Here is a 57,671-nt window from a genome sequence, read left to right on the forward strand (position 1 = left end):
TCTTTTGTAGAATCCTCAAATAGTTGTACAACTTCTTGTTCGTTATAATCGTCTAATTTATCGAGGCGAAAATCTGGACAATACAGAATGAAATTGGCATTGTCGATATCGTTTTGCGAAGGCTCTCCAAAATAACGTAACGAATTATAAAGAAATTTTTCTGTCCCGATATTTGCCAGCAGATCTACCTTGTCCATATAGGCTCCAATCGTATCGATATACATTTTTTGCACGCTAGGATCGTCTATTCGTTCTACGCGAAGCGAGGTGAGTTTTCGTTTGAATTCTAATGGATCGAGATTGATGGGATTGTATTTGAATTGGGGTTCGTATTTGTATTTAGATGCAAAAAACTTCATTTTCTCGAATTCGAGATTTACTGGGTTGATGACCGATAACAATTCGAAATCTTTGACAAGTTGATACAACTTTTTGTCGACTTTGATCAGATCGCTTTCTAGCTCGTTGTGTAGAATATGGACCTGATTCGAAACTTTGAAGCTGGTCTCTTTTTTTATAAATTCAAACGCATGATTGACGATCGCTGTCTTGAAACCTTCGCGTATCATGTAAATGATTTCTGGATAGGATTCGCCCGTGAGTTCGTCGCAGTAAATTTTAGAAACTTCGGTAGCCAGCACAAGGGTGTTGTCGAAATTTTTACTAAGGTATTCTAACAAATAACCTCTTCCGTAGAACACATCATTGACAGCCGTAACATTCTCGATTTCACCAAGGTTTATTTCGCTCAATTCATTCTTCCAAAGTTCGACGTATTCATCAAATCGATCGTGATTGATTAGTTCTGATCCGATATTGAAAACCGGCACTTTTCGATCCCAACGCTTCCAATTGTACGAATGGATATCGTAGACCAAACAAGCCTTGAATTTGGATTCTAATTTATTAATCAAAGCATGAACCACCCTATAAAAATTGTGGTGTTTGATGAGGCTGCGCTCTTTTTCGGCTGTAGTCAGCGGCTCTTTCCAACACTCTTTTCCCCACGCAGTTTCGTATACCGCATGGTCTGGATTGCGATTCAAATCGTATTCGAATCTCGAATCGTTTCCTTGTATGAGGATAGGAAATTGCGACACAAAATCTGCCGTAAACGGATCTTCTTCGTACCAACGTTCGTAGTCTGATAATAATGTTTTTTCTAAAAGTTCTTCACGTAGCTGGTGACCATTATGGATGGCGGCGCAGACATAAGGAATATATTCATCGATACGCAAACGAAAAGATTCATCTTCTGCCAGAACATCAAACAATTCTTCTTTTTCGATCTTCTCGATTATTTTTTCGATACTAAGCTTTTTCATTTTTCAATTCTTGATATTTTTCCACAATCATAGAAATGATTTGTTTCTGAATTTCGGTATTATTGTTGGCTTCGTTGTGCGGATACACTCCACCCGGACTCATCACGTTCAACTCTACCATTTTATCATTGATAATGTCGATTCCGCAGATATACAGGCCGTCTTTCACCAATTGGTTTCCCATTCTACGACACAGTTTCAGCTCGTTTTCGGTGAGTTCGTGTTTTACCGAATTCCCTCCGGCGCTGATGTTGGAACGGTGATCACCTTCTGCAGGAATTCTTTTGATAGCGCCAATAGGCTCCCCATTGATCACAATGGCGCGGATGTCACCATTTTCTGCACCCTCGATATAGTTCTGCACAATGATTGGCTTTTTCATCGTATCGCTGTTGTGAATATAAAAATCGGCGATAGAAGAAAGGTTGCTCATGTGTTCGCGGTCGAGCAAGATAACGCCTTTTCCGCCCATTCCATCGAGTGGTTTTACGATAAACTTTTCGAAATCGTTTCCTTCTACAAATTTTTTAATCAACTCAACTTCTGTCGTAATCAGCGTTCTAGGAACCACTTCTTCTGTTCCATCGTCGAATGAAGCTGCGTAAATTTTGTTATTAGCCTTTCGCAAGCCCGAAATTTTATTCACAAAGAATACTTCGTCTTCGATTAGTTCTAAAATGTTCAGCAACAAATTGTCTACTGGCGGATCTACTCGCATAAACACGATATCGAAGTTGACCAATTCTTGAGTAGAAGATTCGAATTGCATGGTTTCGTAAAACTCTTTGCAATCCTCTATGTTGGGTTTGGCGATGAATTTCTGACATTTACCCAAGACTTTGCCGTTTTGAAGCGAAATCCCAGATTTGGTAACCATCGACACTTCGTAGCCTCTTTCTACGCATTCTTTAATCAAACGTATGGTCGTGTCCTTCTTAGGTAACACCCTTTCCCAAGGGTACATGACGAAGCATATTTTCATATAAAATATTAGTTTTAAGTCTATGCAATTTAATTAAAACGATGAGATAAAAAAATCTAATTTTATATCCATCAAAAATTTAATAAAAAAATAAGCCATCGCGTGTAAAATTGGGATGGCTTATTTTATAAATGTAAACTTAAAACCTCACTTGTTTGAGGGTGTCCAAGGTCGATTGTATGCTTGGATCGTTGGCTTTTACAGCATAATATTTTGCAATTTCACCTTGTTGATTTACCACTAAATAACGCGGCACCCAATTGAGATCGATGTAGTTGTTGAAATCATTTTTCCAACCGCTATCGAACCAATAATGTTTTCCTGCAATCTGGTATTTTTCAATTCCATTTTTCCAAGCGTTTTTTTTGCGGTCTACAGACAGAAAAACGAAAATTACCTCTGGATTTTGCGCTTGTAGGGCTTGCAATTGCGGTAGACCCTCTATACAATCTTTGCACCACGTCGCCCAAATATCCAAAACAATGATTTCGCCTTTGTTCTGTTCGAAAATTTCTCGAAGTTCGATCGACTCATTGTCTAACGTCAACACTTTTTGATTGAGAGCTTCTTCCGAAAAAATAGTTTTGTTTTCTTGCGGAATTTTTTGTGCTTGAGCGGTATTCAATCCCAAGCCAACTGCCAAGATGCATAATGCAAAAAGATATTTCATGCCTTTTGGTTGTCAAATTGTATACCATTTTGTAACATTGTTTAGAAAAAATCTTGAAAGAAACCCTTAATTTTACCGCATGCAAAAATATTTAATCGTAGGATTGGGAAATATTGGCGAACAGTATGCAAATACACGTCACAATATCGGATTCAAAGTGGTAGAAGAAATTGTAGCACGAAATGATGCTGCATTTTCTCCATCAAATTTTGGCGAAGTAGCTCAATTCAAATTCAAAGCAAGACCAATAGTTGTCTTAAAACCGAACACCTATATGAATTTGAGTGGCGATGCAGTGCGCTTTTGGCTGAATAAAGAAAACATTGCCATCGATAATCTATTGGTTATAACCGATGATCTGAATTTGCCTTTTGGCACACTGCGCATGCGTGGAAAAGGGAGCGATGGAGGGCATAATGGGTTGAAAGATATTCAGAACAAATTGCAAACCACAAATTATCCGCGTTTACGATTTGGGGTAGGAAACAAATTTCTAAAAGGTCAACAAATAGATTATGTGTTGGGAGCATGGACAGAAGAGGAGCAACTCGCCTTTCAAGAAAGGGTAAAACTGGCAAGCGACGCAGCACTTTCATTTGTTTTTAATGGTTTGAATAATACAATGAATCTGTACAATGGTAAATAGAATTCTTGGTATAATAATGCTTTTGTGTAGCATCGCGACGACGTCTTGTTCGAGCAATCAAAAAACAATTGATCGACTAGATCTGATATATGGAAATTTACTCGCAAAAGACATCAATACCGCAAACCGAGTAAATTTTGAAGATCCCTTTCATATCTTGATCGATGTGCGCACCGAAGAAGAATACAACGAAGGGCACATCCCCTATGCTATAAATTTGGATATACAAGCCGATGATTTTGCCAATCGTCTGCTGCTACTCGATCCCAAAAAAATGTATTTTGTATACGGAAAAGATAAAAATCAGGCGCTTTTGGCGAGAGAGGCCTTGAAAGTTGCCAAAATTACCAAAGTGTTTGGTTTCGAAAATGGTATAGGAGATTACAGCGGAACACTCGTGAAAACCACCTGGGAATTTGATGATGAGTCTTCCGACGGAATAGAAATCAAGTAGGCATGAACCAAGAGTTACTGAAAGATATTGTTCGCTACAAAATGCCTTTTGGTAAATATGAAGGTCGATTGCTGTGCGATTTGCCGGTTTCGTATCTCGAATGGTTTGTTTCGAAAGGAGGCTTCCCAAAAGGGAAATTGGGCGAATTATTGGCAACCGTCTACGAGATAAAACTCAACGGATTGGAAGAAATCATCACCGAATTGAAAAAACTTTACACTTAAATTTTCTGCATTCGTAATCCGAAAAAAGGCAATTGGATCGTTTGGTATTAACTGTTTTTGTACAAATTACTTCCATCGATATAATTCCAAACTTTTGGCGGTAACATCGGGCGGATGTTCATTTTTTGTTTGATCGCGTCTCGGATAAATGTAGACGAAATTTCCATCAGTGGCGCTTCAACTATCTCGACACTGCCGATGCTTACATCGGTTTGAAATCCTGGTCGTGGATAAACATAAATTTTATATCGATCCAACAATCGCTCGGCATTCTTCCATTTGTGGATACCCAAAATATTATCAGATCCCATGATCAACGAAAAATCGTAATTCGGATATTTTTCTTCCAAATAGATTAAGGTGTCTATCGTATAAGAAGGTTTTGGTAAGTTGAATTCGATGTTGCAAGCTCGTAAATTAGGATAATCTTGAATTGAAAGTTCGACCATTTCCAACCGATTGTATTCGCTTGCCAAAGATTTTTTCTCTTTGAAAGGATTTTGAGGCGAAACGACAAACCAAACTTGATCCAAATCTGTAAACTGCTGAAAATGATTGGCAATAATCAAATGACCAATATGAATTGGATTGAACGAACCGAAATACAAACCTACTTTCATTGATGTAAATATTTATTTGCAAGCTAATAATTTGCTGTCTGATATAAAAAAATCAAATGCTATTCCAAAAAAAAAGAGCTTTATACAAAGCTCTTTAAAAAATTATTTATTATAATATTTTTGTTTCAATTCTTTCACCTTTTCGTCTTCTAAGAATTCGTCATAAGTCATATAACGATCGATAATGCCGTTTGGCGTGAGTTCGATGATTCGGTTACAGGTCGTTTGCACCAATTCGTGGTCATGAGAAGCCATGAGCAAGGTTCCTTTGAAATTTTGCAAAGAATTGTTTAGGGCTGTAATCGATTCCAAATCTAAGTGAGCAGTTGGCTCGTCCATAATCAAAACATTGGCACGTAACAACATCATGCGCGAAAACATACATCGCATTTTTTCACCACCCGACAAAACAGAAGCTTTTTTCAGGGCTTCGTCGCCAGAGAAAAGCATTTTACCCAAGAATCCACGCATGTATTCTTCGTGTCGTTCTTCATCAGAATCGGTGTATTGACGGAGCCAATCGACCAAGTTGATATCTTCTTTGAAGAACGAAGTGTTGTCTAACGGTAGGTAAGCCTGTGTGGTGGTAATACCCCAGGTATAGTCGCCAGTATCGGGTTTTCTGTTGCCCGTAATTACCTCAAAGAATTCGGTAACGGCTTTCGAATTTCGAGAGAAAACCCCGATTTTATCTCCTTTTTTCAAATTGAGGTTGAGATCTTTAAACAAGGTTTCTCCATCGACCGATACCGATAAATTGTTGACTTCTAATATTTGGTCTCCTGCCTCTCGGGCTTGTTCCCAAATGATTGCTGGGTATCTACGAGACGACGGTTTGATGTCTTCTATGTTCAGTTTCTCGATCATCTTCTTACGCGCAGTAGCCTGTTTAGCTTTTGCAACGTTAGAAGAGAAGCGAGCGATAAACTCTTGAAGTTCTTTTTTCTTTTCTTCGGCTTTTTTGTTTTGTTGCGCTCGTTGTTTTGCTGCTAATTGCGAAGATTGGTACCAAAACGTATAGTTTCCGCTAAACAAATTAAGCTTCCCGAAATCTAAATCGCAAATATGGGTACAAACCGCGTCTAAGAAGTGACGGTCGTGCGAAACAACAATCACAGTATTTTCGTAGTTTGCCAAGAACTCTTCTAACCAAGAAATCGTATTCACGTCCAACTCATTGGTAGGCTCATCGAGAATCAGCACATCGGGGTTACCAAAAAGCGCTTGCGCAATCAAAATACGAACTTTCGCTTTGTTGTCGAGATCGCCCATTAGGGTATAATGCATATCGGGCTCTATTCCTACATTAGACAATAGGGTAGAAGCGTCGGTTTCTGCATTCCAACCGCCCATTTCTTCGTATTGTATACCGAGTTCGCCAGCTTTTATACCGTCTTCTTCAGAGAAATCTGGTTTTGCATACAAGGCATCCATGCGTTCTTTGATATCATACAAAACCTTGTTGCCTCGAAGCACCGTATCCAACACGGTGAATTCATCATATTTAAAGTGGTCTTGCTCCAAGACCGACATTCTTTTGCCTTTTTCTAACGATACTTGTCCGGAAGTAGGATCGATTTGCCCCGATAAAATTTTGAGGAAAGTAGACTTACCCGCACCATTGGCACCAATAATACCATAACAATTGCCATTTGTAAATTTTATATTAACTTCGTCGAAAAGTACACGTTTGCCGAACTGTAGCGACAGATTAGAAACATTTAACATAATTTTTGGTATAATGTTTGTTTAAATTAACGGCAAAGTTACGAATTTATATTGGATTAATTTTTCGCGGTGGTAAAAGAGATAGTGATAAAAAATAAACGAGCTCGGTTCGAGTACGAGCTTTTGGAATCTTTTGATGCAGGAATTCAATTATTCGGAACCGAAATAAAATCGATTCGGATGGGCAAAGCTTCGATTGTCGATAGTTTTTGCCAAATGAAGGATGGAGAACTCTTTATTATCAATATGTTTATTGATGAATATGACTGGGGAACTCATTATAATCACAAAACCAAGCGTGATCGAAAATTGTTATTAGAAAAAAAAGAATTAAAAAAAATAGACCGCAAAACCAAAGAATCTGGGATGACGATTGTTCCTACTGCGTTGTATATCAACAATAAAGGGTTGGCAAAAGTAAAGATTTATCTCGCACGAGGAAAGAAGCTTTACGACAAACGAGAGACGCTCAAGGGAAAAGATTTAAAAAGAGATTTGGATAGAATCATAAAGAATTCTTAAATTTGCTTATTATTTTTTATATATTTGAATTGTAAAATACACTAAATGTTTGATAATGAAAAAGTTTAATCTATTATTGTCTACAGTTATGCTATTCGTTGCGGGTAGCACATTTGTAGATGCTCAAAATTCTCAGAATCCTTGGGCAATTACGGTAGGGGCACACGCAACCGACCATAAGGCGGTACGTGGTGCTTTTAATCACTACTTTGATACAGATAACTGGAGCATCGTACCTCCACTTTCTAAATTGTCTGTAATTCGTAACGTTAACCGTTCTTTTGATGTTGATTTGACAGCTTCTGTTGGTGAGATCGATAACAAAAGATTGAAAATCGATGATGAATTATTCATCAATGCAGGCTTAGGTTTGCGCTACAAATTTGCTAACGGGTATATCTTAAACGAAAACTCTTGGTTCGATCCATATTTAAGAGTTGGAGCAAGTTACCACCGTTACGACTATACTAGCTTAGGTGACAAACCATGGGTAGCATACCAAGGACAATCAGACAAAGAGTATGTAGATTTATTGAACAATCCTGATGCAGAAGCAGAAAAAAATCACTTTGCATTACAAGGAGGGGCTGGAATCAACTTCTGGTTTACTAAAAACTTCGGTTTGAATGTAGCTTCTGATTACAACTGGATTCCTTCAACTGGAGCAGATTACTTCGACTTCTTCCAACACACTGTAGGAGTTACTTTCCGTTTCGGTAACAGAGACCGCGATGGTGATGGTATTCCAGATGATGAAGATGCATGTCCAGATGATTTCGGTATCAAAACAGATGATCCTGCAACCAACGGATGTCCAGACCGCGACGGTGACGGTATTCCAGATCACTTAGATGCATGTCCAGATGTACCAGGTGTAGCTGAATACAACGGATGTCCAGATACAGACGGTGATGGTATTCCAGATAACTTAGACGAATGTCCTACAGTAGCTGGTCCAGCTGAAAACAATGGATGTCCTTGGCCAGATACAGACGGTGACGGAATTCCAGATAAAGATGATGCTTGTCCTACAGAACCAGGATTGCCACAATTCCAAGGTTGTCCAGACACAGACGGTGACGGAATTCCAGATAAAGATGATGAATGTCCAACAGAAAAAGGTCCAGCTGAAAACAACGGTTGTCCTTGGAAAATTGAACACGTAACTCGTGCTTTATCTGCAATCTTGTTCGAGTACAACTCAGATAAAATTATTCCAGAATCTGAAAGAGACGTGATCAAAGCTGCAAACATCTTGAAATCTGAAGACTTCAGAGATAAAGATTTCTATGTAGACGGACACACTGACCAAAGAGGTACAGCTGCTTACAACAAGAAATTATCTGACAGACGTGCAAAAGCTATCGTAAACGCATTGAAAGCTCAAGGTGTTAACGCAGATAGATTAACGCCACGTGGATTAGGTGAATCTAACTTACTATGTAAGGAAGAGAACGAAACTTGTTGGCAACAAAACCGTCGTGTAGAATTGTTACCAAAAGAAGTGACAACTACAACGACTATCAAAAAGAAATAATTCGATTTGATATATCAACAAAAATCCACCTCGCAAGAGGTGGATTTTTTTTTAATGAATTTCAAACTTCATCCAAAAACTCATCACTTATCATTTATAACTCATCACTCATTACCCCATCACTTATTCGTGCTTTCCAACATGGGTACAAATTGGTAATCACCAAATTCCAAAACCTCAAAATCATTTTCATTCAAACGAAGATAGGTATACATCTTTTGATTTACTTTGCCAATCGGGATAACAAGAATACCGCCTATACGCAACTGCTTCAATAATTCTTGTGGCAATTCAGGCGCGCCAGCCGTTACAATAATCTTGTCGAAAGGAGCAAAGGCAGGCAAACCCTTGTAACCATCTCCAAATGTTTGATATTTAGGCTTGAACTTGATTTTATTCAAGATGATTCTAGAAAAATCGAACAATTCCTTTTGTCGCTCTATTGTATAAACATCAGCACCCATGGCAACCAAAACAGCTGTTTGATACCCGCTGCCCGTACCAATTTCTAAAATTTTTTCACCCTTGTTGACGTGTAACAAAGATGTTTGAAATGCAACGGTGTAAGGATGAGAAATCGTTTGACCAGCCGCAATCGGAAACGCTTCGTCTCGATAAGCAAATTCCTCGAAAGCGCTATCTATAAATAGATGTCGAGGAATCATATTCATAGCCAGCAAAACATTTTCATCCTCAATACCCTTTTTATGTAAGGTTTCTATAAGTTGTTTTCGTTTTCCTTTGTGCTTAAATTCATCTATCGGCATGTTCCATTTTTTTTACAAAATTGCAATAAAAAGTACTAAAAACTCACTATTTTTAACGCAAATATTTTTGTATGTTAAAAGTCGGAGTAATCGGTGCTGGACATCTCGGGAAAATTCACCTCAAACTTTTAAATCAGTCCGATAAATATCAATTGGTTGGTTTTTATGACACCTCTGCAACCAATGGACAACAGGTAGAACAAGAATTCGGCTATCGATATTACGCCAATATGATGGACCTGATTCGTGCGGTAGATGTAGTCGATATCGTTACGCCCACTTTGTCGCATTACGAAGTAGCCTTGAAAGCGATAGAAGAACGAAAACATTTCTTTATAGAAAAACCCATTACCAACACACTAGAAGAGGCTAATTATCTAATCGATTTGTGCAACAAACATCAATTAAAAGCACAAGTTGGGCATGTAGAACGATTCAATCCAGCTTTTCTCGCTGCAAGAGAATTCATTACAGAACCGTTGTTCATCGAATCTCATCGATTAGCAGAGTTCAATCCGAGAGGAACAGACGTGCCAGTTGTTTTAGATTTGATGATTCATGATTTGGACATTATCTTATCGATAGTCAATTCGCCTATAGCAGATATCAAATCGAGTGGAGTAGCGGTGATAAGCGATACACCAGATATAAGCAATGCACGCATCGAATTCGAAAATGGCTGTGTAGTAAACGTCTCAACCAGTCGTATGTCGATGAAAAACATGCGTAAAATGCGCGTGTTTCAACGAAATGCTTACATCTCGATAGACTTTTTAGAAAAGAAAACCGAAATCATCAAAATGCAAGATGCACCCGAAACACCGAATGATTTTGCTATGATTTTGGAAAATGATAAAGGAGAAAAAAAAGAAATCTTGTTCGAACATCCTTCGATACATTTGAACAATGCTATTTTGGACGAATTGGAATCTTTTGCAGATGCTATAACACAAAATTCACCAATAAAAGTAAGCCTTGAAGACGGGCGAAATGCGCTGAAACTCGCTCTTGAAATCATTCAATATTTTGAAAATAATCAAAAACAAATCATAAACAAACAAACCAAATAATAATGAAAAATATTACAGTAATTGGAGCCGGAACAATGGGAAATGGTATTGCACACGTTTTTGCCCAATCAGGATTCACCGTAAACTTGGTAGACATTTCGGAAGAAGCATTGGGTAAAGGATTGAAAACAATCTCGACAAATCTCGACCGAATGTTGACAAAAGGAACAATCACCGAAGGGGATAAAAAAGCAACTTTAGCCAATATTACAAGCTTTACCGATACTGCAGAGGCAGCCAAAAATGCAGATTTGATAGTAGAGGCAGCAACAGAAAACATGGATTTGAAATTGAAAATTTTCAAACAACTAGACGAGGTGGCACCTGCCAATGCAATTCTGGCAACCAACACTTCTTCGATCTCGATTACCAAAATAGCATCGGTGACCAATCGTCCAGAAAAAGTAATCGGAATGCATTTTATGAATCCAGTACCGGTCATGAAGTTGGTCGAAATCATTCGTGGTTACAGTACAACAGACGAGGTTACAAAACAAATCATGGAGATTTCGAAAAAGCTGAACAAAATTCCAGTAGAGGTAAACGATTACCCAGGTTTCATCGCCAATCGTATTTTAATGCCAATGATCAACGAAGCTATCTATTCTCTGTACGAAGGCGTTGCCGGAGTGAAAGAAATAGACGAAGTGATGAAGTTGGGAATGGCGCATCCAATGGGACCATTGCAATTGGCAGATTTCATAGGGTTAGATGTATGTCTTTCGATTTTAGAAGTGTTGTACGACGGATTCAAGAATCCAAAGTACGCGCCTTGCCCACTGTTGGTAAACATGGTAACAGCAGGTAAGAAAGGCGTAAAATCGGGCGAAGGTTTCTATGATTATAGCGAATCGAAAAAAGCAGAGAAATTAGCAGCACAATTTGCTAAATAATAGTTTAAGGTATAAAAAAAACTCGCTGCAAAGCGAGTTTTTTTATGCTATTTCTTGATGAATTTCTGAACGCTTCGGTTACCCGATATATCCGTAATTTTCACTAAATACACTCCGGGCGCGAGAGTATTTACAGCGATTGCGTTCGTCTTTTTAGACTGTAACACAACTTGCCCGTTTGCATTGATGATTTCTACCGTAACAAGTTCAAGACCCGATTGAATGTTTAAGACATTGTCTACCGGATTTGGATAAATTTCAAACTGAAGTTTGGAAACATTCTCTGTCGCCAAATTAATATAGAAATTACTATAATCTACCCAACCCAATAATGCGTCATCGGCCTGATGAAAGATGACTGCTTCAACATCTGCGGCTGTTGCATCTTGCTTGTTTGTCCAAAAATTTCCTTGTGCTGTTACATCATTTGCAGAGTTGTTGTACAGTGCATAGGGTACTTCATTATTTCCATTTTCGATGATGATATTTTCTCCGCTGCGATTCTCATCCCCAAGATTTATTTTGGTTCCGTTTCCGATCAAAGTTATTCCCCAAAGATGACCGCTTATATAATTGTCGAAAATTTTGATTTCTTTCAGTGGGCTTTCAGCTATTTGTGAAATAGAGATTCCGCTTCCACCAATATTCGGGATGCCTTCAGAATCGTTATTCACAATTGTATTTCCAATAATTTCACCTCCAGAATGCACGCCAACCAATGTAATTCCATAACGATTATCTTTGATGGTGTTGCCCTCAATCACGGCAGTATTATCTGCTCCCAATAAGCTCGAAGAGGCAATTCCACCTACTCGTGTGTTTTCTCGATTTCCAATGATGGTATTGTTTCTGATGTATTGAATTTGTCCCTCTCCACTTGGTCCCATGTTGATTTGTGGTCTATTCGTATTGCCCGAATTGTTGTTGTACAAATAATTGTTTTCGAAAACCAATCCTACATTCGCATTGGCGGCAGAGCCAATAGCTGGAGTTTCGTTGTTCTGGAATCGCGAATTTTTTATAACAGGAACACCTCTACTGAACGACAATACACCGCCAGTTGATATGCCAGAATGTGTATTGCTAAAATTACAATTATCTGCTACAAAGTCACCTCCCAACGCTCTGATTCCTCCACTATAAAAAATCGAAATGTTTTTGAGTATAGTGTTCGAACCCTGCTCTAGTCGAAAACCTTGATATTTGATTGTGTCATTTTCTACCGTAAACACAGCTTTTTTCGGAGCTTGTAAATTGATTGTTCCGGCAACCGTCCAAAGCACATCGTCTTTGAAATAAAACGTCAAATCTTCGTCCAATACAAAAGTGTCGTTTGCCGAAATCGTGATGTTTTGATGAATAAAATATGCCGAACTTTCACCCTCGACCAACGAGACCGCTGTGGGATCGGCCTCTGCAATGTCCTGAATTTTGAGGGTAATTCCTGTTCCAGGTGAAACATATTGCGAGAATGCTAATGGCGAGTACCCTAAAAATCCGATTAGTAGATATTTTTTCATATAAAATAAATTTTTAAGAGTTAAAAAATAATGCTTTCAATTCTTCTGCTTCAGCTGGTTTCATGCGTCCAGCCAAAACCAAGCTGAGTTGTTTTCTTCTGAGTGCAGCTTCGTATCGTTCTATTTCCAATTCGGTTTCGGGGATCAGTTCTGGTACTTTTATCGGTTTGTTTTGCTCATCTACAGCGACAAAAGTATAGATTCCGCTATTGGTTTTGTTGTAACAACCGTTATTGTAATCGTAGATAAAAACATCGACATAGACCTCCATCGAAGTCGAGAAGGCACGCGTAACTTTCGATTCTAATCTCACCGTGCTTCCGAGCGGAATCGGTTTATCGAACGAAACATGGTTGACGCTGGCTGTCACAACCTGATAACTTTGCGAATGTGTTTTGGCAGAAATAGAAGAGATTCTATCCATGCGAGCCAAAAGTTCGCCTCCAAACATATTATTCAAGGTGTTGATTTCATTGGGTAAGACAAGGTTCGTCATTACTGCTAATGATTCTTTTGCTGTTTTAGATTTTTGCATAAAAAAAGACCTTTGTGATTGTGGCAAAGGTCTAAAAAATATTTGATATCAATTTGTTCTAATCCAAGCAGCTTTGTCGTGCTCATGAATTTTATTCAGAAATGCTCTAGCTTCGGCTTCGTTGTCGAATGCATTGTAGTTTACATAAAAATAGCTACCTTTCTTGTAAACCATTCCCGCTTGTGAATATCCCTGATTTTTTAGGTTCTGTATAGCAAGCTCGGCTTCTTCTAATCGTTTGAAAGATCCTGCAACAACCTGATAATGCTTAGTTGCCTGCGCTGTGTTCACCACAAAAGTTTGGGTCTTATTGGTCTCCGATTTCACACTCGTTTTCAACTGCGGTAAATGATCGATGAGTACTGTTTTTTGCTCTGCTTCTACCGTCGCAACTTTCTCTTTACCAATCATCGGGAGCACAATGCCACTCCATTGCTCATCAACAAAAGTTTTTACAGGTTGCGGAGTGTTGAAGTATAAAAAACCTCCGATAAGGATTGGTAAAATAGAGGCTGCAGCCAATAATCCTGAATATTTTCTGGTAGATGAAGTTTCAGAAATTTCATTTTCTAAAATATAATTCGCCTTTACCACGGGCAAACCGTAGCTACTCAACAAGAAATTCTCTTGATTTGGAATGAATTCCAAGGCGTTTACATCGTTCAATTTGATCGTTCCAATTCCATTGAGATCCAATTCTTTACCTGCAAAAAGATGTTCTCTCCAAAATTTCACTTGGTTTTGAATCATTTCCATTGCTTGGTCGTACGAACATTGCGTCGTTTGTTGGATATGATTGACCAATAAACCATCGTTGTTTTTCAAAGAGGCATTGAAAGAAATTTCTTTATATGGAGGTCGAAACTCATTGTTCGAAGCATTGAGCATAGCAGATTTTTTTTGTGCCAAAAAAGCGCCAAAACTTGGTACAATTACACAATCGTGTTGCAATAATAATGCTTTGATTTGATTTTCTATTTTCATAAATTCAAAATTGAATTGAAACTTTAGTAGACAAAAGTACTAAGTTTTTCTTAACTTTAAAGTTATGTTAAATGATTTGAAATACCAAATTGCCCTCACATTCTGTAAAGGTTTAGGTCCTATTTTTAGCAAACAGTTGATAAAAAGCCACTCTACAGCCGAAAACGTGTGGAACAAAAAGTTATCAACAATTCATCCTCAACCTTCCATTCCGCTCAAAGCTTTAAAGGATATCGGTAGTCCAAATCTTTTGGAACAAGCTGAAAAAGAATTGGATTTTTGCCTGCAAAATCAAATAAAAGTGGTGTCTTATTTTCAAGATGAGTATCCTGCCTTGTTGAAAGAATGTGTCGATGCTCCACTTGTGCTTTATTACAAAGGAAATTTGCTAAAGCATCCAAAATCAATTGCGATTGTGGGCTCTCGCAAAATGACGGCTTACGGAGGCATGTTTATCCAAACATTGCTAGAAGATTTGAGAAATTATGAACTCAACATCATTAGCGGTTTGGCCTATGGTTGCGATATACAAGCACACCGCATGGCGTTGGAAGTTGGTTTGCCCAATTGGGCTATTTTGGCTCATCATTTGGGTAAAATTTATCCTTCTCAACATAAAAAAGAAGCCGAAGCTATACTCGATACTGGCGGATGGATATCCGAATACAATTCGCAACAAGCCATTGTGCCCGAAAATTTCTTACAACGCAATCGTATCATCGCCGGGTTGGCTGATGCAACAATTGTGGTAGAATCGGCTTTTTCTGGCGGAGCGTTGGTTACTGCAAAATTTGCAAACGACTACAACCGAGATGTTTTTGCTCTGCCCGGTCGGTTGAACGATGAAATGAGTAAAGGCAACAATCATTTGATCAAATCGCATCAAGCTTACCTGATAGAGCGCGCCGAAGATTTGCTTTATCAATTAGATTTAAATTCTTCTAAAATCACAAAACAAGCACAAGCATCGCTTTTTGCTGAGCTTACAGTCAACGAAACGAAGATTCTAGATTTGTTGAAGGCGCATCAGAAATTACACCTCGACCAATTGGCCAATTTGTCTGGTCAATACACCTATCAATTATTACCCATTTTATTAGATTTGGAACTCAAAATGGTGGTGAAACCGTTGCCAGGAAAATTTTTTGAATTGTATTAAAATTCTTTTGCCTTTCTTGCGTTTAGAGAATAACTAGCTACTTTTGTTGGGTATGAAAAATTTACTTTACTTTTTGATAAGCATTTCGAGTTTACTTCATGCGCAGAATACCGATACTCGATGGGTTGATCTGTTTTCTTATGCTCATGTAAGCCATATAAAGGAAGTCGACGGTATATTGTATTGCGCAGCAGAGAATGGGATTTTTGCTTTCAATCCGACTACCTACGAAACTCAAAAATTCAGCAAAGTAAATCTATTACACGATGTAGGAATTACCGCCATGGACTACAATGCCGAGCTAGGCATGATGATGATTGGTTACGAAAACGGTTCGATCGATATTTTGCATGACGGCAAAACCAAATATATCCTCGACATTCCTTGGAATACGTTTCAGGGATCCAAAGCCGTGAACGACATTTTTATCTACGACAACAAAGCGATGATTGCTGGTGATTTTGGTATCGCAAGTTTTTCATTAGAACGCTTCGAATTTATCGAAACTACCTTTTTTAATGAAAACGGTAAACGCCTCAAAGTATTCGAAACGGCGGTTTTGGGAGATGATTTATACGTTGCATCAGAAAGTGGTTTGCATCACTCCAAGTTGGTAGACGGCGTCAACTACCCGAATTTTAATGATGCGCGTTGGACTTATTTACGCAAAGAAGAAGGGTTTCAACATCTTTCGATCTATCGAGAGGAGGTAATCGGAAATCATTGGCAAAATATTTTCAGGATAAACGGGAAAGAATTGCCAACCTTATTCAGCGTTGACGAGTTTCCAAAATCGTTGAATGTAAATGGAGATTATATTGCTGTCGGACAAAATGAAGAGGTCGTTTTTTGGAACGGTGAAAGGGATTCTAAAGAAATTGTCTTAGATAAAATTGAATTTGAAACCGGAATTGTCTTAAACGGGAAATTTTATGGTGGAACTACGCATCATGGGCTGATCGAGTTTGACAACGCCCTAATGAAAGAAAACAAAAAAGGCTTCATGCCAGATGGTCCATACAATAACAAATCGTGGTCGGTGACAGCCCTCAATTCTAAAGTTTGGATTGCTCCGGGTGGGGCAACCATAGACTATAGCGATGTTACCGCAAACGCAGATGGATTATTTCATTTCAATGGTGAAAAATGGATGCATTTCGATTCCGAAAAAGATTTTTTTGGTGGGAAAGATTTACTGCACGTCACAGTGAATCCGCTCGATGATAAACAGTTTTTTGTGTCCTCTTGGTACGAATACGATACATCGGAGAAAAAAAATAGAATAGGAGGTTTCGAAATCACGATGACCGACGCAGATCAGTATAATGTAAATCATATCACCTCACCCCTGACTTGGAGATATCGCCTCGGCGGCGCGCAATATGACGAAAATGGAGATTTGTACGTGGTTTCTTCCTTTGCCGAAGAGTCGGGTGAAACCCTTTGGAGTAGCGTTTCGGTATCGAAACGAAGCGGAAATTCTTGGCAGAGTAAAACGGTAATTCAAAGCAAAAATCGACTCACATCGGCTCGGAAACCTGCATTAGATCAAACCCATTTATGGATTCCAGGATCGCGCAACGGTGGCGTGGTGGTCATGGACAAACAAAACCTGAATCATGTTTATACGATTTTTACAGACAACGATTTGCCCTCTGGTAATGTATGGGCAACTGCCATCGATCGTTCGGGTACTTTATGGATAGGCACCGATCGAGGGCTGAGGGTGTTGAGAAGCCCAAGCTATGCTGTAGAATCGGGTGATTTCATGACAGAACCGATCGTAATTTCGCAAGATGGCTTATACGAAGCACTGCTCACCGATGTCAAAATCAACAGTTTTAAGGTTGATAATGCCAACCGAAAATGGACTGCCACAAGCGGTTCGGGAGCCTATTATTTTTCAGACAATGGCGAACAAACAGCCTTGCATTTTACCAAGAAAAACTCGCCTCTACCATCAGACGAAGTGAAGGAAATCGATGTAGATCCAAGCACAGGATATGTTTATTTTGCTACCGAAAAAGGCGTGGTAGCTTACCGTGGCGATGTTGGGCAAACTGGCGAAGGCTTCGATAATGCTTATGCATATCCAAATCCCGTTCGTCCAGGTTTCAACGGCAAAGTCACCATAAAAGGCTTACCCAATCGTGCCGATGTAAAAATTACAGATGTTGTAGGAAATCTGGTTTACGAAACAAGAGCTTCTGGTGGCATTGCGGAGTGGGATACAAGAAATCTGAAAGGTAAATTGGTGGCGTCTGGTATATATTTGGTTCTGTTGACCAACCAAGATGGACAAGAAACCAAAACGCTGAAAATAGCTGTCGTGCGCTAATGGAGGTCAAAACAAAAGGCTTGGTATTGAGCACGTTGAAGTACGGCGAAACAAGTCTTATCGCCAAAATCTATACGCTCGATTTTGGTTTGAAATCTTTCATGGTGAAAGGTGCTTTCAGCAAAAAAAAATCGCCAGCACTCTACTTTCCACTCAACGAGTTGGAATTGTCTTTTGTACAAAAAAACAAAACGCAATCTACACTCATTCACCTCAGGGCGCCTCAACTTTTGTCGGTCTACAAAGAATTGCATTACAACCCCATAAAGTCGACCATGGTGATGTTCTTGGCAGAAATGCTACAAATGGTTCTCAAAGAAGAAGAAAGCAACGCTTTGCTGTATCGTTATATAGAAGAAAACCTGATTCGGTTCGATGAACGAGAAAAAAATTACGCAGATTTTCATCTTTGGTTTTTGATGCAACTGACTAAGTTTCTAGGTTTTTTTCCGAATATTGATGAAATGGAGCAAGATTATTTCGATTTAGAAAATGGTGTTTTCACTTCAGAATCTGTTCATGTAGAACATCTTACCCATACTCAGACTCAACTTTGGAAAGCTTTATTGCAATTGGATTTTAGAGAAAATCAATCGACAGCCTTTAATCAATCGCAAAGAAGAGAATTGTTGCAGTTGTTGATGAAGTATTATCAAATTCATCTGCCCAATTTTTTCCAACCCAAATCTTTAGAAGTCTTGCACGAGATTTTTAGTTGAGGTTATTTAGCGGTTATAAATGCGTTGTCTATATTGATTAAATATAAATTGATAGAATCTTGTTTGTTAAACTTATTCAAATTCTGGGTAACAGTGTTTATAGCTTCGTTTGATTGTTTTTCTAACATCAAGGTCCAAAGAATAAGTACTTTATATTTTTTGTCGGAATTTAATTTTGGTATTTTTTTAGAATAATGATTCCATTCGATTTCAAAATTAGCAGGATTTATAGCAGATTGTGGAATAAAAGTGTCAAATCTATTGTTTGTATTCCAATCTAAAAACCCATTCAACTTTGCTTTTGCATAACAATTTGCATGAAAGGATGATAATTTATTTTCTTCAAAATATAAAATTTGTATTGGTTGAGTAAGGTCGTTCGTTCTCAGTTCATTTGTTTCTATTTTCGATAATTCATAGAAATCTTTAGAATCAATAATGAGATTGGTGGTTGAATGTTCTATTTTTTGATAAAACTTTTCAACTTCCGATTCATCAAACACGTTAATTTCTCTAACGCCATACAAATTAGAAAGCATTCTTGTGCAGGAGAAAATTGTCAGCGTAACTATTAAAAAAAGGATTATTTTTTTCATATAAAAAAGAAACGGCAATTCTTTTTAGAATTGTCGTTTTTAAATTAAATTATTCTGTCTACAATTATAGTATATTGATCATTAATTTCATCATAAAATGCCTTGTAAATCCCAGCTTTAATGGTTAAACTATCATTACCATATACATCTGAATAGATTGGTAAATAATCATCACTTGTCAATCCATTATCTATCGTTTCTGGTACTATAGCTAATTTGTCATCTACTTTGTAAATTGTAGCGTTGGTATCTAGCATGGAAATTTCTGATTGTTCAATGCTGATTGTTACCCATATTCCCAATGGAAATTCACAGCCAGCATTTCCTCCCAACCCAGACCATCTAAATCTAATTCGAATTTTTTCTTGGACATCTGGTTTATTCGATAGTTCAGAGTTTTATACTACTAAATCAGAATAATCTAAAGTTTTAGTGTTTTTTAAAAAGAACTTTTCTGAATCACTTTTCACATAATCTGAAAATTCTTTTAAACTTAATTTTTTTTATTACTCTCAAAGTTTTCTAGTTCAAACTCATCATTTGAGCAAGAGTTTAATAATAAAGATGTTGCAATAAACATCATAAATAATAAAAATGTTTTCTCATGGTTTAAAGATTTTTAAATTTAATCAAAAAAAACGAATAACTTTTTTCATTTTAGTGTTTTTTTACTGAATGATAGTAAAATATTACTTTTTTTGGTTTAAACAAAGTTTGTATGAATATAGGAGCGAGCTTAAATAGAGGAAAGGAATTAAAAAAAGCTATCTCAACAGGAGGTTGCCGATTTGCTAAATATATCTCAAAAAACGTTATCCAACATGGAGAGTGATAAAAGTAAACCTGCTATTGATTTACTTTCCAAAATGTATGAGTATTATGACTTGGATTTATATGAACTATTAGCTCAAAAAGGATTTGTTTTTCATCAGAAAAACCAACAAGATGGTGAAAATGGTATTATTCGTCATTATCACACTTCCGATAAATTAATTGAGCAATTAGAAAAAAGATTAGAAGAAAAGGATAACATAATTCGATTATTAGAAGAGAAGTTAGAGCAGTTGGACAAATAATTATATTACTACAGTCTTTGTCTCACCGCTTCATAAACACAAATCGCAGCTGCATTGCTTACATTGAGCGAATCTACAAAGCCCAACATTGGAATTTTGATCAACACATCCGACTCATCAGCCCAAAAATCAGATAAACCCGTGGCTTCGGTTCCCAATACAATCGCCGAAGAAGATTTGAAATCCACCTCGTACAAACTTTTGGTATTGTCTCGTAAAAAAGTAGAAACGATTTGTATGTTATTGTTTTTCAAGAAATGTAAAACTTCTTCTTTGCTACCCGAAGCGATTTGGTTGGTAAACAAAGTTCCGACCGAAGAGCGTATCACATTCGGATTATAGAAATCAACCGTTTCGTCGCAAACTATCACGGCGTCTACATTTGCACCGTCTGCTGTACGCAAAACTGCTCCTAAATTTCCGGGTTTTTCGACCGCTTCCAAAACCAAAATCAAAGCGTTTTCGGGTAATTGGAGTTTGTGGAGTGCAACCGATTTCGTCTTATAAATGCCGATAATGCCGCCCGTCGTTTTTCTGTATGCTATTTTTTCGAAAACGGTAGCGCTGATTTCAAATTGCTTCACCTTTGGCAAAGGGTATTCGTTGGGATAAATCGATGGGCATATATAAAACTCTACCGCTTCGAAACCAGCTTTCAGTGCCAATTCATTCTCCTGAATTCCCTCGACCATAAAAACACCCTGATTTTTGCGTTCGCGAGATTTCTCTTGAAGTTTGATAATGTTTTTTATTCTCGGATTTTGAACACTTTCGATTTGCATAGCGCAAAATTAACGCATTCCATTTTGCGAAACAATTAATCGGCTCATTCTCTTACAAATTTTGTAACTTTGCCAACTGAAATAAATTTTCGTATGACCAAATCAGGAAAAATGGAGTTGATGGCTCCAGCAGGAAATTTCGAATCGTTGCAAGCCGCACTCGATAATGGGGCAGATTCTGTATATTTTGGGGTAGAACAGCTGAATATGCGAGCTCGTGCATCGATAAATTTCACCATGGACGATTTGTCCGAGATTGTGAAACGTTGCGAAGAGAAAGGCGTACGTTCGTACCTTACCCTCAATACTATAATTTACGATCATGATTTGTCGTTGATCAAAATTTTATTAGACAAAGCCAAAGAAGCCAACATCACGGCAGTGATTGCTATGGATCAATCGGTAATCGCCTATGCCAGACAAATTGGAATGGAAGTGCATATTTCGACACAAATCAATGTGACCAACATAGAGACGGTGAAGTTTTACGCGATGTTTGCCGATACCATGGTTTTGTCTCGTGAATTGAGTCTGAAACAGGTGAAAAAAATTACCGAACAGATAGAAAAAGAACAAGTAAAAGGACCAAACGGAAATCTTGTAGAAATAGAAATTTTCGGTCACGGTGCCTTGTGTATGGCTGTTTCTGGGAAGTGCTATTTGAGTTTGCACTCGCACAACTCATCGGCAAATAGAGGAGCATGCAAGCAAAATTGTCGAAAAAAATACACCGTAATCGACCAAGAATCTGGTTTCGAAATCGAATTGGATAACGAGTATATGATGTCGCCAAAAGATTTATGCACCATGGAATTCTTAGACGAGGTGGTAGATGCAGGTGTGAAGGTACTGAAAATCGAAGGTCGTGGCCGCGCGCCAGAATACGTGGCAACGGTGATTCGCTGTTATCGTGAAGCAATAGATGCCATTGCCGACGGAACCTACTCGAAAGAAAAAGTAGACTATTGGATGGGCTTATTGCAAACCGTTTACAACCGTGGTTTTTGGTCTGGATATTATTTGGGTCAGAAATTAGGGGAATGGTCTGCTGTGCCAGGTTCTATGGCAACCCAAAAGAAAGTCTATATTGGTAAAGGTTATCACTTCTTCCCAAAAGCCAATATTGGGCAATTCACCATAGAAGCTTATGATTTGAAGGTTGGCGATACCATCTTGGTGACTGGACCAACAACTGGCGCAAAAGAAATGGTGGTGACCGAAATGATGGTCGATGATGTGAAATCTGATTTGGCAACAAAAGGGGATAGCATAACCATTCCGATGGATTTCAGAATAAGACCGTCTGATAAATTGTACAAACTGGTAAAAGTAGAACAACCTGGCACCCAGCAAAACAATGTAGAAGAAGGAGCTTATTCGCACTAAAATTTGTACATCAATGGTCATCATCACCTTACAAAGAGATAAATGCGTCGGTTGTAATTATTGTTACGAGCTGGCTCCAGAACGCTTCAGGATGTCGAAAAAAGACGGGAAATCGGTCTTGCTAAAATCGGTAGAAAAAAAAGGTTTTTTTACCCTTAAAGACCCAGACCATAGTATTTATGACAGCTGCGAACGAGCAGCGAAGGCTTGTCCGGTAAACATTATATCAGTGAAAGAAATATAAAATTCGAACCATCCTAAGTGATGGTTTTTTTGTGGAGTTTTAGCAAGGTTTTATGTAATTTAGTACCAAATCTTTTTCTATGACCAAAAACGAGGCACGTAAATTATTTAGAATTCGTAGAAAAGCTTTTTCAGATCAAGAAGTGAATGCTAAAAGTGAAGAGATTCTTCGGTGGATTAAATCCTTCAACCTGAATGATGTAGAAGTGTTTCATATTTTTTTACCCATCGAGAAAAATAACGAAATCAATACTTATCCGATTATCGATTATCTTTTTGAGCAAAACAAGCGCGTTGTGGTGCCAATTGTCGAAGGAACAGAGCTGTTGAATGCCGAGATAAAACCGGATTTTTCTACGACGCTCAAAGCGTTTGACATTCCAGAACCGATTGATTATCGTTTGATAGCGAGTCGAGAAATAGATGCAGTTTTCACTCCGTTGTTTGTGGTTGATTTACAAGGGAATAGAGTAGGGTATGGTGGCGGATATTACGACCGTTTTTTTGCAGCGGCTGATTCTGACTTTTTGAAAATTGGGCTAAGTTACTTCGAACCAATCGAGAAGATCGAAGATATTCACCTGGGCGATGTGCCGTTGGATCTGATGGTATCGCCAAGCGGAATTGTGTCGTTCGATGCTTTGTCGTCCAAGGTTTTGAAGTAAAACTTAAATTCTTTTTTGAATTTGATGGGCTCCAGTTTCAGAACTGCAATAGAAATGCGGTTGTTCGACTCGACCAGTTTTTTGCTTTCGGCAAAATAGTTTACGGTATAATTTATCTTTTTTACCGTATCGCTTTGCTCTTCAAGGTTTTGAATTTTCAGGTTTTCGATCGAGGCAAATTTTACATTTTTTGCCTTCATCTCTTCCAAAATGCTTTTGATCTTCATCGAGTCTGTTTTTGGGAAATAGGTTTTCAACTGCTCCCACAACATTTGCGATACCGTAGAGTCGTTAGAATTGATCGCCAGCGTAGACAATTCGTAAAATTCGCGTAGTTTTTGTTTGCTGATGAAGTCGATGGCTTGTGCAGAATCCATTTTAGTATTCAGTGTAGAAGCTTCGTTTTTGTACGATTTTATTTCTTCTAAATTATAATCACCAGAATAAGTTGAATCTTTCTTACAAGAGAAAATCACCATACACAGTGCGATGAGCAGGAGTTGAGAGCAGAATTTATTCATCAGTTTCATCGTGTTGGATTTTGAATTTTAGTTTAACGATTTTACCTTGTTTGTTTCGCTCCGATTCAATCAAGGTATAATTTTTTAGGGTGGTTGTTGGCAAAGTCATCAGGTTGATGTATTGCTGTTTCGATAAGATTTCTACGCCAAATACATCGTTGTCGTATACCTGATAAATCAATGCATTGTCGTCGATCATCTGGTTGAGTTTCTTCACGCGTTCTTTCAAGTCCTTGGCAGAATTCGAATAATAATGCAACATGACTTTGTAATCGTCGGCATTCAAAACAATGTTTTCTGCTTTGGTATAATTTTTCAAATTGATTTTCAGCGTGTCTACCTTATGATAGGGTGAGCTTACCGCCATATACAAGGTGTCTCGTGGACTCTCGAATGATACGCAACCTGTATTGGTATTCAACACCAAAGGGGTAAAACCTTCGCGCAGAATGGTAACTTCTATGGGCGTGGTAATGCGTGAAGTACGATCCGAGTCGATGAAACAAAATTCGTAGGTAGGATCTTTGAACAGTTGAAACGCCCCAATTGCCAATCCGCCAACCAAAATCATTATTCCTAATCCGTAGCCAAACCATTTAGACAACTTTGTTTTGGGCGTAGCCTCTACAGGACTTGGGATAGGATTGGATTTATTTTCGATGCTTGGTTCTTCCCTCACTTCAATATTCTGCCTTGCCTCAATCGGTTCCGATTCTAGCGAGGTGGGTTGTTCGATGAGGTCTAATTTTGGTTTTTCGGGTTTGCCAAAAACTTCTACTTCTTTTTTATGCACGTACTGTGCCCAATTTCGGTAACCGCAATATTGAGCAAGCAAATTTAGCATGTCGATTCGCGGTAATTTCTTGAATTCTGATTTGAAATAGGTATAAAACCATTTTTCGCTCACCGTAGATTTGGTCTTATCCAACAAATCTTCTTGAAAAGTGGTAATGTCGACTCCTCGCCAATGGGTTACATCATTTGATTGAGCAGAATTCTCTTGCAAAAATTTTCTTGCAACCGAATCTTTCAATAAATCGAATATTTCTTTGTCTGTGAATTTGCTCAAACCTTCGCTTGTTTTTCTTTACAAAAGTAAAAATTATTTCCCATTGTGCTTTTGTTCTGTCAAAATAGGCTTTCTTTTTTTATTAAAAAAAGATTAATTTAACCTAAAACGGTTAATAAAGAGTAGTTTACAAGAGTGGGAAGCTCTATCGGTAACGATTTAGTAATGGTGCTTACTGCACTTGCTTTCATTGGATTACCTTGTAAATCATTAATGCAAATGTAATAAATAATGGGTAAAGTACAGTTACGTACTTTACCTTTTTTAATGGTTATCCATATCCAAAAAATAAAAAAAATCCCCACACTGGGGGATTACTGTGAGGTTTAATTCAATATTATTTCCAAATTTTGGCATATCTACAATAGATGCAACTCCGAAACAAGTAGTGAGAACTTCTAAAAGACTATCCTATGGAAATCGTGTTGAGTAAAATATTATCGAAAATTCGACATCAGGAAGATAAGCTATCTTCCAAAATGATGGTAACGACAGACGAGGCATACCAAATGACCTTGTTCTTAAACGAAATGCTGGCTACAATAAAGGCTAAAATAATTCGGGATAACTTTGCGAATGAACAACAGGAGATTGACTTCTTCAAGAATATCAAACCACAGGTTTTAGGAAAGCTCATTTACTACAACAAAGTATTCCGTATTGAAACTTCCTGCCCTATGAGTAAGGGTAAAATATATCATAGCTATTTTGAAAGTCAATTAAAAATTCTCAAAGCAGAATATAAAGACAGTATTTGCAATCGGGATTTTTACAGATATTACCGTGCAGGTAGAACGGACCGTGATCATAGTTATTTCAGGCTCGGACAAATCAACTATCATGAAGGGTTAAAGAGTGGCGTATTTGAAATTGACCTTAGTTTCTCAACATATTACGATAACAAAATAGCCTATATTATAGCAAATGAATTGCTTTATACTTACCTGCTTGCCAAAATAAACCCCGGAGAAAACCCTGATATGATTTTAATGAATGGGGATACAAACAAAGATATTTCGTGGACAAATTCTCAAAATGCTCTTATTGAGCTGATATACGCCCTGTATGCTTCAAATTCCATTTCACACGGAAATATCGGTATTCGGAAAATGGCATTGATCTTTCAAGTCCTGTTCCAGACTCCATTAAAGGACATACATCATGCTTTCCATAGAATGAAAACACGAAGCGGTTCCCGAACGGCATTTTTAGACCAACTCAAAATATCCCTCGAAGAATATATGGATAAAGACCTTTAGCTAAATTAAAACAGTAAGTTCAAAGCAGTACACAAAATGTACTGCTTTTTCTTTGCCCATATCTGCCAATTGGCAAAACCTCCATATCAAGACCAAAATTCCTGTCTGATTTCCGTAAAACCATTATTAAACAAGGGTTTCCCCTAATTACAAAAATTTTCAAAAAAATGCCAAACCAATTGGTAAGGATTGGCGGACAAACTCTGCCACCCTTACCAATTTTGCAGAGTGAACTTTAAAAAACTATGCAATGAAAATCATAACCATTGAAGAAGAAGCGTGGAAACAGCTAAACAGTCGTATCAATGCTATTGCTGATTATCTGAAAAGGCAGGAAGATACAAGCTATGATGACCTGTGGCTCAATAACCACGAGGTATGCCAATACCTGCACATCAGCGAAAAGACCTTGTGGCGTATGCGTACCAAAGGCGAGATCACCTATTCAAAAATCTACGGGCAGTACTTCTATACTGTTGGAGCAATTAAAGAGATGCTCAATGCTAATGCTGTACAGAGTAGTGATGAATACGTGCAGGAACTTATGGCAAAAGGCAAAAGCTATATCGAAAAAGGCAGGAAACTAAAGAGTGATAAAAAACAGGTATGAACCTTTAAAAATATATCCCTATGAATATTGACAGAATAGAATTTTTAGCGTGGATGGAACGTATAATGGAACGATTTGATATGCTGGACGACCATATTGATAATTTGAAAAAGAAACGCAACAGCATTGATGGTGAAGAGCTTTTGGATAATCAGGACTTGCTTCAAATGCTGAAAATCAGCAATCGTTCCCTGCAGCGGTATCGCTCCATCGGTAAACTTCCCTATTATACTATTAGCGGAAAACTGTATTACAAGCTATCCGATGTGCATCAGTTCATAAGAGAGAGCTTTAACCCTCCCACAACTAAAATGAACGCCAATAAGTGACAAACACTGCCTTTGAGTGCCACTTAATGCAATGCAGTGAACGCTTCTTTTACTTTCGGCAGTGAACTTTTAAATTTTTGAGATTATGAGCGAAGAAACAACCAATAAACAGGAAATGCCCGAACAGTTATCGGACATATTATTAGTGCTGGATAAAGAAAAAATGAAAATCCAGGCGGTAAAGAGTATTGATGAGAACGGGAAAATGGAAACCGTTGACCCCACGAAGAAAAATCAAAATCAGTTTATGCGTGTGGACAAAAGCGGTGATTTCTTTTCCAACTTCTTCTCCAATTTTTTCAGTCAACTGAAAAACCCTACCAATTTTTCGTTCTTCAAAGTGCCTGCACCTATCGCCGTTGAGAAAGCACAGGAAATGCAAAAACAGGTTGATAAACCAACTCCCGAAGGCGAAAAAGTGATGAAAGAACACGAAGTAAAACCCGAACCACAACAAGAACAGAAACCAGAAAATAAAAATGATATGGCAGCAACAACACAAACACAGGAAAAAAGCGAGTACCGTTTCCAACCCGAACAGGTTGATTGGGAAACAATGAAAAATCTCGGAGTAAGCAAGGAGTATCTTGAAAAGCGAAACCTGCTTGAACCGCTATTGAAAGGTTACAAAACGAATGAGCTTTTGAATGTAAGTATCAATTTCGGAGGCGTTGCAGTTCGTACAGATGCCCGTCTTGCACTGCAAATGGACCAAGACGGAAAACCCGTAGTATTTGTACACGGTGTCCGCAAAGCTCCTGAACTACACAAAGAATTTTTTGGGCACACGTTTACGGAAGAAGACAAGAAGAACCTGCTCGAAACGGGAAATATGGGGCGGGTGGTTGATTTGAAAAACTCCAAAACAGGCGAACTAATGCCGTCCATTATCAGCGTGGACAGACTTACCAATCAACTTATTGCCCTGCGGACATCTTTAATCAAAATTCCCGATGAGATTAAAGGAGTTAAACTTAATGATGAGCAAAAGCAAACCTTAATGGAGGGCAAACCTCTATTCGTTGAGGGTATGACTTCAACAAAAGGAAAATCCTTTGATGCAACATTACAGTATAATGCAGATAAAAACTATGTGGAGTATCTATTTGACAGAACCAACAACAATCAGCAATCACAAAAAACGCAACAAAGTACCCAACAGGGCAATGAGCAAAGCCAGCCGCAGGAAGCTCCAAGAACTTTCAGGGGAAAAGAACTTGATGATGAGCAATACAATAAGTTCAAAGACGGACAAACGGTTTACATAGCCAATTTGGTAGATAAGAAAGGGCAAACTTATAATGGCTATATCACTTTCAACAAGGAAACGGGAAAAACCGATTTTGAGTTTCCTAACAAATACAAAGAGCGTATTAAACCTACCGAAGAACACAAAACGCAAACCGAGGTCAATTCCAAAGGCAAAACGAACGAAGCGACCAAGAATATTAAAGAGCCTTTGCAAAAAGGACAGCAAAGACCAAAAAACAGACAACAGCAGGAACAACAGGAGCAGCCAAAAACCCCTGCAAAATCCAAAGGAAGAAAAATGTAGTGTATGAAAACAATTATTGCAGAAAAACCAAGCGTAGCAAGGGAAATAGCCGGACTTGTGGGAGCTTCTGATAAAAAGGACGGCTACCTGACGGGCAATGGCTATTTTGTTACGTGGGCATTCGGTCATTTGATAGGATTGGGAATGCCCGAAGATTACGGGATTTCAGGATTTGACAAAGCATCATTGCCCATACTCCCCAACCCGTTTTTACTGACCGTCCGGAAAGTAAAAAAAGACAAAGGCTATACTGCCGATACACGTGCATTAAAGCAACTGAAAATAATAGACCAGCTTTTCAACCGTAGTGATAGCATTATTGTAGCTACCGATGCAGGACGTGAAGGCGAGTTGATTTTCAGATTTATTTATGAGTATTTGAAATGCCGTAAACCTTTTGAACGCCTTTGGATAAGTTCGCTGACCGAAAAAGCCATTAAACAGGGTTTTGAGAACCTCAAATACGGGGCAGCATTCGACGGGTTGTATCAAGCGGCACAAGGCAGAAGCCGTGCCGATTGGTTGGTGGGCATCAATGCTACACAGGCATTGAGCATTGCCGCAGGCAATGGAGTTTATTCGCTCGGAAGAGTACAAACACCCACACTCGCTTTGATATGCAAACGCTATCTGGAAAACAAAAATTTCTCGGTGCAGCAATATTGGCAGATACAGTTGTTGCATCACAAAGCAGGTATTGATTTTAAAAGCCTTTCTAAAACTAAATGGGAAGACCAAAAACTCGCTAACGATACGCTGAAATCCATTCAGCGAAGCGATACGGCAACAATTACATCGGTAGAAACCAAAAGGGTTACAGAGCAACCGCCTTTGTTGTTTGACCTTACAGGATTGCAAAAGGAAGCAAACAAAAAGCTCAACCTTTCTGCCGAAGAAACGCTGAACATTGCCCAAAGCCTTTATGAAAAGAAGTTTATCACTTACCCTCGCACCGGAAGCAAATACATTCCCGAAGATATGTGGGCAGAAATTCCCAATCTCGTGAGAGCATTGCAGGACAGGGAAACCTGCAAACAAGCTGTAACCAAAGTGAAATGGGGTCGTTTCAATAAACGTACCGTAAATGATTTGCGTGTAACCGACCATCACGGTTTGCTGATTACGGATAAAATACCGTCTGCCCTGAACGCAAAGGAAAACGCAGTTTATGATATGATTGCCTTTCGATTACTCGAAGCCATTTCACAAGCCTGTATCAAGGAGATAACCGATGTGGCTTTACAGGCACTGCATTACGACTTTACGGCAAAAGGCTGTAAGATTATTGAAGCAGGCTGGCGTTCCCTTATAGGTACTTTTTTGGATGATGATACCGAACCTGTACAGGATTTACCTGAACTGAAAAAAGGCGATGAAATCAAAATCAAAGAAGCCTCCGTTTTGGAGAAGAAAACCAAACCGCCTGTGCTTTATACCGAAGCAGGTCTATTGTCGGCAATGGAAAATGCAGGCAGAGAAATCGAAAACGAGGACGAACGGAAAGCCCTGCAAAATATCGGTATTGGTACGCCTGCTACAAGGGCAGCGATAATCGAAACGCTGTTTACCCGTAACTATATCCAACGAGAAAAGAAATCCCTGACACCAACCGAAAAAGGATTGCAGGTATATGAACTCGTAAAAGACCGAAAAATTGCAGATGTGGCAATGACTGCCGAGTGGGAACTGGCATTGCAGAAAATTGAAAACAACGAAGCCGATGCCGGAGTGTTCCAAAGCGAAATGGAAAGCTATGCTTCCTCTATTACCAATGAACTATTGCAAACTTCCATTGCCCAAAACAACCTGCCTAAATTGGTTTGCCCGAAATGCAAAAGTCAGCAACTCATTATCCGTGACAAGATTGTCAAATGCCCTGATGAAAGCTGTAATTGGGTGCAGTTCCGCAATGTGTGTGGTGTACCAATCAGCATAGCCGATATTGAAAGCCTTGTCAATAAAGGCAAAACATCACTTATCAAAGGAATGAAAAGCAAAGCCGGAAAGAAATTCGATGCGTACATCGTACTAAATGCCAATGCTGAGAGTTCCTTTGAATTTGAGAAGAACAAAAACTACAAAAAGTAATGGAAAACAAGCCCACAGTTATACCCAAAGAAATCAACAATCTGATTTATACCCTACGGGGTAAACAGGTAATGCTGGATAGTGACCTTGCTACATTATATCAGGTAGAAACCAAAATATTGAACAAGGCTGTAAAAAGGAATTTAGATAGATTTCCCGATAAATTCTGTTTTCAACTGACTGAAGAAGAAAGTGATTTTTTGAGGTTCCAAATTGGAACCTCAAACGTTGGGCGAGGCGGAAGACGTTATCTGCCCTACGTTTTTACCGAACAAGGAATAGCAATGTTGTCGGCTGTACTCCGTTCTGATGTCGCTGTTAGGGTTAGTATTGAGATAATGGACGCATTTGTAGAAATGCGGAGGATGTTAATGAGTAATGCTTCATTATTTCATCGTTTGGATAAAATTGAAATACGGCAGTTGGAAGCTGACCAGAAAATCGAGGAAATATTTAAGGCTTTGGAAAGCGACAAGCTCCACAGCGAAAAAGGTATTTTCTATAACGGGCAGGTTTTTGATGCCTACGCCTTTTTATCAGATATTATCCGAAGTGCAGAAAGTTCTATTATCCTGCTTGATAATTATGTGGACGATACGGTGCTGACCTTGTTGGGCAAACGAAATACAAATGTAACTGCCACCATATATACCAAAATCATCAGCAATCAATTACGGTTGGATTTGCAACGGTACAACAGCCAATATCCTGCTATTGAGATTGAAATTTTCTCCGATGCCCACGACCGATTTTTGATTATTGACGATATAGAGCTTTATCATATCGGGGCATCACTGAAAGACCTGGGCAAAAAATGGTTTGCCTTTTCACGGATGGATATAGAAGTCGGCAGGATGCTTCAAATCCTTAATCAACAATAAACCCTCCATTCAGAGGGTTTATTGTTATACTATAACTGTAATTGGGCTGTGATACTCTTATAATAAACTTTTAGTGCATCACGTTCATCTTTACCAACATAACTATTGTGAGCAACCAAACACCGTATTTTGTATAGTTCATCAACCATTACATTCAACCAATGTTCATTCTGCTTAGGAAAATACTTCCCAAAAATTGTCCAATTCCCAACTATTATTTTTCCTAACTCAATAAAGTCGCAGTAAAATAAATCACTATTACCTCGAATGGGCAAATATTTACTTTCTTGTTCGCTTTTCTTTAGTTCATCTATGGTTTCTTGTACTTTTCGGGGAATATTTATTGTTTCAGTCTTCATAATTTCTTCAATAAATATTCTTAAAGAATTTTCAATACAATATAAATACAAATAGACTTCCGACATTTCTCGTCCTTTTTGTTGTATGTCTTGCGGCAAAAGGTTTAAATGCCCAAAGTTTACATTTTGTTGTATTTCCTCGATGCTATCTAATAGGGAATTTTCATCTGAAATTAGAGGGTAGAATATCTCATTAATATATTTTCTTCGTTCCGCATATCCTCCTTTTGCTTGCATTTCTCTTCTAAATTCTTGAAGAGTAAAGCAAATTTTAAATTCCTTTGGTTGGTTGGTTTGGAACTTCGCAGATTTATTCAGTTCACTTTTCAATCTTTTATATTCTGCTTCATTATCACTTGTTATAGTAACATCGGTAGATGCTCCTGTAAGTAGTATTTTTAAGCGTTCAATGTTTTCTGTATAATTCATTTACATAAATATTTTAGGTTATTCTTCTATACTATGTTCTTCTTCTGGAAGCATAAAATCAAGAAATAATAATTCTGCTTTAGCTTCATCATCTTCAAATTTCAAATCCCAGCGTTGCTCCATAAATTCTAATAATTTATTACCTCGGTCAAGTATAGCAACCGGGTTCCAAACATCATATCCAGACACTTCAATCTCTGAATGCGAACCGTCAGAATATCCTTGTCTTATTTTTTCCTTTCTGTCATTATATTTTGCTGTTTTCTTATCTTCAAAGCAATCATTTTGTAAACTTGAATTTATACTTTGCGACAATGGTAAAAGATTGCCCAATGTTCCCTGAAAAAAAGGTTGAAAATTCTTTTTATATTCCTTAAAATTTTGTTTCCAATATTTATCTGTTGGTGTCTGTGGATAAATATGCTCAATAGAAACCTTATCTTTTTCGCTCTTAACAAACAGTTTCCAATCTATCTTTTGGCTTCCTCTTTGTCTAACTTTCTCCATTTCATATTCATATAAGAAATATCGAAGCCCATTCCAAGAATAGAAACCTCCTCCGCTTTTAAACTTCTTGTCAATGAACTTTTGAAAATAGGTATAATCAAAGTAGATTTCTTCAGAATTTTCAGGTGTATAAAAACAATAATCCATTCTTTCATTCAATCTGTGAATGATATTGTCAATTGTTAGTTCCCCATTTCGCAGTTGTCTTGCTGCACGATAAAATTCACTGTTTCTGTATGTTGAAAAAGCTCGGCTAAGCCTGAATGTAATAAAAATGAAACGCTCAATTGCTCTAAAGAGCTGAACTCTCTTATTAGGATTAACATTCTTACTCAAATAAGCTACTGTTACGAGTGGACGAAAATAGATTATACCAATTCTATTCAAACGGTCTATCCAAAGACTTTCCTGTGTGGTTAAGTCCGGATTATTTACAGGGTTATGGGTATTATACCAATGTACAGCGGCAGCCTTTAAGCTGTTCACATAATCTTCTATTTCTTTGGGAGAAAGTTGGGAACGCATAACAATTACTTCTTCTTCTCCGTTTATTTCAACTTCTTCTTGGTCGGTATCTTCATCCTCCCGAACTTCTTCAAACTCTTGCAACGAACTTATTTTTACCTCTGTTTTTGCATAAATATTTTGAGGTGTAAATTTCTGTTCCAGCAAAAAACGGATATAATCATCTCCTTTCTCCCTCGTGTATTGAAAGTACATTATCCAATGAGCCACTAAAAAATCATCATCATTAAGTGGATTTTTCTTGTTTCTCCCAAGTTGATAATAAACTTCTTTCCAAGCATCATTGATTTTTTCACGCAGAGAATTTCTCTCATCAGTTTTTAACTCCTTTTCATCATACAAAGTCGTCAAATAAATTAGCCTGTTTTTGAGAAGTTCCAAATTTGACAGCTTTTTGCCACGATTATTCATCGTTTCAAATGCTACGAAAACATCAAAATCGTCACTTATTTCGTAAACATTGAACATCAGGTTTTGCGTAACTTTTTTGAATAATGTTTCTATCTCGGTTAAACCGTATGTTTCAAAATAGTTTTGCAGATTTTCCTTGAAAAAATGCTTTGCATTTTCAAGATTGAGCGTGTAAAAAGTTTCTTGTACTGTTCCGCTATTTGGTTCTAAGAAAACCTTATGACGTAAATATTTAAAACTCGGATTATCGACCTCATAGCCAAACTTGTAGGTTGTAACAATAAACTGAGGAGGTTTTTCTATTACTAAATATTCTTCTTTAATAGCCTTTAAGCTAAAAGAGCCAAGATAAATTTCTTCATCTTTTTTGCCTTTGTTTTCCGGTATTGCTTTTAGTTGTTCAGAAATAGCTTGAATGAAAATTACAAATGTTGTCAATCGCTGTTGCCCATCAACAATATGAAAAGGTTTAAATCCTCTATCTTCAATTAACCATCGTTCGTCGTTCCAGTTATTCCAGATATTTTTATCTACCTTTTTCAAAGAGAGTAAACCTGTATAGTGAAATCTATCGGCAGGAAGATTGACTAAATCTTCCCAAAAATCTTTTAGTTGTCTTGTTGTCCAAGCGTAGCCACGCTGATAATCGGGTATTTTAAATATTCTGTCTTTAAAAATACTTTTTAAGGGTTCTAATTCATTCATTATTTGATGACCGTTCTTTAATTGTTGATTTTATCAAGTATCAAAAATACAAAATAAAATCCCTCGTTATTAATACTCTTACGTCAAATCCTGCCTCTCAAAGCCAAACCCTGCCACTTCTTCAAAGGCTCTTGCTCCCTGCTCTAATTTTAGGCTTTACGCAAAATTCTAAAACAAAATTTATTATGAGTACACAGCAAAAAGACTTGTCGTATTTCAAATTACGACTGCAAGAACACCTTAACAGTAGCTTTCCTGAAAAAGCACACGACCAAAAATTTATCGACCAGCGCTGCTCGTGGGCTGCCAATGCTTATGAGGGTGCGTTCAGCTCCGGAAACGCTATCGACCAATGCAATGAGATTGCGAATTACATACTCTTTGAGGGATTACACTTCTCCAAGTTTGATACGGTTTTTCAGGTCGTGTGTAATGAGTTCGACACCCTAATGGCAGACGAGGAACTGCGACCGTTCGCACTTAAAATGTTCCCTGTCTGCGAGCCTGTTTTCTCCAAGTATGAATTAACAGATGATTTCGCCTACGGGTATGAGTTTGATGTCCTCTACACCGAACTGACGGGAACAATCGCCATTTGGATTGAAGATAATGGGCTTCAGTAAAAAGCAACATCTCCAACAGAATATTGATGCCCTGCGGATTGCTTTTAAACTGGAGAACGAGAAACGACAAGCTACCGTAGGTGAAAGACTACTAATGATGCAATGCAGCGGATTTGGCGGTCTTAAATTCGTTCTGAACCCCATAGCGAACGAAATAGACATCAATCATTGGCGGAAAACCGAACACGATTTATTCCCGATTACGCAGGAACTCCACGAATTACTAAAAGAAAACGCTACGGACGAAAAGCAATACCGCCGGTACGTGGACAGTATGAAAAGTTCGGTACTGACCGCTTTTTATACACCGCCGGAGGTTATCAACGCTATATCCTCAACATTGAGGGATAGCGGTCTGAACATTGACAAATTCCTCGACCCCTCCGCAGGTATCGGGTCTTTTGTTCAGTCCTTTGCAGAGAGCCAAACCAAAGTTACAGCCTATGAAAAGGATTTATTGACGGGCAAAATTCTAAAACACCTTTATCCCGAAAGCAATATACGTGTGAGTGGCTTTGAAGAAATCCCCGATAAGGAACAAAACACGTATGATGTAATTGCCAGCAATATACCGTTTGGCGATACTTCTGTATTCGACATTTCCTATTCCCGAAGTAAGGACAGTGCAAAAGTACAGGCTGCTCGAAGCATACACAATTACTTTTTTCTGAAAGGGGCTGATATGCTCCGTGATGGCGGTATATTGGCTTATATCACTTCGCAAGGCATACTTAACAGCCCGAAGAACGAACCCATACGCAGGGCGTTAATGGAAAACAATAATTTGGTTTCGGTTGTGCGGCTGCCCAACAATCTGTTTACAGAATATGCAGGTACAGAAGTTGGAAGTGACCTGATTATCCTGCAAAAGAATACGGCAAAACAAAGCCTGACCGAAACGGAAGAACTGTTTTGCCAAAGCAAGCAAACCAAATACAATACGCCAAGCAATGCTTACTTTCAGAATGGAACAAGGGTCATACATACCGACCGTAAAATAGATACCGACCCTTACGGACAGCCCGCAATCATCTATACCCATAAAGACGGTGTTGCCGGAATTGCCAAAGATTTGAAACAAATGCTTTCTGATGATTTTGGAAAGCACCTGAATTTGTCTTTGTACAAAGGCGAACGGAACGATGAGCCAATCGTACAAATTCCGGTACAGTCAACGCCCCCAGTCATTGAGCGTGAAATTATTCAGCCGGAACAACCTCGTTTTACGCAAACAACCATAGTAAAGGAAAGCTCACAGGAATTTACACAGCTAAGCATTTTCGACCTGTTTGAAAATGTGAGCGAACCTGTAATGGCGGTTGCTCCACCCAAAAGAACTACGCAAGCCAAAAGACAGACCGCTAACAAAAGACGAGGTGCGATAGGTCGCCAAACTGACCTGTTCAGTTCTGCTACGCAACAGCCTTACACACCTCCGATTTCAAACGGTACTACAAACGGAACAACGGCTATCAATGGTGAAAAACAGGAAGCAATCGGCGATTTGTTTTCGCAAGTAAACGGGAATGGCCAAGCTGATAAGCAAGCTATTTCCGTAGCCGTTCCTGTTACCATTCCCGAACCTGCCTTATACAGTAAGGAATTGCAATCGTACCACCGTAACGATTGCCTTGTCGTGGACAATGGCTGGGTCGGTCATTTGCAGGAGGTCGATAAGGAAAACGGAACGGCAATGTTCCACCCGTTGCAACTGCCGTCAGCCCAAAAAGCAAGAGCCGAAGCCTATATCGCTGTGCGTGATACCTATAATGACCTGTATCAAAAAGAAGCCGAAAAGCAAACGGAACATAAGGAAGAAAGAGAAAAACTGAACAGCCTGTACGATGCCTTTGTCAAAAAGTACAGCAACCTGAACAGTGCCGATAATATCAAGCTGATTAAAACGGATAGTGCCGGAAAGGAAATCCCGTATTTGGAGCGTGTGAAAGGCGGTATTGTTCAAAAAGCGGATATTTTCAGCCACCCCGTAAGTTTTTCTACCACAACATTAGCAACCGACAATCCAAAGGAAGCGTTAGCGGCATCGCTGAATAAATACGGAACGGTTGATTTGGACTATATGTCCGAAATCAGCAATATGACTACCGATGCCCTGAAAGAGCATTTACACGGTCGTATTTTTTACAATCCGTTGGAAAGGGAGTACGAGATTGCCGAACGCTGGATTGCCGGTAACGTGGTGGAGAAAGCCAAAGAAATCAGTGCCTATGTTGAAAGCAATCCCGATGATAAGGAAGCCAAACAAAGCCTTACGGTATTGGAGGAAGCCCGACCAAGACGTATCGAATTTGAGGAACTCGATTTTAATTTGGGCGAACGCTGGATACCCACAGGCATTTATGCCCGATTTGCTTCACATCTTTTTGATACGGACGTACTTGTTCATTATTCTGAAAGCTCCGACGATTTTTCAGTAAAGTGCGACCGTAAGAATTTACACATATGGGAAAAATATGCTGTCAAAGCCGAAAGCAGAACGTTTGACGGGATTGCTTTACTAAAACACGCCCTTGTCAATACCACACCGGATATTACCAAGAAAATCAAGGTTGGCGACCAAGAGGTCAAGGTACGGGATATGGAAGCCATACAAATGGCATACACCAAGATTGACGAAATCCGTACCGCATTTACCGAGTGGCTTCACGCCCAAAACGATGAGTTTAAAAACAGGCTGACCGACCAATACAACGATACGTTTAATTGCTTCGTCCGCCCCAACTATGAAGGAACACATCAGGATTTTCCGGGATTAGACCGTAAAGCATTGGGCATTAAAGACCTGTATTCGAGCCAAAAGGACACCGTTTGGATGATAAAACTCAATAACGGTGCTATCTGCGACCACGAAGTAGGTGCAGGAAAAACCCTTGTGATGTGTGTGGCAGCACAGGAAATGAAGCGTTTGGGTTTAGCCCACAAGCCTATGATTATCGGGCTGAAAAGCAATGTTCACGAAATTGCCGAAGCCTACCGCACTGCTTATCCACACGCTAAAATCCTGTTTCCTGGCAAAGAAGATTTTACGCCCCAAAAACGCCTGCGGATTTTCGGGGATATTAAAAATAACGATTGGGATTGTGTAATCCTTACACACGACCAATTCGGAATGATACCCCAAAGCCCCGAAATACAAAAAGAAATCCTTGAAATAGAATTGGACAGCGTAGAGCGTAACCTCGATGCCCTACAATCGCAAGGCAAGGAAGTGACCAGAGGAATGCTTGCCGGAGTAATCAAGCGGAAAGAAAACCTCGAAGTAAAGCTCAAAACCCTACAACACGATATTCAAAACCGCAAAGATGATGTGGTGGATTTTAAGATGATGGGTATAGACCATTTGTTCGTGGACGAAAGCCATCAGTTCAAAAATCTGATGTTCAATACAAGGCATACACGGGTTGCCGGATTGGGCAATGTGGACGGTAGTCAAAAGGCAATGAACCTGCTCTTTGCTATCCGTACCATTCAGGAACGCATCAATGCGGATATGGGAGCAACTTTCCTTTCGGGTACAACTATCAGCAATTCATTAACGGAATTGTACCTGCTGTTCAAATACCTGCGACCAAGAGCAATGGAAAAGCAGGGTATTCATTCTTTTGATGCGTGGGCAGCTATCTATGCGAGGAAAACAACCGATTATGAGTTTTCAGTCGCTAACAATATCGTGGCAAAAGAGCGTTTCCGATACTTTATCAAAGTGCCGGAGCTTGCCCAATTCTATTCTGAAATCACGGATTACCGAACAGCAAAGGATATAGGCATTGACCGCCCGAATAAGAACGAGGTGCTGTATAACATACCACCTACTCCAGACCAAGCTGAATTTATCCAAAAACTAATGGAGTTTGCCAAAACAGGAAATGCGGAACTGTTGGGCAGACCAAAGCTAAGTGCCAGCGAAGAAAAAGCAAAGATGCTTATTGCTACGGATTACGCCCGTAAGATGTCGCTCGATATGCGAATGGTAAGCGGTGCTTATGAAGACCATCCAGATAATAAGGCTTCGCATTGTGCCAATAATATTGCTAAGTATTATAACCAATACAACGCACAGAAAGGAACACAATTCGTTTTCTCTGATTTAGGAACCTACAAGCCGGGCGAATGGAACGTGTGCTCCGAAATTAAACGTAAGCTCGTGGAAGACCACGGTATACCTGCGAATGAAGTCCGGTTTATTCAGGAAGCCAAAACGGACAAGCAACGTAAGGAATTGATTAAGGGAATGAACGAGGGTAAAATCCGTGTGCTGTTCGGTTCTACAAGTATGCTGGGTACGGGCGTGAACGCACAGAAAAGAGCCGTTGCCGTTCATCATTTAGATACCCCTTGGCGACCGAGCGACCTTGCCCAAAGGGATGGCAGAGCTGTTCGTAAGGGCAATGAGATTGCCAAGTTTTTTGCAGATAACAAAGTAGATGTAATCATCTATGCCGTAGAAAAATCACTGGACAGTTATAAGTTCAACCTGCTGTACAATAAACAGCTATTTATTGACCAATTAAAAAACAATAATCTCGGTAAACGTACCATTGACGAGGGCAGTATGGACGAAAAATCGGGAATGAACTTTTCGGAATATGTGGCTATCCTTTCAGGAAATACAGACCTGTTGGACAAAGCCAAATTAGAAAAGCAGATTGCAGGACTGGAAAGCGAAAAGCAAGCGTTCAACCGTTCTAAATTCAGTGCTAAATACAAGCTACAAGACTTTACGGAATTGCTGGAAGCCTCCCAAAGTAGGTTAAACCGAATGAGCCTTGATTGGGAAAATTTACAGCAACGCATACAAAAGCGTTCTGACGGCACTATCGCAAACCCTGTTCAGTTGGACGGCTTACAGCCCAATGCGGATATAAAACAAATCGGAGCGAAACTCAACCAGCTTGCGGATAAAGCCCGCACCGGAGGTCAGTATGAAGAAATAGGAAGCCTGTATGGATTTACCTTATTGGTTAAAACCGAAATATCCGAAAAAGAGGGCGTAGATATTCGGGTAAACCGCTTTTTGGTACAGGGAGAGGGCAATATCAAGTACACTTACAACAATGGTTTAATGGCGAAAGAACCCGAAACCGCATCATTGAACTTTTTGAGGGCATTGGAAAAATTGCCCGGCTATATTGACCAGGAACAAAAGAAGATTACTGAAATTAAAAAAGACCTGCCTATACTTCAGGAAGTAGTGGGCGGAACGTGGTCTAAGGAAAGCCGATTGAGCGAACTTAAAACGGAACTGGCTGCCGTGGAACGAAAAATACAGTTATCCATTACCCCTGAACCTAAAGAAGATGCTGTGGAGCAGACCGAAAAACAGAAAGAAACGCAAAAGGTTTCAGAGAGCATTGTACGGACAAAGGGTATTCATCTGTCTCGTGGGGTATTGTAATGTAATCTAAAAGTAACCACTATTTTTCGTCCTCTTCGTCCATTTTCCTAATCAAGGCATCACGCAAACTGTCCAGAAATTTGGTACGGTTTATTTTCCGGGATTTAAGTTCCATAAACGTATGATAGAAATCGCCCAAACTGATATTGAAGGTATTTTCAAATGTTTTGGCGATGGCTATTATATCGGCATTGCCAAAAGCACCCTGCGAATGCAGTGCGTAAATCAATTCGGTTAATGCTGTTTTGCTCTCTGCCCAGTTTAACGAAGCGTGGTAGCGTGATTTCCGCTGGTTGTTGTTATTCAGTTGGTCTTCAATATAGACTTGTATCAGGTCATTGGCGATAATCTTTGCTGCCTTATAATCGTGGGAAGTGGAAAACCTATGGTCGGTTTCAAAATACACCGTATCCAGGCTCAATTTTATGTCGTGTTTGCCACGCAAAAACAGCTTCTCATCAATAAATGTATTATTGGTGCGGTAGTATTTATAAAATTCAATATTATTGTCAAAATACTTTTTGAGCTTTCTCAACTCTTCGTTGAAATGTTTCCTGATTGCCTTTGTTTCATTAGGCTTTTTTGTTTCGATTTTATAAATGGCATTGTAGTAAATGAGTTTTGCGACAATGGCTGGCTTCTGATGTTTGAAGAAATGAATTTCGGCATCAGTATTCTTAAACCCGTTCTTCAGTACGTACTCTTTTACTTCAGATAAAGATTTAACGATAAGTTCTATAATGATTTCAATACGTTGTATAGAGTGTTCCGATTCGATTTCTATATCCTGAATGTCGTGTTCAAGTTTATGTAGTATTTTATTATAGGTTACATCCATAGCTTTAATTAAATGTGAAAAAACAGACCAATGCATTTAACAAACTTTACCTGGATGCTTCAATAGCTTTTAGTAATTCCTTTATTTCTAATGGCTTTAACACCCCGTTGTATCTGAACAAAACCTGATATTTAGTATCTAATAAAACCCAGGTAGGGAAAGCAACTTTTTCTGAACCATTTAAAGCTACAGCAAGCTCGTGAATACCCGATGACAACCCTGTAGGTTTGTATTGAAAGGTTTTCTGTTGAAACACAATATCATCTTTGCCTTCGGCATTGAATATTACATAGTAGAACTTGTCGGACTGCATTAAGAAATCCTTATTCTTTTCTAATTGATTTTTTTGCATCTGGCAGTACTTGCACCAGTCTGTTGAAAGCAATATCAGTATTGGCTTTTCTTTTTTTAACATCAGGCTATCTACATCCTCAATGGCAAAAGTTTTCATTTGGGCAGTAGCGATACTGCCCAAAAAGAAAACCATAATAATAACTAATCCAAATCTATTTACTAAGCTCATTAATTAATACAGATTATAACGGAAACCTAAGAAGCCTCTTATTCCCTGATTAGGTCCATATACATACGATGGGTCAAAAGTCAATCCATAAGGATTGTCAGGCGTTACCATTGCCTGTCCGTTTCCGTCAAATTGAACATTATTGTCAAACGGGTCATTGGCTCTTGCTATGATAAACGGATTGCCTTTGTTTGGTGTCCAGTTCAAAAGGTTTTTAACACCACCATAGATTTCAATATTCTTACCAACTTTCTTTGTTAATTGAATATTCTGTATGCTCCACCAAGGGGAATATTCGCTACGGGGGTCGGTGTCGCTCAATAAAGGTAAACGCATTGGTCCATACAGGTTACCTGTATAATCCACGGTCAATCCTATGCCTTTGAATGTGTACCCAACATTCCAGGTTCCTGTAAATTTCTCGGTAAATAATTGTCTTACTTTTTCGCCTTCCTCTTTACTATACACATCCATAGCAGTTGCTCCGGCTAAAATTTTCAAACCATTAGGGAAAGCTACATCTATGTTTAATGATATACCCTGTGACACAGCGTGACCATCTAAATTGTCATAAATAATTTTGTTAGGGTCAGTATCATAGTCTGCTATGATTTTATTATTAAAATAGGTGTAAAATGCGGTGGCATCTAATCCGATAAATGTACTTCCTGCATAAATCTTTTTTACGAAGTTCAGATTACCATTCCACGAAGTTTCCGGTTTTAAATCATTAATAAAAACGACCTCTCTTGCTCCGGTTAAAGCTGCGTGGTCTTCGGTGAATACGTTAGCAACCCTGTAACCATTACCAAAACTTAAACTTAATACATTGTTTTTATTATCAGAACTCCACTTATAGTTTACACGTGGAGTAAGGATACTACCGTGTAGTGAATTATAATCGTAACGCATTCCTAACAATACTTTGTTATTGTCGTTAAACGTGATTTCGTCTTGTATAAACAGACCTGGCAGATTGGTATGGGTTGGTTTATTTTTGTCCAAGTCGTTTGCATCTGCTGTTGCAGGCGTATTATCATCGTAATAGGTATAACGATAGGCAAGACCAGTCAATAAATCGTGTTTCCCTAATGTTTTAAACCAGGTCAATTGACCAAAAGCTATTTTCTGGTCAGCCATATATGGGGTATTGCCGTAAACGGAATTTTGGTCGTGTCCGTTGGCACTGAACTGGAAAAATATTTTTTCGCTTACAGGTAGCTGATAGTTACCCATCAATTCCCAACGGCTGGTATAGATACTTTCGCCATACACTTCATCGCCACCTCTGTATTTCTTTTCCCAATTCATTTCTCCACCCCAACGGTCTTCATATACATATCGTCCTGCCAAAGTAAATACCCTGTTGTCTTTTCTGTCAAAGCTCCATTTATTGAAAATTGAAATTCGGTTTTGCAAAGTCACATCGGTAAAATTGTCGTTGTTATTGTCAATAGGGTTGCTGTAATTGAAGTAATTTACACCCAATAGTGACTGAGCTTTTTTACCAACGCTGAACTTAGCGGCTAAATCGGCATTAACCTCTGCCCAGGTTGTTCCAAATACATCCGCAGAAATAATAGGTGCATTGCCGGGTCTTTTGGTAATAATATTAATCAAACCGCCCACGGCTTCACTACCATACAGCGTTGATGCCGGTCCTTTCACGATTTCTACACGGTCAATAAGAGCCTGTGGGATACCGCTCAATCCATATACGGTAGAAAGCCCGCTGACAATCGGCATACCGTCTATCAATATCATTGTATAAGGACCTTCTAATCCATTTATATGTATATCGCCGGTATTACATACATTACAGTTTAATTGAGGACGTACCCCATTAATATTTTGTAAGGCATCAAAAAGGGATGGCGTAGGATTAGCTTTGAAAAACTTGGAGGTATAAACTTCGACGGGTACAGGGCTTTCCAGTTTAGATACTTCTTTCATCGTTCCGGTGATAACAACGCCTTCCAATTCTTCCGAAGATTCTTCCAAAGTAAAATCTTTAGAAAGCGATTCGCTGTTGATAGTTATGGATTCTCTGTATTTGTTAAAACCGATATGGTTTACTTCTACCTCCCAAGTTCCGTAAGGAATGTTTTCCAATCGGTAATTACCCTGGTCATCCGCAGATGCACCGATTTTTAGTTTGGGGATAAAAATGGATGCAGCCTCCATTGAGGTTCCTTTTGCATCCGAAATTTTCCCCGACAGCTTACCTGTCTGGGCGTAGGTTATCAAACCGGTAAGCATAATAACTGCTGTAAATAGTGTTTTGAATTTTGCCATTTTATTTTATTTTTAAAACTATATTTTTAGATTGACAAAATTACTAAGTTAGATTATACTAATAAAATAAATTCTAACTTTGTTGTTAGTTGGGACTAATATTTAATACTTTTGCTCTATGATATCACAGACGGAAGAGAATTACCTGAAGGCTATATATACGCTTACCAGTTTAAAAGGTGAGGCAAGTGTGAATGACATCAGCAAGCAGTTGGACATCAAAATGCCTACTGTAAACAGTATGATGAAAAGGCTTGCAGAAAAAAAGCTGGTGGTTTATGAAAGCTACAAGCCGCTTAAACTTACTGCTGCCGGCAAGAAGCAGGCGGCTCTTATTATCCGTAAGCACAGACTGACTGAGATGTACCTCGTGGAAAAAATGGGATTTGGCTGGGAAAATGTACATAATATAGCCGAGCAGATAGAGCATATCCAGGCACCGGAATTTTTTGAGAAGATGGATGAGTTATTGGGCTACCCCAAAGTGGACCCTCACGGTTCACCTATACCGGATGTTGATGGTAACATTGCCTCTGACCATTATATAAAGTTAAGTGATTGTAAGCCCGGCGATGTGGTTACTTTTATGGCGGTACAGCCATCCTCCGAAGAATTGCTGAAATTCCTGAACAGCCGTGCGTTATCATTAGGATTGGATATTAAGATTGAACAAATCGAAACTTTTGACAACAGTATGCGTGTCAGCTATACAGGCAAGCAAAACGAAATGTTGAGTAATCAGGTCTGCGACAAGCTGCTCGTGAGTAAAAATACAAAAAAATAGTTGAGCCTTCTTTGATGATGTCCAACTATTCTCTAATACTTAATCAATATCTATTCCTTCAAAACAATTGTCCGTTCAACAGACGTATTTTCTCCGTTCAATGGCTTTCCTGAAGCATCAATCAAAGTCAGTTTAATGGTGTTTTCTCCAAGTGGCATACCTTTTATCTGATAAGGCTGCCAATTATCCAAGACTAATTTTTCTCCGTTGATAGAAGCCTGCACTTTATTTCCATCCTTGGAAAGCGTGGTATTCAACACATAAAAATCAAGCAATACAGCTTCGGTGTCTTTCCCTGCATATTCTCCTTTTGGTCTGCTGTAAAAAAGCATAGGCGAAGTCGGAGTTTCTAATTCCCGGTATTTGCCGTCATTGGAAATTGCAAAATGTTTCAATACAAAAGCTGACGGTTCTTTTATGGACTCGTGATAGGAGCGGGAAAGAAAAGACAACAGGTAATGTTCGCTGCCTTTTTTCAACTTTACTTCATTTTCAGGCTTATACAATGCGGCGTAAGGTGCATTATCCATAATGAAATGAATATGCTGCCCGTCGTGCGAATTAGCAAGAAAATGTGCATTATGGTCTTCGGTATGTTCCGTAAGCGTAAAATTTTCAATGTCATAATTTACTTTGAAAGATACCGAGTCTGAATTAATTTCCTGAACCTGAATATCCTGTATTCTGAGCGTAGCTCCGGGAAACACCTTAGAATGTCCCACAGGTGTAACTGTTACTTCACTTTCATCTGTTTGATTATTTTCTTTTTGTCCTTTGCTATTGCATCCTGCTAAAAGCATTAATGCAATAACGTTCATTCCAATTAGTCTGAATGTCTTGTTCATCTTCTATTAATTTTAAATCTGTTATTCTATGTTTTGCGACAATGAAATATCCTTTATCGCCAATTTTCTTTTTTTGTTTTTCAGCACAAATTGGGTGTACACGAAAACAATGGCAAACACAACTCCTGTCATTAACGCCATACATCCGGCAATGGAAGCGTTGAGCCAATACGCCAACCAATATCCGGTAAAGGAAACCAGAATGCCGATACCTACCGTAATGAAAAGCATTTTCTTTAAGTTTTCGGTTAGTAGATAAGCTGTTGCAGGCGGTCCGATAAGAAAAGTAATGACCAATATCGCTCCCACAGATTCAAAGGCACTTACCGTAGTAAAAGATACTGCTGCCATCAGGAGGTAATGCCACAATGCGGTAGAAATGCCGATAGCCGTAGCAAAAGACGGGTCGAACGAGGTTAGCTTCAGTTCTTTGTAGCCGAAATAAATAAACAATACCACCAGAAGCAGCACTACCGAAAGGATATATACCGGTTTGGGACCTATATTTGTGCCGTCAGCAAGTATCCAAAGGTTGATGGGTACATAAGCGAGTTCTCCGTACAGTACACAATCCTGGTCAAGGTCTATCTTTCCGGCAAAAGTGCTGATAAGTATGATGCCCACCGCAAACATAAAAGTAAACACAATCCCGATGGAAGCATCGGTCTGTAAACGGGCTTTGCGGTGCAGGTATTCGATGATGAATGTCGCTAATAACCCCGTGGCTCCTGCACCAAGAAGCATCGGAAGCGTATCACGGCTACCGCTCCATAAGAAAGCGATAACAATGCCAGGCAATACGGCGTGGCTGATGGCATCGCCTACCATACTCATTTTGCGGAGTATGAGGAAACTGCCCAGCAGTCCGCAGGAAATAGCCACCAGTGCTCCGGTTAATATTATCCAAAATGCTATCATTTTATCTGTTTGTATTACTTCGGTATCACCGTTCCGTGCGGGTCAGTGTCCGGGTTGTCCAAATATTTTTCCAGTTGTTTTTCGAGTTCGGGCGTGATGTAATGCTCCATTTCCTCGGCATTGTCGTGTACGTGGTCGGGAGCTATTTCCATATAATTGGTCAGGTACAATTCCCACAAACGGTGTAACCGCACTATCTTTTTTGCTTTTTCAAGACCGTTTGCTGTCAGTTGCCATTGTTGGTATTCGTTTACCACCTCTTTTCTCTTTTTAAGCCTTGTCAGCCCGGACTTCAATTGTGCCGGTTGCATTTTCCGGAAAGCCAGCAATTCTTCCGCCGTCCTTTTCTTATCGAAATTATTTTCTTTCTCTCCGATTTGATAAAACAGTTTCAGTATATTTTCATCCACCATTGTACGGCTGTTTTTGTTCCGCTTCATTGTTTTGGGAACAATTCCCAACGGAGCAAAAAAGAACGAAAAAAATGCAATCAGTGAAGAAACCACTACCATCCACGGACCCGTAGGCATTGCCGGGGCGATGTACGAGATGTACGCCCCTGCCAGTCCCGATAAGGCTCCGAATATCGCTGCCAGCCCAACCATTCTTCGGATATTGTGTGTCCAATACCTTGCCGCTGCGGCAGGCGTAATCAGCATCGCCGCCATCAGCACAACGCCTACTGCGGTAATGCCCGTTACCACCGCTAATACGGTAAGGCTGGTCAACAACATATCCAATTTTCGCACGGGCAAGCCCAATACCTGGGCATAATGCTCGTCAAAAGCGATAATGGTAAATTCCTTAAAAAACGCCAGTGTAGCCACAATCAGCACCACGGCAATAATGGAGAAGGTTATCAGGTCGCTGCCAACAAGTGTTGCTGCCTTCCCGAATATAAAACTGTCCATTCCGCTCTGTGCCGCATTGCCCGATTGTTGTATGTAGGTCATCATCACGATGCCCAGAGCAAAGAACACTGAAAGTACCAACCCGATGGCGGCATCTTTTTTTATCTTGGATTTAGCCGTGATGTAATCTATTGTTACCAAAGAAAGCCATCCCGAAATGAAAGCTCCCACAAGCATCAATGAAATATTCTTTGTCCCTGCAAAAAGAAAGGCGGCACAAATACCCGGCAAAACCGAATGGGAAACGGCATCGCCTACAAGTGATTTTTTCTTCAGTACAATGAACGAACCCACGATGGCGGCACTTACCGAAAGCAGGATGCTCCCGATAACCACATACTTGATATTTGGGTCATTGAATGAAAAAAAGTTGATGAAATTATCCATTGTTTCTGCCGATTATCCTTTTTCGGAAAATTTATCTTTAGCCAACAAGTCACCGGCTTCTGCCAATACGGACAATCTTGTGCCGTAGGTCTTTTTGAGCAGTTCGGGAATGTAAACCTGCTTTACCGGACCCGAAGCCACGAGCCGCATATTGAGCATTACGAGCCAGTCGAAATATTCGGTGATAGTGTCCAAATCGTGGTGAACAACGATAACGTTCTTTTTAGCATTGACCATTTCACGCAGAAGTGTAATAATGGCTTCTTCCGTAGCGGCATCGACACCGGCAAAGGGTTCGTCCATCAGGTAAAAATCGGCTTCCTGAGCCAATGCCCTTGCGATGAAAACCCGTTGCTGCTGTCCACCCGAAAGCTGGGAAATCTGCCTTTTGGCAAAATCAGTCATTCCTACTTTTTCCAGACATTCCATTGCTATTTTCCTGTCGGAACTGCGTACGTTGCGAAGCATTCCGATTTTAGCATATCTTCCCATCAATACTACATCAAGTGCAGATACCGGAAAATCCCAATCCACCGTTTCCCGCTGGGGAACATAACTCACTCGGCTGCGGACTTCATCCAGTTCTTTGCCAAATATTTTTACATAGCCACTCGATAGCGGAATTAAGCCCATTATGGATTTAAGCAAAGTGGATTTACCGGAACCGTTGGGTCCGATGATGCCCGTAATGCTTCCTTCGGGCAGGCTGAAATCTACGCCCCAGAGTGCCGGTTTGCTGGAATAGCTCACGGTAAGGTCGTGAACTTCCAATACAGGATTTTCAGATTGGATAATCATTTTGTTTACTGTTTTAATGCAGTTACAATGGTAGTGACATTATGCTTTACCATACCGATGTATGTACCTTCGGGAGTTCCTTTTTTGCCCATTGCATCTGAAAAGAGATTACCACCGATAGCGAGTTTTTTTCCTTTGTTATTTACACCTTCCACCACAGCTTTGAGCGATTTGTCCGATACGGAACTTTCCACAAATACTGCGGGAATATCGTTTTTGAGGATAAAATCGACCAAATCGGTAACATCCCGCAAACCGATTTCCGACATTGTAGAGATACCCTGCAATCCCCGAACCTCAATCCCATAAGCCTTTCCAAAATAGCTGAACGCATCGTGTGCGGTAATCAAAACCCGTCTGTTTTCAGGGATGGTTTCAATTTCGGCTTTCACCCAATGGTCGAGGCTGTCCAGTTCTTTAAGATATTTATCAGCGTTTTGCTGATAATACGCTGTGTTTTCGGGATTGAGCCGGATAAGATTTTTCAGTGCTATTTCCGCCGCTTCTTTCCAAAGAGCTACGTCAAACCAGATATGCGGGTCATAGGTATTTTCGGATACACTGATTATTTTTCCACGGCTGATGGTGTCGCCCAATGCAATTACCGGCTTTACGTGGGTTTGCTTCTCCAGTATTTCACCCATTTTGCCTTCAAGATGCAGTCCGTTGTAAAAGATGTAATCGGCATCCATTATTTTTTTGAGGTCGCCCTGGCTGGCTTTGTACAGATGCGGGTCCACTCCGGGCTGCATAATGGCTTCTACCTTTGCAGCATCTCCGGCTATATTTTCTACTATATCGGCTATCATTCCCGTTGTAGTAATGATATAGGGCTTTTCATCTGTTGCTGTCTTTTTGTTTTCCCCGCAGGAAAACAACAGGGAAACAATGGCTAAAACACAAAGATAATATACGTGATTTTTCATCTTCATTTGAATTACGATTTTTCCTAAGTCATTCATAGAATGATACAAAATAAATATTTAGGCAAATATAATTAAAATGTTAGACTTGTATAACATTTAGACGATATTATTCTATATTTGCTTTTAGGAATGGTGGTAATGCTGAAAGTCTGAATGCTATTTATATCAATCTTAAAACTGTATTGATTGTAATCTGGAGAAATAAGATGGAAGAAATAAACGACCTGACATATGCTGAAAAAATGTACCTGTTGAAGATTTATCAGCTCTCAATGGATGAGGATAAGCGTATTTCTACTACTCAAATAGCCAAATTGCTCGAAGTTAAAGCACCTTCGGCAACAGATATGCTGAAAAGACTGGCTTGTAAAGGACTGGTATCGTATAGTAAATACCAGGGTTGCGAAATAACAAAGGAAGGCATCAGTATTGCATCTGTGATTTTGGAGCAAACGCTATTGACACAACGGTTTCTAAATACGCAACTGGGTATGGCTATGGAAGATAGTCAGCGTATTGCAGAAAAAATCATTACGCTGGATGAACCTCTGCTGTTTGATAGTTTTGCTAAAATCCTAAAAGTTCACCAAACCGATAGCATACGGCGATTATCTTATACCCCAAATCCAAACCAACCCTTTTTCTTCTTTTTGTAATTGATATGAGCCTCTTTATTCTTTAATTGGTGTGCATATTCGCCACCTTCGGGATGAAGGGTCTGCCAGATAACATCCCACCCCATAAAGCCGCCTACATTGCGGTCGTCAATAAAAATGTCGGCATTAATTTTCCTGCTGAAATCACCTTCAGCGGTTTCTCCCGGATAGTTTTCATTGACTGCATAAAATTCCAGCCCGTTCCCTCTGCAATAATCAACAGCCTCTTCCAGCTCTTTCCCTTTCCTGTAAGTCCACAATATCAACCGGTGTCCTTTGCTTTTAAGTGCTTTAAGTGTCGCAAAGGCAAACATCATTTCGTTCCCGATATCGGGGTATTTATGTTCAACAACAGTGCCGTCAAAATCTACGGCTATTACTTTTCCTTTCGTATCAATAAGGTTCATTTCTTACTGTATTTTGCTCTAAGTTTTATTTTTTCGTTTTCTCTTTCAATCAGCAGGGCTGCTATAATCTGCCCTGCGGGAAGTTTATCTTTATTTTCAGCCAATGCTTTTTTGACCTTTTCTTCCGATACATCTATGTGGTACAATATGCTTAGCAGTTTATTGAAATCGGATTGTATCAGTCCGTCTAAGTAGCGTGCCAGTACCTCAAATTGTTCCTCGTTTGAATATTGGGATGCAACTTCTTCAAGCTGAAGTTTATCAGCAATCAGGGATATGGGGTAATACGTTCTATCCATTTATGAATATTTTTTGATGATTAATGTAATTTAGCTTCCCGATTGCCGAATTTGTTTAAACACATCGTACAGCCGTCAAATTTGCCGTATGTAAAATGATGTATCCAGTCACCCAGATTGATGTACCGGGATTTTTCGTTAAGTGCTATATCCAAAGGAAGATGCCTGTGTCCGAAAACGAAATAATCATAATGTGCGGATGCCAGTTTTTGTCTGGCATATTGGACCAGCCATTCTTTATCTTCTCCAAGAAACTTTACATCTTCATCACCTGAAATAAGTTTGTTTTTGACCGAAAGGTATTGCCCCAATCTTATGCCGATGTCGGGATGCAACCAACGGAACAGCCACACAAACAATGGACAGGTAAATATCTTTTTCAACCGTTTATAGCCCTTGTCATAAGGACCCAATCCATCTCCGTGAGCGATAAAAAAACGTTTCCCGTTAATCGTAAATATTTCCGGCGAATGAAATACGGGAATGTTCAGTTCCTTCTCAAAATATCCGCTCATCCATAAGTCGTGATTGCCTGCAAAGAAATATACGGGAATACCGCTGTCGGTTATTTCGGCAAGTTTGCCCAATAGCCTGACAAATCCTTTCGGAACAACGGTTTTATACTCGAACCAGAAATCAAATATATCTCCCAGCAAAAAAATAGCTCCGGCATCCTTTTTTACGCTGTCCAGCCATTTTATCAGCCGTAATTCTCTCGCATAACTTTCCTTTGCAGTTGGTGCACCCAAATGGCTGTCGGAGGCAAAATATACGTTTTTACCACTGCTTAATTCTATGTAACGGCATCTTGTTTCCAAACATTCATTCAGTGTTTTAATGATTTCTAAATCGGGACGGTATTGTTTGTTTCTGCGATAACCCTTCCCAGTTTTACGGCATTCATCTGGTCATCGAAAATGTACGTCAGGGGTTCGCCTGTTGCAATTTCCCGTTTCAGTATTTCTTCGGGAGAGAGATGTTCCAGGTACATTATCAATGCCCGCAAACTATTACCGTGAGCCACAAGAAGTACATTCTTATGCTGCTGTAATTGTGGCTGTATGAAATTTTCAAAATAAGGTATCACTCGGTCGTAAGTATCTTTCAGGCTTTCACCACCCGGAGGTGCAATGTCGAATGAACGTCGCCAGATATGTACCTGCTCGGCTCCGTATTTTTTGGCTGTTTCGGCTTTGTTCAATCCTTCCAGCATACCGTAGGCTCGTTCGTTCAATGCCTCGTTAATGATAATGGGCGTGTTTGTTTTTCCCATTTCGTTCAGGATGATTTTTAATGTATGCTGTGCCCTGATGAGCTTAGATGTAAAGGCTACATCTACTTTTTCTTCTTTCAGGATTTGCCCTGCCCGTTCAGCTTCCAGTTGTCCAAGTGCTGTAATATCTACATCCTGCCAACCTGTAAAACGGTTTTCAAGGTTCCATTGTGATTGTCCGTGCCGGACTAAAAATAATTTTCTCATCGTTTTATGTATTATGTTTAACCAATGCTTTTCCTTTTCTATCTTCATTAAAATGCCCCTCTTCGTAAACAAGGTTTCCATTGACCAATGTGTGTGTAACCTTAGTTTGAAAAACAGTACCTTCCAATGGCGACCAGCCACATTTATACAGGATATTGTCTTTTGAAACCATCCATTCCCTGTTCATATCCACCAATACCAAATCCGCATAATATCCCTCCCTGATAAATCCACGGTTCTCGATTTGGTAAAGTATAGCAGGGTTATGGCACATCTTCTCCGCTATTTTTTCCAACGATATAATTCCCTGCTTAAAAAATTCAAGCATAATATTCAGTGAATGCTGTACCATAGGTGCGCCTGAAAGAGCGGTAAAATAGTTGCCGCTTTTTTCTTCAAGGGTGTGCGGTGCGTGGTCGGTAGTAACCAGGTCAATATGATTGTCTGTCAATGCCTGCAACAAACCTTTTCTGTCTGCTTCTGATTTGATGGATGGGTTCCATTTTATGAATGCGCCCAATCGGTCATAGTCTTTCTCGGAAAACCAAAGATGCTGTACGCAAACTTCGGTAGTGATGTTCTTATCAGTCAGGGGAATGGTTTTGTCAAATAGCTGTGCTTCGGATGCGGTTGTAAGGTGCAGGATATGCAAACGGGCATTGTATTTGGTTGCCAAAGCAATAAAGTCCCGTGTTGCTTCGATACAGGCTTGCTCATTGCGTATTTGAGGATGGAACTTAAATGGAATATCGTTACCATATTGCAGCTTATAAACAGCTTCGTTTGCTGTAATGAGGGCTTCCTTTTCGGCGTGTACGGCAATGATACATTGGCAATGGGCAAACAGTTTTTCCATTACCTGCGGATTGTCGGCAAGCAGGTTTCCTTTCTTTGTAAAGTATAAGCCGTCGTCTGATACCGCCAGGAACTGAGAGGTATCCATCTGAAGAATATCCTCAATGTTATCGGCATTTACGCCCATAAAAAAGCCAAAGTTTGCCAATGACTTCTGTGCTGCCATACGGTATTTGTTTTCCCATAATTTCAGCGTGAGTACATTGGGCTTCGTGTTCGGCATATCTATAAACGAGGTAACGCCTCCGGCTATGGCTGCCTTGCTTTCTGTATATAAATCCGCTTTGTGCGTTAATCCGGGGTCACGAAAATGCACCTGACCGTCAATAACCCCTGGAAATAAATACTTACCGTTTCCGCTAATCACTTTTGCATCCCACTGATGAAGTGCAATACCTATTTTTTGGATACGACCATTAGCAATGAGTACATCTGCATTGGTAATGATGCCCTCATTGACTACGTTGGTATCTTTTATGAGAATAGGTTGTGTCATTTTCTTTGTTAATTCCAAATGCCGTTGGCTTCCGTTAGAATAACAGGAGCGCCATCGGTAACGATTAGCGTATGTTCGTGCTGGGCTACATAGCCGCCTTTATTGCCTACAAGTGTCCATTCATCCAGTTTCGGATTACCCAATACTGCCATTGTAGAGTGGGTGGCTATAAATGTTTCCACGGCAACAACCGTATTTTTCCTGAACCGGCTGAAATTCATCTTGTCCCGGAAATTAGGGATGGACGGCTCTTCGTGCAGCCTGTTCCCGATACCGTGACCCGTAAGATTGTGTATCACTTTGTATCCTCTTTTTTTGGCTTCCGTTTCAATAATAAACCCCACATCTTTTATCCGCACACCGGCTTTGATGTTGCCGATGGCTTTCTTCAGTATTTGCTTGGACGCATCAACCAAAAGAGTGTGGTTATGCACATCGTTTCCCAATACAAACGAACCGCCATTATCCGCCCAAAAGCCGTTCAGTTCGGCAGATACATCTACGTTTACCAAATCACCTTCTTTCAGGATTTTAGTGGCAGACGGAATGCCGTGTGCTACTTCCTGATTGACACAGATACAGGTACAACCGGGAAATTTGTAAGTGGAATATGGGGCTGACTTTGCTCCGAAACTGTAAAGCATCTTCGCTCCGAAATCATCCAGTTCTTTTGTGGACATACCGGGTTCGGCGTAGCGTTGCATTGCCCTTAGTGTAAGAGCAACCGCTTTGCTTACTGCCTGCATCCCGATTAAATCCGTTTCTGCTGATATTGACATAATTCTTATTATTAATTGTTTTAGCTGCCGCAGGCAATGCACTCTTCGGGATTGTCCAATGAACAGGAAATTTCCGCTTGTTTGTCTTCGGCTGATTGCACCGTTTCTACCGTAAACTTGATGGCATCTGCTGCCGCTTTGGTTCGCAGGTAATACATTCCTGTTTTCAGTCCGCTTTTCCAGGAGTGGAAGTGCATCGAAGTGAGCTTTGCCATATTGGGTTCTGCCATAAAAAGGTTGAGCGATTGGGATTGACAGATAAATGCACCTCTGTCGGCAGCCATATCAATGATGGTTTTCTGTTTGATTTCCCATACGGTCTTGTACAGTTCTTTTAAATCCGTAGGAATTTCCTCAATGTTTTGAACAGAACCATTCTCGGCAATCAGCCTGTTTTTCATTTGGGCATCCCAAAGGTTTAATTCTATCAGGTCTTTCAGTAAATGCTTATTGACCACCACAAACTCACCCGAAAGCACACGCCTGTTATAAACATTACTTGTGTAAGGTTCAAAGCATTCGTTGTTCCCCAATATCTGCGAAGTAGAAGCGGTAGGCATCGGAGCCACTAACAAGGAATTGCGTACGCCAAATTCCATTACGTCTTTACGTAAATCTGCCCAATCCCAACGGTCTGATGGCTCGACATTCCATAAATCAAACTGAAACTTTCCCTCGGAAAGGGGCGAGCCCTTGAAACTCTCGTAAGCCCCCTGTTCCTTCGCCAGCTCCATCGAACTTTCCATTGCCGCATAGTAGATGGTTTCAAAAATATCCTTGTTCAGTTGCCGTGCTTCCTCACTTTCAAAAGGCATCCGCAATAACAGGAAGACATCCGCCAAACCTTGTACGCCCAAACCGATAGGTCGGTGTCTGAAGTTGGAGTTTTGCGTTTCGGGTACGGGATAGTAATTGCCGTCAATGACTTTATTGAGGTTTCGGGTAACAATCTTCGTTACTTCGTACAGCTTCTGAAAATCAAAGCCATTCTCTGCAACATATCTCGGCAAAGCCAGTGAAGCCAGGTTGCATACGGCAACTTCTCCGGCATTGGTGAACTCCATTATCTCGGTACACAGGTTGGAGCTACGGATTACGCCTATATTTTTCTGGTTGGACTTTTCGTTGACGGCATCTTTGTAGCATATATAAGGCGTACCTGTTTCTATTTGGGCTTCCAATATGGCGTTCCAAAGCTCACGGGCTTTTACCTGCCTGCGGAATTTCCCTTCCTGCTCATATTGTTGGTACAATGCCGCAAACTCATCGCCATAAGTATCGTACAATCCTGGGGCTTCATTCGGGTCAAACAGTGACCAATCGGCATTTTCTTCTACCCGTTGCATAAACAAGTCGGGTATCCACAGGGCAGGGAACAAATCCCTTGCCCGCATTTCTTCCTTGCCGTGGTTTTTGCGGAGGTCGAGGAAATCAAAAATATCGGCGTGCCACGGTTCCAGATATACCGCAATGGCTCCCTTGCGTTTGCCGCCGCCCTGGTCCACATAACGGGCTGTGTCATTATACACCCTAAGCATCGGGATGATGCCGTTGGAAATACCGCCTGTACCTTTGATGTAGCTGCCCGTAGCCCTTACATTGTGAATGCTCAACCCGATACCTCCGGCTGATTGCGAAATCAAAGCACAGCGTTTCAGGGTGTCGAAAATACCGCTGATGCTGTCTTCGGTCATACTCAACAGGAAACAGGACGACATCTGCGGTTTGGGTGTTCCGGCATTGAATAAGGTAGGCGTAGCGTGGATAAACCATTTTTCGCTCATCAGGTTGTAGGTTTCTATTGCTGCTGCAATATCTTCTTTGTGTATGCCTATTGCCACCCGCATAAACAAGTGCTGCGGACGTTCGGTTATTTTGCCGTTAGTGCGGATGAGGTATGAGCGTTCCAGTGTTTTGAACCCGAAATAGTCAAAATTATAATCCCGGTCATAAATGATACTGCTGTCTATGGCATCGGCATTTTTTCGGATGATGTCATAGGTTTCTTTAGATAATAAAGGTGCGTACGTATTGGTTACAGGGTCGATATAATCGTACAGCAATTTAGCTGTTTTGGAAAATGACTTTAGGGTATTCTTATGCAGGTTGCTGACCGCAATTCTTGCAGCAAGCACAGCGAAATCAGGATGTACCGTTGTATAGGCGGCAGCCGTTTCTGCGGCAAGATTATCCAGCTCGGTAGTGGTTACATTGTCATAGATGCCCTGAATTACTTTCTTGGCAATTTCGATGACATCCTTTTCGTCCACAGCCAGTCCGTACACTAATTTGTGTAGCCGTGCCGTAATCTTATCGAAATGTACGGCTTCCTGTTTTCCGTTTCTTTTTATTACAAACATTGAGCGTTGCGTTAATTTATTTTTAGTTCTTGAATTTCATTTTATAGGGCGTGGTAACGTTTCCTTTCAGCACTTGTTTCAGCTTACTTTCCATCAGTTTTTTACTCAATGGTTTTACACGGTCTATGTATAAAATGCCTTGCGTATGGTCGTATTCGTGCAGGATAACACGGGCAGTCATTCCGCTAAACTTTTTCTGTATGGTTTCAAAATGCTGATTTTGATACTGCACTTCCACAGACCAGGAACGAACCACCTTGCCGGACAGAAATGGCAGGCTCAAACAACCTTCCGTTTCTTCCCATTTGTTTTCAGAAAGGCTTATAATTTCTGTATTGATAAATACTTCCCGGATGCCCGTATCTCCTTCGGTAAAAACATCTTTC

General features: G+C 39.7%; 55 protein-coding genes and 1 pseudogene (2 of these 56 running past the window's edge). 24 read left to right on the plus strand and 32 right to left on the minus strand.

Annotation, left to right across the window (positions count from 1 at the left end; translation table 11 throughout):
- From BN8061_RS05160 to BN8061_RS05170, 3 genes are all read right to left on the minus strand, one after another.
- Positions 1 to 1,325 carry the 5' portion of a flavohemoglobin expression-modulating QEGLA motif protein gene (locus tag BN8061_RS05160; protein ID WP_068597072.1) on the minus strand. It extends 679 nt beyond the left edge of the window, so the window shows 1,325 of its 2,004 coding nt (coding positions 1-1,325); the start codon lies at positions 1,323 to 1,325; its stop codon lies off the left edge, out of view.
- The gene (gshB, locus tag BN8061_RS05165; RefSeq protein WP_094745864.1) at positions 1,312 to 2,307 is read right to left on the minus strand and encodes a glutathione synthase; all 996 of its coding nucleotides are present in this window, start codon (positions 2,305 to 2,307) and stop codon (positions 1,312 to 1,314) included. The genes BN8061_RS05160 and gshB overlap by 14 nt, the downstream gene beginning before the upstream one ends.
- A gap of 139 nt (positions 2,308 to 2,446) precedes the next feature.
- The gene (locus BN8061_RS05170; protein ID WP_068597074.1) at positions 2,447 to 2,977 is read right to left on the minus strand and encodes a TlpA family protein disulfide reductase; all 531 of its coding nucleotides are present in this window, start codon (positions 2,975 to 2,977) and stop codon (positions 2,447 to 2,449) included.
- Positions 2,978 to 3,056: 79 nt separating this feature from the next.
- On the opposite strand from BN8061_RS05170, the gene pth reads away from it, so the two are divergent.
- The 3 genes from pth to BN8061_RS05185 are packed head-to-tail and all read left to right on the plus strand — an operon-like array spanning position 3,057 to position 4,301.
- The gene (pth, locus tag BN8061_RS05175) at positions 3,057 to 3,623 is read left to right on the plus strand and encodes an aminoacyl-tRNA hydrolase (protein ID WP_068597076.1); all 567 of its coding nucleotides are present in this window, start codon (positions 3,057 to 3,059) and stop codon (positions 3,621 to 3,623) included.
- Entirely contained in the window at positions 3,613 to 4,077 is a 465-nt protein-coding gene (locus BN8061_RS05180; protein WP_068597080.1) for a rhodanese-like domain-containing protein, read from the plus strand. Before pth ends, BN8061_RS05180 begins: the two co-directional genes overlap by 11 nt.
- 2 nt (positions 4,078 to 4,079) lie before the next feature.
- Positions 4,080 to 4,301 (plus strand): DUF3820 family protein, encoded by a 222-nt coding sequence (locus tag BN8061_RS05185; protein WP_068597082.1) that lies wholly within the window; start codon positions 4,080 to 4,082, stop codon positions 4,299 to 4,301.
- Between the two features lie 47 nt (positions 4,302 to 4,348).
- Here BN8061_RS05185 and nadD read toward each other — a convergent pair whose 3' ends face one another.
- Complete coding sequence (gene nadD / locus BN8061_RS05190) at positions 4,349 to 4,921, minus strand: nicotinate (nicotinamide) nucleotide adenylyltransferase (RefSeq protein WP_068597084.1); 573 nt, start codon at positions 4,919 to 4,921, stop codon at positions 4,349 to 4,351.
- Positions 4,922 to 5,023: 102 nt separating this feature from the next.
- On the minus strand, positions 5,024 to 6,649 hold the full coding sequence (locus BN8061_RS05195) for an ABC-F family ATP-binding cassette domain-containing protein (protein ID WP_068597086.1): 1,626 nt from the start codon (positions 6,647 to 6,649) through the stop codon (positions 5,024 to 5,026).
- Positions 6,650 to 6,718: 69 nt separating this feature from the next.
- On the opposite strand from BN8061_RS05195, the gene smpB reads away from it, so the two are divergent.
- Positions 6,719 to 7,171 carry an SsrA-binding protein SmpB gene (gene smpB / locus BN8061_RS05200; RefSeq protein ID WP_068597088.1) on the plus strand — a complete coding sequence of 151 codons (453 nt, stop codon included), beginning with the start codon at positions 6,719 to 6,721 and terminating at the stop codon, positions 7,169 to 7,171.
- Positions 7,172 to 7,226: 55 nt separating this feature from the next.
- The gene (locus BN8061_RS05205) at positions 7,227 to 8,708 is read left to right on the plus strand and encodes an OmpA family protein (protein ID WP_068597090.1); all 1,482 of its coding nucleotides are present in this window, start codon (positions 7,227 to 7,229) and stop codon (positions 8,706 to 8,708) included.
- 119 nt (positions 8,709 to 8,827) lie between these two features.
- On the opposite strand, the gene BN8061_RS05210 is transcribed toward BN8061_RS05205, so the two are convergent.
- A complete protein-coding gene (locus tag BN8061_RS05210) occupies positions 8,828 to 9,475 on the minus strand; it encodes a protein-L-isoaspartate(D-aspartate) O-methyltransferase (protein ID WP_068597092.1) in 648 nt (215 codons plus the stop codon).
- A 71-nt stretch (positions 9,476 to 9,546) separates the two neighbouring features.
- Between BN8061_RS05210 and BN8061_RS05215 the strand changes: the two genes are divergently transcribed.
- Complete coding sequence (locus BN8061_RS05215) at positions 9,547 to 10,545, plus strand: Gfo/Idh/MocA family protein (RefSeq protein ID WP_068597093.1); 999 nt, start codon at positions 9,547 to 9,549, stop codon at positions 10,543 to 10,545.
- 2 nt (positions 10,546 to 10,547) lie between these two features.
- On the plus strand, positions 10,548 to 11,438 hold the full coding sequence (locus tag BN8061_RS05220) for a 3-hydroxyacyl-CoA dehydrogenase family protein (RefSeq protein ID WP_068597095.1): 891 nt from the start codon (positions 10,548 to 10,550) through the stop codon (positions 11,436 to 11,438).
- A gap of 47 nt (positions 11,439 to 11,485) precedes the next feature.
- Here BN8061_RS05220 and BN8061_RS05225 read toward each other — a convergent pair whose 3' ends face one another.
- From BN8061_RS05225 to BN8061_RS05235, 3 genes are read right to left on the minus strand one after another with little or no spacing between them, the layout of a single operon-like run.
- Positions 11,486 to 12,958: a T9SS type A sorting domain-containing protein gene (locus BN8061_RS05225; RefSeq protein ID WP_068597097.1), complete on the minus strand. Its 1,473-nt coding sequence runs from the start codon at positions 12,956 to 12,958 to the stop codon at positions 11,486 to 11,488.
- Positions 12,959 to 12,971: 13 nt separating this feature from the next.
- On the minus strand, positions 12,972 to 13,493 hold the full coding sequence (locus BN8061_RS05230; protein ID WP_068597099.1) for an acyl-CoA thioesterase: 522 nt from the start codon (positions 13,491 to 13,493) through the stop codon (positions 12,972 to 12,974).
- A gap of 48 nt (positions 13,494 to 13,541) precedes the next feature.
- Positions 13,542 to 14,477 carry an HU domain-containing protein gene (locus tag BN8061_RS05235; protein ID WP_068597100.1) on the minus strand — a complete coding sequence of 312 codons (936 nt, stop codon included), beginning with the start codon at positions 14,475 to 14,477 and terminating at the stop codon, positions 13,542 to 13,544.
- Between the two features lie 64 nt (positions 14,478 to 14,541).
- Between BN8061_RS05235 and dprA the strand changes: the two genes are divergently transcribed.
- Genes dprA through recO form a run of 3 tightly spaced genes read left to right on the plus strand, consistent with a single transcriptional unit; the run spans position 14,542 to position 18,693 of the window.
- Positions 14,542 to 15,636 (plus strand): DNA-processing protein DprA, encoded by a 1,095-nt coding sequence (dprA, locus tag BN8061_RS05240; RefSeq protein WP_068597102.1) that lies wholly within the window; start codon positions 14,542 to 14,544, stop codon positions 15,634 to 15,636.
- A 52-nt stretch (positions 15,637 to 15,688) separates the two neighbouring features.
- Complete coding sequence (gene porZ, locus BN8061_RS05245) at positions 15,689 to 17,974, plus strand: type IX secretion system anionic LPS delivery protein PorZ (protein ID WP_068597104.1); 2,286 nt, start codon at positions 15,689 to 15,691, stop codon at positions 17,972 to 17,974.
- Positions 17,974 to 18,693: a DNA repair protein RecO gene (gene recO / locus BN8061_RS05250; protein ID WP_068597106.1), complete on the plus strand. Its 720-nt coding sequence runs from the start codon at positions 17,974 to 17,976 to the stop codon at positions 18,691 to 18,693. Before porZ ends, recO begins: the two co-directional genes overlap by 1 nt.
- A gap of 2 nt (positions 18,694 to 18,695) precedes the next feature.
- On the opposite strand, the gene BN8061_RS05255 is transcribed toward recO, so the two are convergent.
- A complete protein-coding gene (locus tag BN8061_RS05255) occupies positions 18,696 to 19,289 on the minus strand; it encodes a hypothetical protein (RefSeq protein WP_154662262.1) in 594 nt (197 codons plus the stop codon).
- A 44-nt stretch (positions 19,290 to 19,333) separates the two neighbouring features.
- Positions 19,334 to 19,621 (minus strand): hypothetical protein, encoded by a 288-nt coding sequence (locus tag BN8061_RS05260; protein WP_068597111.1) that lies wholly within the window; start codon positions 19,619 to 19,621, stop codon positions 19,334 to 19,336.
- A gap of 438 nt (positions 19,622 to 20,059) precedes the next feature.
- On the opposite strand from BN8061_RS05260, the pseudogene BN8061_RS05265 reads away from it, so the two are divergent.
- A pseudogene (locus tag BN8061_RS05265) lies at positions 20,060 to 20,365 on the plus strand (helix-turn-helix domain-containing protein); the annotation flags it as partial.
- A gap of 8 nt (positions 20,366 to 20,373) precedes the next feature.
- Here BN8061_RS05265 and BN8061_RS05270 read toward each other — a convergent pair.
- Complete coding sequence (locus tag BN8061_RS05270; RefSeq protein ID WP_068597115.1) at positions 20,374 to 21,147, minus strand: TrmH family RNA methyltransferase; 774 nt, start codon at positions 21,145 to 21,147, stop codon at positions 20,374 to 20,376.
- A gap of 93 nt (positions 21,148 to 21,240) precedes the next feature.
- On the opposite strand from BN8061_RS05270, the gene BN8061_RS05275 reads away from it, so the two are divergent.
- From BN8061_RS05275 to BN8061_RS05285, 3 genes are all read left to right on the plus strand, one after another.
- Positions 21,241 to 22,533 carry a peptidase U32 family protein gene (locus BN8061_RS05275; RefSeq protein WP_068597117.1) on the plus strand — a complete coding sequence of 431 codons (1,293 nt, stop codon included), beginning with the start codon at positions 21,241 to 21,243 and terminating at the stop codon, positions 22,531 to 22,533.
- A gap of 13 nt (positions 22,534 to 22,546) precedes the next feature.
- Positions 22,547 to 22,777, plus strand: a complete 231-nt coding sequence (locus BN8061_RS05280; RefSeq protein WP_068597119.1) for a ferredoxin — start codon at positions 22,547 to 22,549, stop codon at positions 22,775 to 22,777.
- A gap of 79 nt (positions 22,778 to 22,856) precedes the next feature.
- Positions 22,857 to 23,441: a 5-formyltetrahydrofolate cyclo-ligase gene (locus BN8061_RS05285; RefSeq protein WP_068597121.1), complete on the plus strand. Its 585-nt coding sequence runs from the start codon at positions 22,857 to 22,859 to the stop codon at positions 23,439 to 23,441.
- On the opposite strand, the gene BN8061_RS05290 is transcribed toward BN8061_RS05285, so the two are convergent.
- A complete protein-coding gene (locus BN8061_RS05290; RefSeq protein ID WP_154662263.1) occupies positions 23,354 to 23,971 on the minus strand; it encodes a hypothetical protein in 618 nt (205 codons plus the stop codon). The genes BN8061_RS05285 and BN8061_RS05290 overlap by 88 nt on opposite strands.
- Entirely contained in the window at positions 23,955 to 25,031 is a 1,077-nt protein-coding gene (locus BN8061_RS05295; RefSeq protein ID WP_068597125.1) for a hypothetical protein, read from the minus strand. Before BN8061_RS05295 ends, BN8061_RS05290 begins: the two co-directional genes overlap by 17 nt.
- Positions 25,032 to 25,444: 413 nt before the next feature.
- Between BN8061_RS05295 and BN8061_RS05300 the strand changes: the two genes are divergently transcribed.
- The 6 genes from BN8061_RS05300 (at position 25,445) to BN8061_RS05325 (ending at position 31,753) form a co-directional block, all read left to right on the plus strand.
- The gene (locus BN8061_RS05300) at positions 25,445 to 26,290 is read left to right on the plus strand and encodes an RteC domain-containing protein (protein ID WP_068597127.1); all 846 of its coding nucleotides are present in this window, start codon (positions 25,445 to 25,447) and stop codon (positions 26,288 to 26,290) included.
- A gap of 250 nt (positions 26,291 to 26,540) precedes the next feature.
- Positions 26,541 to 26,900 (plus strand): helix-turn-helix domain-containing protein, encoded by a 360-nt coding sequence (locus tag BN8061_RS05305; protein WP_068597128.1) that lies wholly within the window; start codon positions 26,541 to 26,543, stop codon positions 26,898 to 26,900.
- Between the two features lie 20 nt (positions 26,901 to 26,920).
- On the plus strand, positions 26,921 to 27,229 hold the full coding sequence (locus BN8061_RS05310; RefSeq protein ID WP_068597129.1) for a helix-turn-helix domain-containing protein: 309 nt from the start codon (positions 26,921 to 26,923) through the stop codon (positions 27,227 to 27,229).
- An 85-nt stretch (positions 27,230 to 27,314) separates the two neighbouring features.
- The gene (locus tag BN8061_RS05315; protein WP_068597130.1) at positions 27,315 to 28,784 is read left to right on the plus strand and encodes a DUF3945 domain-containing protein; all 1,470 of its coding nucleotides are present in this window, start codon (positions 27,315 to 27,317) and stop codon (positions 28,782 to 28,784) included.
- A gap of 3 nt (positions 28,785 to 28,787) precedes the next feature.
- Complete coding sequence (locus tag BN8061_RS05320) at positions 28,788 to 30,872, plus strand: type IA DNA topoisomerase (protein ID WP_068597132.1); 2,085 nt, start codon at positions 28,788 to 28,790, stop codon at positions 30,870 to 30,872.
- Positions 30,872 to 31,753 (plus strand): ORF6N domain-containing protein, encoded by an 882-nt coding sequence (locus BN8061_RS05325; RefSeq protein ID WP_068597133.1) that lies wholly within the window; start codon positions 30,872 to 30,874, stop codon positions 31,751 to 31,753. Before BN8061_RS05320 ends, BN8061_RS05325 begins: the two co-directional genes overlap by 1 nt.
- A gap of 29 nt (positions 31,754 to 31,782) precedes the next feature.
- Here BN8061_RS05325 and BN8061_RS05330 read toward each other — a convergent pair whose 3' ends face one another.
- The gene (locus BN8061_RS05330; protein WP_068597134.1) at positions 31,783 to 32,541 is read right to left on the minus strand and encodes a Swt1 family HEPN domain-containing protein; all 759 of its coding nucleotides are present in this window, start codon (positions 32,539 to 32,541) and stop codon (positions 31,783 to 31,785) included.
- An 18-nt stretch (positions 32,542 to 32,559) separates the two neighbouring features.
- Complete coding sequence (locus BN8061_RS05335) at positions 32,560 to 34,689, minus strand: DUF262 domain-containing protein (RefSeq protein WP_068597136.1); 2,130 nt, start codon at positions 34,687 to 34,689, stop codon at positions 32,560 to 32,562.
- 185 nt (positions 34,690 to 34,874) lie between these two features.
- On the opposite strand from BN8061_RS05335, the gene BN8061_RS05340 reads away from it, so the two are divergent.
- Together BN8061_RS05340 and BN8061_RS05345 are read left to right on the plus strand one after the other, a co-directional pair.
- On the plus strand, positions 34,875 to 35,312 hold the full coding sequence (locus BN8061_RS05340) for a DUF1896 domain-containing protein (RefSeq protein WP_068597137.1): 438 nt from the start codon (positions 34,875 to 34,877) through the stop codon (positions 35,310 to 35,312).
- Positions 35,299 to 40,728: an N-6 DNA methylase gene (locus BN8061_RS05345; protein WP_068597139.1), complete on the plus strand. Its 5,430-nt coding sequence runs from the start codon at positions 35,299 to 35,301 to the stop codon at positions 40,726 to 40,728. Before BN8061_RS05340 ends, BN8061_RS05345 begins: the two co-directional genes overlap by 14 nt.
- A 19-nt stretch (positions 40,729 to 40,747) precedes the next feature.
- Here the strand turns inward: BN8061_RS05345 and BN8061_RS05350 are convergent, their stop codons facing one another.
- From BN8061_RS05350 to BN8061_RS05360, 3 genes are read right to left on the minus strand one after another with little or no spacing between them, the layout of a single operon-like run.
- The gene (locus BN8061_RS05350) at positions 40,748 to 41,602 is read right to left on the minus strand and encodes an RteC domain-containing protein (protein WP_431355981.1); all 855 of its coding nucleotides are present in this window, start codon (positions 41,600 to 41,602) and stop codon (positions 40,748 to 40,750) included.
- Between the two features lie 10 nt (positions 41,603 to 41,612).
- Positions 41,613 to 42,089: a thioredoxin family protein gene (locus BN8061_RS05355; protein WP_078690902.1), complete on the minus strand. Its 477-nt coding sequence runs from the start codon at positions 42,087 to 42,089 to the stop codon at positions 41,613 to 41,615.
- 3 nt (positions 42,090 to 42,092) lie between these two features.
- Positions 42,093 to 44,348, minus strand: coding sequence for a TonB-dependent receptor (locus BN8061_RS05360; protein ID WP_235802689.1), 2,256 nt, complete (start codon positions 44,346 to 44,348; stop codon positions 42,093 to 42,095).
- 154 nt (positions 44,349 to 44,502) lie between these two features.
- On the opposite strand from BN8061_RS05360, the gene BN8061_RS05365 reads away from it, so the two are divergent.
- A complete protein-coding gene (locus BN8061_RS05365) occupies positions 44,503 to 45,168 on the plus strand; it encodes a metal-dependent transcriptional regulator (RefSeq protein ID WP_068597147.1) in 666 nt (221 codons plus the stop codon).
- Between the two features lie 50 nt (positions 45,169 to 45,218).
- On the opposite strand, the gene BN8061_RS05370 is transcribed toward BN8061_RS05365, so the two are convergent.
- The 5 genes from BN8061_RS05370 to BN8061_RS05390 are packed head-to-tail and all read right to left on the minus strand — an operon-like array spanning position 45,219 to position 49,959.
- On the minus strand, positions 45,219 to 46,013 hold the full coding sequence (locus BN8061_RS05370; protein ID WP_068597149.1) for a hypothetical protein: 795 nt from the start codon (positions 46,011 to 46,013) through the stop codon (positions 45,219 to 45,221).
- A 21-nt stretch (positions 46,014 to 46,034) separates the two neighbouring features.
- On the minus strand, positions 46,035 to 46,931 hold the full coding sequence (locus tag BN8061_RS05375; RefSeq protein WP_068597150.1) for a metal ABC transporter permease: 897 nt from the start codon (positions 46,929 to 46,931) through the stop codon (positions 46,035 to 46,037).
- A gap of 14 nt (positions 46,932 to 46,945) precedes the next feature.
- Positions 46,946 to 48,229 carry a metal ABC transporter permease gene (locus BN8061_RS05380; RefSeq protein ID WP_068597152.1) on the minus strand — a complete coding sequence of 428 codons (1,284 nt, stop codon included), beginning with the start codon at positions 48,227 to 48,229 and terminating at the stop codon, positions 46,946 to 46,948.
- Positions 48,230 to 48,241: 12 nt separating this feature from the next.
- Positions 48,242 to 49,027 (minus strand): metal ABC transporter ATP-binding protein, encoded by a 786-nt coding sequence (locus BN8061_RS05385; RefSeq protein ID WP_068597156.1) that lies wholly within the window; start codon positions 49,025 to 49,027, stop codon positions 48,242 to 48,244.
- A 5-nt stretch (positions 49,028 to 49,032) separates the two neighbouring features.
- Positions 49,033 to 49,959, minus strand: a complete 927-nt coding sequence (locus BN8061_RS05390; RefSeq protein WP_235802690.1) for a metal ABC transporter solute-binding protein, Zn/Mn family — start codon at positions 49,957 to 49,959, stop codon at positions 49,033 to 49,035.
- 200 nt (positions 49,960 to 50,159) lie between these two features.
- On the opposite strand from BN8061_RS05390, the gene BN8061_RS05395 reads away from it, so the two are divergent.
- Entirely contained in the window at positions 50,160 to 50,609 is a 450-nt protein-coding gene (locus tag BN8061_RS05395) for a metal-dependent transcriptional regulator (protein WP_154662264.1), read from the plus strand.
- On the opposite strand, the gene BN8061_RS05400 is transcribed toward BN8061_RS05395, so the two are convergent.
- The 8 genes in view from BN8061_RS05400 to def are tightly spaced (at most 26 nt apart) and all read right to left on the minus strand, a layout consistent with a single transcriptional unit that may run on beyond the window.
- A complete protein-coding gene (locus tag BN8061_RS05400) occupies positions 50,567 to 51,016 on the minus strand; it encodes a BT0820 family HAD-type phosphatase (RefSeq protein WP_068597159.1) in 450 nt (149 codons plus the stop codon). The two genes, BN8061_RS05395 and BN8061_RS05400, sit on opposite strands and share 43 nt — an antisense overlap.
- Positions 51,013 to 51,315, minus strand: a complete 303-nt coding sequence (locus tag BN8061_RS05405) for a hypothetical protein (RefSeq protein WP_068597160.1) — start codon at positions 51,313 to 51,315, stop codon at positions 51,013 to 51,015. The genes BN8061_RS05400 and BN8061_RS05405 overlap by 4 nt, the downstream gene beginning before the upstream one ends.
- Positions 51,316 to 51,335: 20 nt before the next feature.
- Complete coding sequence (locus BN8061_RS05410) at positions 51,336 to 52,133, minus strand: UDP-2,3-diacylglucosamine diphosphatase (protein ID WP_341832746.1); 798 nt, start codon at positions 52,131 to 52,133, stop codon at positions 51,336 to 51,338.
- 26 nt (positions 52,134 to 52,159) lie between these two features.
- Complete coding sequence (locus BN8061_RS05415) at positions 52,160 to 52,795, minus strand: 2,3-bisphosphoglycerate-dependent phosphoglycerate mutase (RefSeq protein WP_078691096.1); 636 nt, start codon at positions 52,793 to 52,795, stop codon at positions 52,160 to 52,162.
- Positions 52,796 to 52,799: 4 nt separating this feature from the next.
- Positions 52,800 to 54,146: a dihydroorotase gene (locus BN8061_RS05420; RefSeq protein WP_068597163.1), complete on the minus strand. Its 1,347-nt coding sequence runs from the start codon at positions 54,144 to 54,146 to the stop codon at positions 52,800 to 52,802.
- Between the two features lie 8 nt (positions 54,147 to 54,154).
- A complete protein-coding gene (map, locus tag BN8061_RS05425) occupies positions 54,155 to 54,925 on the minus strand; it encodes a type I methionyl aminopeptidase (protein WP_068597164.1) in 771 nt (256 codons plus the stop codon).
- A 20-nt stretch (positions 54,926 to 54,945) separates the two neighbouring features.
- Entirely contained in the window at positions 54,946 to 57,285 is a 2,340-nt protein-coding gene (locus BN8061_RS05430) for a ribonucleoside-diphosphate reductase subunit alpha (protein ID WP_068597166.1), read from the minus strand.
- A gap of 22 nt (positions 57,286 to 57,307) precedes the next feature.
- On the minus strand, positions 57,308 to 57,671 hold the 3' portion of the coding sequence (gene def / locus BN8061_RS05435) for a peptide deformylase (RefSeq protein WP_068597168.1). The gene runs 221 nt beyond the window's last position; 364 of the gene's 585 nt are visible here — the last part of the coding sequence; the start codon falls outside the window, past its right edge; it ends in the stop codon at positions 57,308 to 57,310.

It is taken from the genome of Vaginella massiliensis (genome assembly GCF_900089075.1).
Lineage (GTDB): Bacteria > Bacteroidota > Bacteroidia > Flavobacteriales > Weeksellaceae > Weeksella > Weeksella massiliensis_A.

Excerpts from the sequence above, each read along its gene's own strand:
- BN8061_RS05315 (WP_068597130.1), top strand. The coding sequence starts at position 27,315 with ATGAGCGAAGAAACAACCAATAAACAGGAAATGCCCGAACAGTTATCG.
- map (WP_068597164.1), bottom strand. The coding sequence starts at position 54,925 with ATGTCAATATCAGCAGAAACGGATTTAATCGGGATGCAGGCAGTAAGC.
- recO (WP_068597106.1), top strand. The coding sequence starts at position 17,974 with ATGGAGGTCAAAACAAAAGGCTTGGTATTGAGCACGTTGAAGTACGGC.
- BN8061_RS05360 (WP_235802689.1), bottom strand. The coding sequence starts at position 44,348 with ATGCTTACCGGTTTGATAACCTACGCCCAGACAGGTAAGCTGTCGGGG.
- BN8061_RS05170 (WP_068597074.1), bottom strand. The coding sequence starts at position 2,977 with ATGAAATATCTTTTTGCATTATGCATCTTGGCAGTTGGCTTGGGATTG.
- BN8061_RS05385 (WP_068597156.1), bottom strand. The coding sequence starts at position 49,027 with ATGATTATCCAATCTGAAAATCCTGTATTGGAAGTTCACGACCTTACC.
- BN8061_RS05180 (WP_068597080.1), top strand. The coding sequence starts at position 3,613 with ATGGTAAATAGAATTCTTGGTATAATAATGCTTTTGTGTAGCATCGCG.
- pth (WP_068597076.1), top strand. The coding sequence starts at position 3,057 with ATGCAAAAATATTTAATCGTAGGATTGGGAAATATTGGCGAACAGTAT.
- BN8061_RS05400 (WP_068597159.1), bottom strand. The coding sequence starts at position 51,016 with ATGAACCTTATTGATACGAAAGGAAAAGTAATAGCCGTAGATTTTGAC.
- BN8061_RS05230 (WP_068597099.1), bottom strand. The coding sequence starts at position 13,493 with ATGCAAAAATCTAAAACAGCAAAAGAATCATTAGCAGTAATGACGAAC.
- BN8061_RS05220 (WP_068597095.1), top strand. The coding sequence starts at position 10,548 with ATGAAAAATATTACAGTAATTGGAGCCGGAACAATGGGAAATGGTATT.
- BN8061_RS05345 (WP_068597139.1), top strand. The coding sequence starts at position 35,299 with ATGGGCTTCAGTAAAAAGCAACATCTCCAACAGAATATTGATGCCCTG.
- BN8061_RS05280 (WP_068597119.1), top strand. The coding sequence starts at position 22,547 with ATGGTCATCATCACCTTACAAAGAGATAAATGCGTCGGTTGTAATTAT.
- BN8061_RS05225 (WP_068597097.1), bottom strand. The coding sequence starts at position 12,958 with ATGAAAAAATATCTACTAATCGGATTTTTAGGGTACTCGCCATTAGCA.
- BN8061_RS05185 (WP_068597082.1), top strand. The coding sequence starts at position 4,080 with ATGAACCAAGAGTTACTGAAAGATATTGTTCGCTACAAAATGCCTTTT.
- BN8061_RS05310 (WP_068597129.1), top strand. The coding sequence starts at position 26,921 with ATGAATATTGACAGAATAGAATTTTTAGCGTGGATGGAACGTATAATG.
- BN8061_RS05235 (WP_068597100.1), bottom strand. The coding sequence starts at position 14,477 with ATGAAAATAGAAAATCAAATCAAAGCATTATTATTGCAACACGATTGT.
- BN8061_RS05355 (WP_078690902.1), bottom strand. The coding sequence starts at position 42,089 with ATGAGCTTAGTAAATAGATTTGGATTAGTTATTATTATGGTTTTCTTT.
- BN8061_RS05330 (WP_068597134.1), bottom strand. The coding sequence starts at position 32,541 with ATGAATTATACAGAAAACATTGAACGCTTAAAAATACTACTTACAGGA.
- BN8061_RS05320 (WP_068597132.1), top strand. The coding sequence starts at position 28,788 with ATGAAAACAATTATTGCAGAAAAACCAAGCGTAGCAAGGGAAATAGCC.
- BN8061_RS05365 (WP_068597147.1), top strand. The coding sequence starts at position 44,503 with ATGATATCACAGACGGAAGAGAATTACCTGAAGGCTATATATACGCTT.
- BN8061_RS05305 (WP_068597128.1), top strand. The coding sequence starts at position 26,541 with ATGAAAATCATAACCATTGAAGAAGAAGCGTGGAAACAGCTAAACAGT.
- BN8061_RS05420 (WP_068597163.1), bottom strand. The coding sequence starts at position 54,146 with ATGACACAACCTATTCTCATAAAAGATACCAACGTAGTCAATGAGGGC.
- BN8061_RS05405 (WP_068597160.1), bottom strand. The coding sequence starts at position 51,315 with ATGGATAGAACGTATTACCCCATATCCCTGATTGCTGATAAACTTCAG.
- BN8061_RS05350 (WP_431355981.1), bottom strand. The coding sequence starts at position 41,602 with ATGCATTGGTCTGTTTTTTCACATTTAATTAAAGCTATGGATGTAACC.
- BN8061_RS05195 (WP_068597086.1), bottom strand. The coding sequence starts at position 6,649 with ATGTTAAATGTTTCTAATCTGTCGCTACAGTTCGGCAAACGTGTACTT.
- BN8061_RS05290 (WP_154662263.1), bottom strand. The coding sequence starts at position 23,971 with ATGAAACTGATGAATAAATTCTGCTCTCAACTCCTGCTCATCGCACTG.
- BN8061_RS05415 (WP_078691096.1), bottom strand. The coding sequence starts at position 52,795 with ATGAGAAAATTATTTTTAGTCCGGCACGGACAATCACAATGGAACCTT.
- BN8061_RS05375 (WP_068597150.1), bottom strand. The coding sequence starts at position 46,931 with ATGATAGCATTTTGGATAATATTAACCGGAGCACTGGTGGCTATTTCC.
- BN8061_RS05255 (WP_154662262.1), bottom strand. The coding sequence starts at position 19,289 with ATGAAAAAAATAATCCTTTTTTTAATAGTTACGCTGACAATTTTCTCC.
- BN8061_RS05210 (WP_068597092.1), bottom strand. The coding sequence starts at position 9,475 with ATGCCGATAGATGAATTTAAGCACAAAGGAAAACGAAAACAACTTATA.
- BN8061_RS05370 (WP_068597149.1), bottom strand. The coding sequence starts at position 46,013 with ATGAACAAGACATTCAGACTAATTGGAATGAACGTTATTGCATTAATG.
- BN8061_RS05325 (WP_068597133.1), top strand. The coding sequence starts at position 30,872 with ATGGAAAACAAGCCCACAGTTATACCCAAAGAAATCAACAATCTGATT.
- BN8061_RS05270 (WP_068597115.1), bottom strand. The coding sequence starts at position 21,147 with ATGCAAATCGAAAGTGTTCAAAATCCGAGAATAAAAAACATTATCAAA.
- gshB (WP_094745864.1), bottom strand. The coding sequence starts at position 2,307 with ATGAAAATATGCTTCGTCATGTACCCTTGGGAAAGGGTGTTACCTAAG.
- BN8061_RS05380 (WP_068597152.1), bottom strand. The coding sequence starts at position 48,229 with ATGGATAATTTCATCAACTTTTTTTCATTCAATGACCCAAATATCAAG.
- BN8061_RS05335 (WP_068597136.1), bottom strand. The coding sequence starts at position 34,689 with ATGAATGAATTAGAACCCTTAAAAAGTATTTTTAAAGACAGAATATTT.
- BN8061_RS05340 (WP_068597137.1), top strand. The coding sequence starts at position 34,875 with ATGAGTACACAGCAAAAAGACTTGTCGTATTTCAAATTACGACTGCAA.
- BN8061_RS05300 (WP_068597127.1), top strand. The coding sequence starts at position 25,445 with ATGGAAATCGTGTTGAGTAAAATATTATCGAAAATTCGACATCAGGAA.
- porZ (WP_068597104.1), top strand. The coding sequence starts at position 15,689 with ATGAAAAATTTACTTTACTTTTTGATAAGCATTTCGAGTTTACTTCAT.
- dprA (WP_068597102.1), top strand. The coding sequence starts at position 14,542 with ATGTTAAATGATTTGAAATACCAAATTGCCCTCACATTCTGTAAAGGT.
- BN8061_RS05285 (WP_068597121.1), top strand. The coding sequence starts at position 22,857 with ATGACCAAAAACGAGGCACGTAAATTATTTAGAATTCGTAGAAAAGCT.
- nadD (WP_068597084.1), bottom strand. The coding sequence starts at position 4,921 with ATGAAAGTAGGTTTGTATTTCGGTTCGTTCAATCCAATTCATATTGGT.
- BN8061_RS05395 (WP_154662264.1), top strand. The coding sequence starts at position 50,160 with ATGGAAGAAATAAACGACCTGACATATGCTGAAAAAATGTACCTGTTG.
- BN8061_RS05430 (WP_068597166.1), bottom strand. The coding sequence starts at position 57,285 with ATGTTTGTAATAAAAAGAAACGGAAAACAGGAAGCCGTACATTTCGAT.
- BN8061_RS05215 (WP_068597093.1), top strand. The coding sequence starts at position 9,547 with ATGTTAAAAGTCGGAGTAATCGGTGCTGGACATCTCGGGAAAATTCAC.
- BN8061_RS05275 (WP_068597117.1), top strand. The coding sequence starts at position 21,241 with ATGACCAAATCAGGAAAAATGGAGTTGATGGCTCCAGCAGGAAATTTC.
- BN8061_RS05390 (WP_235802690.1), bottom strand. The coding sequence starts at position 49,959 with ATGAAGATGAAAAATCACGTATATTATCTTTGTGTTTTAGCCATTGTT.
- BN8061_RS05205 (WP_068597090.1), top strand. The coding sequence starts at position 7,227 with ATGAAAAAGTTTAATCTATTATTGTCTACAGTTATGCTATTCGTTGCG.